The sequence below is a fragment of the Asaia sp. As-1742 genome, assembly GCF_011753235.1.
GTDB lineage: Bacteria > Pseudomonadota > Alphaproteobacteria > Acetobacterales > Acetobacteraceae > Asaia > Asaia bogorensis_B.
Window position 1 is genome coordinate 1 of sequence record NZ_VWWA01000007.1, and the last position, 57440, is coordinate 57440.

The window sequence follows — 57440 nt, forward strand, 5'->3', positions numbered from 1 at the left end:
CCCAATCCAAACCAAAAAAGTCCAAAAAAAACGAAAAAACTCACACCACAGGAAACGCAGGACTCAAATGACCACCAACGCGAACCGCCTCAATCCTCACCGCCAAACCCGTCCGGTCATCCGTCTCGACGAAAACCCCACACACGGTTGCCTCACCCTCGGCCGGTTGCAGGCGCTCACCCGGCAGCTTGCGTACGAAGCGATAAAGCGAGGCTTCCTTGCCCATGCCAATCACACTGTCATAGTCGCCGCACATGCCTGCATCGGTCTGATACGCCGTCCCCTTCGAGAGGATACGATAATCAGCCGTCGGCACATGGGTATGCGTACCCACCACAAGCGAGACCTTGCCATCGAGGTAATGACCAAACGCCATTTTCTCGCTTCCTGTCTCGGCATGCAGATCCACGATGATGGCATGGGCGGTCATGCCAAGCTTGTGGCGCGACAGGCACTCCGTCACGGCCCGGAAGGGATCATCAAGCGGGTCCATGAAAAGACGCCCCATGACATTGATCACGAGCACCTTGCGCCCGTTGGGGAGCACGATCACGAAGGACCCCTGCCCCGGCGTACCCGGCGGGAAGTTCAGCGGCCGAATGATACGCGGCTCCGAGTCGATCTCGCGCAGCAGCTCCTTCTTGTCCCAGGCATGGTTTCCCAGCGTGATCACATCGACCCCGGCCTTGAACAGATCGGTGGCAATGGCAGACGAGAGCCCAAAGCCATGCGAGGCGTTTTCGCCATTCACCACCACAACATCGAGCTTCAGGGTTTCACGCCACGCCGGCAGACACGCCATGACCGCCTCACGGCCCGAACGCCCCACAATATCCCCAAGAAAAAGTAGTCTCACCCTGCTCTGCCTTCCCCGGCCTGTTGTCTGATAATTTCCCGCTCCGTCACGATCCGGTCGAGGGGCTCGTCATGCACACCCACAGGTACCGAAGCCACTTCCTGCCATGACAGCGCAAAGCCGAACGCCCTGCATTTCAGCGCGTCGAGAGTACGGTCGTAATACCCTCCCCCATAGCCCAGGCGATTGAAGGTCCGATCAAACGCCAGCAGCGGCACCAGCACGAGATCAGGGCGATCGTAATCGCCATCGGGATGGTGTGTTCCAAAGCGCCCCGCCACCATCTCGCAATCCGGCCTCCACCGTCGAAACAGCAGAGGCTCTCCTTTGGGCGTTGTCTCAGGGAGCAGCACATGCCGCCCGGCGTTAAAGAGCAGATGGCATAAGGCCCGCAGGTCCGCCTCACCAGGGAGGGGCCAGACGCAACCGACCCGGCCAAGATCTGGCTCAGCCAGAATCTGAAGGGCGAGATGCTCGTTGAGAGCCGTGTTTTCAGCAGGGGAGATGGGGCGTTCGATCCGTCGCTGTCGCATGATGCGGCGCAGATCCTGCTTTTCTTGATCGATATTCATGTGTGGAACCACCATGGCCGTCGGTCTTTCAGCCCTCCCGGACCTGCTCACGCAGGTGGGCGCCAGATATCATGACCACGATCACGACAGAGCCAGCTCCCTAAGGAAGTGCTTATCGGCCCAGGGGTTGAGTTGCCTGACGTACCGGGCAGTCCCACCCGACACTAACTAGGCACTCTCCAGCTCGGCTGCAATGCCTTCGGCCCGTTCAGCCAGCAAATTAAGCTTCTGCTCGCGTGATTCATTCTCGGCAATGATGCGCTCGGCACGCTGGACGCGCTCATTCGTGGTGGTCGGCAGAATTTCCTTGGCCAGATCATGCAGTTCATCCGCCATGAACAACGCCGCCATGACGAGTGTCCATGACTCCCCGCCCTGTGTGCCAAGCCCGCGCACACGATCGATACGCCGCTCAACCTGCCGGGCCAAATCCTGAAGATAGCGCTCCTCGCCATCCTGACACCCGATCGTATAGGAATAGCCGTTAAGACGAATGGAAACCTGCGCCATGACTAAGCTGCCTCCTCGTCACCCAGATAATCGATCATGTCCCGCACGCGCAGTCGCAGCGCCTCGATGTTGGCCGCAAGGGGCTGCCAGTCCATCGGTTCCTGCTCGTTCGCGCGTGGATGGTGCAGGGCATAGGCAATGCGGTCGAGCGCCTGCTCGATCCGGTCCTCAGGTCTCGCCTGTCCTGTGGCGCTATCGATCTGATCCGTCAAAATGGCCTCATCATCCACACAGGGTTTCTGCTTGTGCTAGAGAAGCCCTCATAATGTCACAAGGTCAAGCATGAAGCCGGTGGATCGCCTCCCGCACAAAATTGTTGCTCTTCCGGATGCGTCGCTCCTTCCGCTGCTTGGTCAGCTGGGTTCCAGCGTCCCCTATGCAGTCATATCCGGTGAGGGCCTCGGGCCCATCATGGGGTTTCCGTGGTGGCGTGCCCTGACTGAATGCCTCGATGTTCCTACGATCTTCGATGCAGGCTATGCCGCTTCGCTCGCGGCCTGCGCCTTGCGGGAGGGACAAAAATGGGTGGTGTGCACGGCCAATACCCCCTCCATCGAAACCGTGTCAGAGATCGCCCGCCTGCATAACGCCCATATCCTGCGAAAGCGCCCGGATTCTCTCACTCTTGGCAGGCCGCCTCATAACGCTTACCGAATTGATCAACTTCACAAATACCTCGCGCCCGACTCCTGAGCGCCCTATCAGACGGACGATTTCCATCATGCTGCCTTGCGAACTCTATCTGGTCACGATGCCGGATTTCGACCCGTCACGTGAGCTGGCCGACCTGGCGAAAGTGCTCGAACGCTGGACGCCAGCTGCCCTGCGTCTGTCCACAACCGATGAGACACGTGCGAGAAGCTGTGTGCGCGCTATTCGCGAAACCGTGCAGGCCAATGGCACGGCCCTGATCCTGACCGACCTCCCGGCTCTGGCGCATGAACTGGGTTGCGACGGTGTGCACCTTACCAGCAGCCCGGCTCAATGCCTGACCGCCCGTGAGGAACTGGGGCGCGACCTGCAACTCGGTGTCTATTGTGGCACAAGCCGTGACGAAGCCATGAGCGCGGGCGAACTGGGCGCTGACTATATCGCCATCGCACCCAATGCGCCTGACCTGGCTGCATGGTGGTCACAGATGATGGAATTGCCGGTTATTGCTGAGAACATTGAGACAAGGGAACAGGCTCTCGCCATGTTCAAGGCCAATGTCGATTTTCTCGCCGTCCCCCTCAGCTTCGTCGATGCCGACGAAGCCGGGGCGAGACTGAGCGATATCGTCAGCCGCGCGGCGGAAGAATATCCTGGGTGATATAAAGCGTCCCGTTGGACTGCGGGGCGCCATTAAGCCAGATCCTGGCGACACGACCTGTCATGTTCATCAATGTAAGCTGCCCGCTCGACGCATCGCGCTGCACGGTCAGCGTGTCACCACTGAGTGTTTTCAAAGCAATACGATCACTTTTTGACCGCTTCATTTTGGCATTCAGTCTGGCAGGTGACCAGTTGCCCCGCAAAATGGTGTAGCCAAGTATCTGGCGCAGCGTCACCGCGTTTTGGGGGCTCATCAACCCACCTGGCACCTGCGCCGCATAGCGTTCGAAGGGCTCGTTGGGAATGGCAAACACTGTAAAGGGGCCGTTGCGCCCCAGTCGGGCGAACATGGCCGACTGACGCAGGGCCTTGCGATAATCGGCCAGTTCCAGAGACGCCGATATGTTATCGAGCAGCGGTCTGTCGCTGAACGAGAAAGACGGCGGCTCTTCATAGGCAACCGGGCTCGATGTCTCGCTCTTGGTCGAAGCATGATACATGTGACTGCTGCTGACAGCCGGCATCTGCACGGCTGTCAATGAACCCTTGATGCTCAAAGGGTCCTGGGCGGCCCTGCTCTCGCATCCTGCCAGAGCGAGGGTCATCAATGCCCCGCCCAACACTCGTGTTTTTATTATTCTTGTTTTAGTGGGCGACATAAGGTTCAGCATCCATCTCCACGCATGGTCCAGCCGACCACACGACTATTGGTCAGCTCGAAAGTCGTCTGACAGGTCGTATTATAATAGCTGGGCGGGAAGCCGCCAAAGCCACCGCCCCAGCCGCCATAACCACCCCAGCCGCCGCCCCAGCCGCCATAGCCGCCCCATGGGCCGCCACCCCAGCCCCAGCCCCAGCCACCGGTGCCGGGCGAGTAATTGGTCTCGTTATCGATATAGGCCAGGAAGTCATGGCCACTGGCCTGATAGGTGCGCGTGGGAACGCCGAAAGTCCGCAACACATCCACATCGCTCTTGCCGATCATGGAATCCAGCACCTTGCGTTGCTGAACGGTCGGAACGTCACATGCCGACAGGGTCAGCAGCGCAGCAAACGACAGAAAAACTGTTTTCTTCATCATCCTGATACCCTTTCCGAAGCTGAAGCCGCCTGCCGGATCAGTTCGAAGCTGACGCCACTTTAGGCCATGAGAACGATTCTGCCCCTCAAAAAGGTGCATGGCTATCATAAGGTTTAAGAAAACCACACAATGTCACACAAGCGCGGCGCGCCGGTTGCCAGCATCACAAGCCGGTCAAACCCCAACGCAATACCACTGCACGGCGGTAACTCGACCAGATCAGCCAGAAAAGCCTCATCGAGCGGCCAATCCTGATCCGGTGCCAGAGCAATCCGCCGCTCCCTGTCCAGCATGAAGCGCGCGCGCTGTTCCACCGGATCAGTCAGCTCCTCAAAGGCATTGGCCAACTCAATTCCCGCGGCATAAAGCTCAAAGCGCAGCGCCACGCGCGGATCCTCGGGGTCACGTCTTGAGAGCGCTGCCTGCGCCGCAGGCCAATGCGTCAGGAAAGTCGGTCGATCACGCCCGATATGCGGCTCTATACGCTCCAGCAGCAGCCGAAAGAAAAGATCCTCCCATGTCTCGCCGACGCGCAAGACCGTACCAGCCTCCTGCGCCAGACGGGCGGCATCATTGCCAATACCCAGCAGATCGACACCGACATAGCGCCTGAACGCCTCGGCCATCGTCAGTCGCTCGAAAGGCGCGTCGAGTCTGAGCGTGGTATCGCCACAAGTCAGTGTGGGTGGCAGCAAATGCCGCAACAATGCCTCTGTCTCATCCATCAAGGAGCTGAGCCCTGCCCCAGGCCTGTACCATTCCAGCATGGTGAATTCGGGCGCATGCAAGGCACTCTGCTCACCGTTGCGCCAGACACGCGCGAGCTGGAAAATGGCGAGCCCGGTAGCCGCCACAATGCGCTTCATCGCAAATTCGGGGCTGGTGTGCAGGAAGCGCGGCTCCCTTGTGCCATCGGGTCGCTCGAGTTCGGTGCGAAAGCAGCGCAGATGCACCTCCTCACCCGGCACAGGCACCGCGCATGGTGTCTCCACCTCCAGATAATGACGGGCGTCGAAAAAGGCACGCACACCACGTTGCAGCAGGGCGCGACGCTGCAAAAGCGGCAGCCTGTCTGAAATTGCGTTTCGTCCCGCCATGATATGCGCTCTCCGGTTGCGAAAACAGTCTTGCCTGAAGTACAGCCCCCTGATGCCAGAAAAGGTCAATCCCCCCGCCGAACCGCGCCACGCCGGGCCACGCCCTGTCGTGCGCACGCCATCGCAGCTGATTGCGCTTGGACTCGTTCCGCCGGATCAGGCGGCGGCCCTTGAGGCTCTCTCCAATCAGTTCGCCACAGCCATCCCGCCGGCCTTTCTGGATCTGATCGACCATCCGGACGATCCAATCGGGCGGCAGGTTGTCCCGACCCCTGCCGAACTTCAGACCGCCCCATGGGAATTGCATGACCCGATTGGCGATGACGCCCTTTCTCCCGTGCCGGGTATCGTTCATCGCTATGCCGATCGCGCGCTGCTCAAGCCATTGCTGGTCTGCCCGCTTTATTGCCGGTTCTGCTTCAGGCGCGAGCATGTGGGGCCGGACGGCGGCCTCCTCTCAGATGAGGCACTGAACACGGCACTGGGCTGGATTGCCGATCACCCCGCCATCAGCGAAATCATTCTGACGGGTGGGGATCCGCTCATGCTGAGCCCGCGTCGACTGCGCCATATCATCGAGGCGCTGTCGGCCATGCCCCATATCCAGACCATCCGCATCCATAGCCGTGTGCCTGTGGCCGACCCCGCACGCATTACATCGGCCATGCTGGATGCTCTCGAAACCGATCGCGCCCTGTGGATCGTGCTCCATGCCAACCATGCAAGCGAAATGACGGTTCAGGCTCGAGCCGCCATACGGCAGATCCAGAGTCGCGCCATACCGGTGCTCAGTCAGTCGGTCCTGCTGCGTGGTGTCAATGACACCGAGGAAGCACTGGAGGCCCTGCTTCGTGCGTTCGTTACCGCCCGCATCAAGCCCTATTACCTGCATCAGCTCGACCCTGCCCCCGGCACCTCTCATTTCCATGTGCCGATCGATGAGGGACGTGCGCTGCTGGCCCGCCTGCGCGGCCGCGTGACAGGCCTCGCCTGGCCAACCTACGTGCTCGATATCCCGGGCGGTGCGGGCAAGGTGCCGCTAGGGCCGGATTACTACCACCCCGAGACGCAGCCCGGCGCCGTGCAGGACCCGGCGGGCAACACACACACGCTTCCCGCCATCCCGTCAGAGCGGGGATGAACCGGAGAACATCTCGCCTATCAGCCCCTTGAGCACCCGCATTGTCAGACGGCGAAGTGCAGGAGAGACACGATAGGGCTGCGTCTCGGGATCGGCCATGCGGGTGATCGTTTCACGCATCGAGGCTGGCAAGGTCGGAAACGGGTCAACCCCTGTCACCCTGATCAGCGTCGCAACAGGAACCTGCGTGCAGGATGGCGAGAGAGTGTTCTTGCACACATAGACCGTCACCGCCTGACGGGACGGCAGATAGACCGCCTTCCATGTCGAGGTCGGCACGGGCAGTTCACCGGGTCCGATATGGGCAGGGGTCTGCGTACGATAGGCTGGCCCCGTCACGACATAGGCCTCGCCCTCTGAAAGCACGAGCTCGCGCACCTTCTTCTCGACCCCGGCCCAGAGGCCGCGATTGAGGTCAGGTGTCTGCGGCACCATGTTCGCTAACGAGAATGTTTCCTGCTGTGATACCCGGCTGGGAGCATCCCCGCTCGGCATCATGTGCCCGCGGTCGAACCCGGACCGCTGATAGTCGACCAGACGGGCCCTGTCTGCCTCCGGCTGGCGTGTTTCCTCGTGAAATTTGCCCTCGCGCAATTGATGCTGGGCGTGGCGTATCTCATCACGCGTAAGATGCTCTGCCACCCAGACAGGCTCATGCGTGACCCCGGACACGAGAACAGCGAAATCCGTGTTGCACAGAAACGTATTGCGCGTTGTGGGTGCGGGTGCCGTCAGGGTCGGCGCAATTCCACCGGAGAAATCTGCCGCACACGCAACCGTGCCTGGCGTCTGTCCAGCCGAAACCGGAGCCTCGGCATAGGCACGCGACAGGCCGGGAAAACCCGAAAGACCAGAGCCGCCCCAGAAAACGAGACCCAGCCCGGAGAGGGCAAACACGCAAGAAGATCGAAACCGCATGGCTGCGCTCTAGCTGTCACTTTGCAAATGCACAACCAGATCGCACACATCGCCTCCAGAGCGGCATCCCGGAGGGCAGACCATGCATCTTGCTTGCTCTTGAGCGCCCGCTTCGTTAGAACCCCGCCTTTCACGGCGGCACAGACCCGTCGTATCCACATCACGATTCCCGGGATCTTTCTTCCATGAAGCAGCAGGCAAACCTGATTCGCGCCGGACAGGTTATTGAGCATGACGGTCGTCGCTGGACGGTTCTCAAGCAGCAGATCATCACGCCGGGCAAGGGTGGCGCCTTCATCCAGGTCGAAATGCGCGACCTGAACACAGGCAACAAGACCAATGAGCGCTGGCGCACCGCCGACACCGTCGAGCGCCTGATGACGGAAGACAAGGACTACACCTATTCCTACACGGATGGTGACAACATCGTCCTGATGGACCCGGAAACCTTCGAGCAGGTGATGCTGCACAAGGACATCTTCGGCGACCAGCTGCCCTTCCTGCAGGACAACATGGAACTGAACGTGAAACTGGTTGAAGGCGACCCGGTTGGCGTTTCCCTGCCGCCGCACGTCACGCTCGAAATCACCGAGGCCGATCCTGTGGTCAAGGGCCAGACGGCCAGCTCGTCCTACAAGCCCGCCATGCTGTCCAATGGCGTCAAGACCATGGTACCGCCCTTCATCGAAGCCGGCGAGCGCGTGGTTGTCCGCACGGACGACGCCTCCTACGTCGAACGCGCCAAGGCCTGATCACCTTCTGAAACGGGGGCGCAGCCACGCTGCACCCCCGCAAGGCCGCCTGCCGGGCTTGGCCTCAATACGACTACCCTGCTCTTTCACAGTTTCTCATCAGGATTATTGCCATGCGTCTCTCGCCGCATATGACCGTCATGCAGAATGCTGCGCAAAAAGCAGCCAAGCGCCTCCTTCGCGACTTCGCCGAAGTCGAGCAGCTTCAGGTCAGCATCAAGGGCCCCGGTGACTTCGTCTCGCAGGCCGATCTGCGTGCCGAACAGACAATCCGTGAGGAACTCGCCCGCGCTCGCCCCGGCTACGCCTTCCTGATGGAAGAGAGCGGCAATTCGGGCGGTGAGAACTGGACATGGCGCTGGATCGTCGATCCGCTCGATGGCACATCGAACTTCCTGCATGGCATTCCGCAATGGGCCATTTCCATCGCCCTGCAGCGTCGCCATCCCGATGGCTCGACCGAAATCGCTGCTGCCATGGTCTATAACCCTGCCGCCAATGAGATGTTCTGGGCAGAGAAGGGCATTGGTGCGTTCCTGAACGAGCGTCGTATTCGCGTCTCGGCACGTCGTGACCTGTCCGAATCGCTCATTGCTACCGGCATCCCCTTCGCCAAGACACCGGCCGATCGCCGTCTGCCGTTCGGTCGCACACTGGCGGCACTTATGCCCCATGTCGCAGGTTTCCGTCGCTTCGGTGCCGCAGCGCTCGACCTCGCCTGGGTTGCTGCCGGTCGTTATGAAGCCTTCTGGGAAATCGGCCTCAAGCCTTGGGATTGCGCGGCCGGTCTGCTGATCGTGCGCGAGGCTGGTGGCTACGTGACCGATCCGGAAGGTCTGGAAATCACCGATCTCGACAATGACGTAACGCTGGTCGCCGGTAACGGCCACCTGCATGGTCCGATCCGCAAGATCGTGCTCGACGCCCTGACCCGCAAGGCCTGAACCCCCAGCCTGCCCCCGCTCCGGCGCGGGCAGGATACGAAAACCGGTCATTCCGCAAATAAAACCGGATAGCGTGGGAACCATCGGGATAACGAGATCTCATTCCCCATTGCTAGCGCGGGGGGAGCGCGATTAGGATCACCCCGTCATGAAACGGCCGATCCTCCTCTCCCTCCTGTTTTCGGCCGGTCTTCCGGCTGCCCTGCTGACCGCGATGCCTGTACAGGCGCAGGTCACCTCCAATGATGATGCCATCCCTGCAGCCAGGCCTGCGGCGAAATCAGCACCTCAGAAGAACCCACAGAAAGCCTCCAAAGGCAAAACCGAGAAGGCAGGCCACAAGGGCGCGCACAAAGCGGATACAAGTTCCGCCACCAAGGGCAAATCTGCCTCATCTCACCCGGCTACGTCCTCGGCCACCAGCCCGGCACCCCAGGCACCCAACAGCAATCTGCCCGGCAAGAGTGCACCGGCCGCAACACCCCGTGCCCCTGCAGCACAGCGCGTCGGCGCACCGCCGGATGTTCCCGCCCAGCCCCCGCGCCCCGTTGTCATTCCGCCACCGGGCGTGACCGTACCGACCCATCCCCCTGTCCCGCCGGAGGAGGTCAAGCCCGACCCGGCATCGAAGGGCAAGGTCGAGAAGCAGGCAAACGGCCTGCGTGTGCTGTTCGATGCCAATAGCAGCGGCATGAGTCAGGCCATGATCGATGCCGTGCGCGACGAAGCCAGGATGCTGGCAGGCAAGCCCACCCTGCGTATCACGCTCTGGGCCTCGGCCAGCGGCACAAATGAGGATCTTTCCACCCCGCGCCGTATTGCGCTTGCCCGCGCACTGGTCGTGCGCTCCATCCTGATACGCGAAGGCGTGGCCACCACACGCATCTATCCGCGCGCCACCGGTCTGGCCCAGCCCGGCACGGCACCGGCAGACCGTCTCGACATCATCGCCGAGGGTGCCGTACCGGCCCCGATTTCTGAAGCCCAGTTCGGAACCGCATCGAGGACCCCAACGCCATGACCCGCCCGACCCTTTACCTCCTGCGCATAGGGATCTTTCTGGTCCTCGTTGCCGCCGTAGCGGCCCTGCTCAGCAAGACGCTCTATGCCGCCTTCTTTGCCAATCCGGCGCTGGATGGGCTGATTCTCGGTGTGCTGGTCATTGGCATCCTGTGGAATCTGCGCACGGTGCTGCGTCTGATGCCCGAGGTGAAGTGGGTCGATCAGCTGCGTGTGAACCGCACCGGCCTCGCCCAGCCCCAGCCCCCTCGCCTGCTTGGGGCGCTGGCGCGTAATCTCGCGGCCCGCACGGCGACAGGTCGGCTGAGCCTGTCGCACCAGTCGGCTCAGGCCACGCTCGACAGTCTTTCGGGCCGCCTTGACGAATCCCGCGATATCTCGCGCTACATGACCAGCCTGCTCATCTATCTGGGCCTGCTTGGCACGTTTTACGGCCTGCTGCTCACGGTCAGCTCCATTGCCGGGGTGATTGGCAGCATGAGCGTAGGCGATGGCAATCTCGACGCCATGTTCGGCCAGCTCAAAACCGGCCTCGCCGAGCCGCTCAAGGGCATGTCCACCGCCTTCTCGGGCTCGATGTTCGGTCTTGCCGGAGCGCTGATCCTTGGCTTCCTCGATCTCAATGCCGGTCAGGCCCAGAACCGGTTCTTCAATGAAGTCGAGGAATGGCTTGTCGGTATCACCAAGCAGGGCGGCACCCTGATCGAAGGGGGCGATGCCTCCGTGCCCGCCTATGTGCAGGCCCTGCTGGAACAGACAGCCGAGAATCTCGAAACCCTGCAGAATGTCGTCTCGCGCAGCGAGGAAAGCCGCATGCAGCAGCTTCAGGTCATGGACGGGCTGCAGGAGCGCCTCAAGGCCATGACCGACCTGCTCCAGTCGAACCAGAAGATGATGAACCGTGTCGCGGAAGGGCAGGCTCTCCTTGGTCCGTTCCTCAAGCATGTCGGCGAGGCCGCAACACCCGGCACGGCAGCCTTCAACGATGCGAAGGACAGTCGCGAGCAGTTCAGCCGAATCGAGGGCCATATCGTACGGCTGATCGACGAGCTTCACAGCGGCCGTGCCCAGATGGCTGGCGAGATCCGCAATGATCTGCGCGTTCTGGCGCGCACCATCGCTGCCACCAGCCCCGGCGGATCAACGGTCGTTCCCCCTTCGGCGCAATAAGGCGAGGCGGATCTCATGGCACGACGCTCAAGACGCAGCTCCCACGGCGGAGAACTCAATGCCTGGCCCGGCTATGTGGACGCCCTCTCCACGCTGCTCATGGTGGTCACCTTCGTTTTGCTGGTCTTTGTGCTGGGCCAGCAATTCCTGTCCGTGGCCCTGAGCAAACGCACCCACTCGCTCGATGCCCTGCGCCAGCAACTTGCTGCCCTGCAACAGACATTGTCGATGACAGAGGCCAAGAACACGCAGCTTAGCTCGATGGTGGCGAGCCTCACGACCGATCGCGACAGTGCCAAACGTCAGGCTGATGTGCTCACACAGCAGCTTGCCACGCTGAATGGCACCATTGCCGAAAAGGAGCAGGCGCTCGCTGCTGCCGGTCAGGCCACGCAATCCGATCAGGCCACCATTGCCGAACTCAAATCACAGCTCGAACAGCTCAACCAGCAATTGCTTGCCATCGGCCAGGCCCTCGATATCGCGAAAAAAGATGTCACGGCACGCGATCAGCAGATCACGGATCTGGGCAACAAGCTCAACGTGGCGCTGGCCGACAAGGTCAATCAGCTCAAGCGCTACCGCTCGGAGTTCTTCGGTCGCCTTCAGGATATCCTGAAAAACCAGAAAGGCGTCGAGATCGTTGGTGACCGCTTTGTTTTCCAGAGCTCCATTCTCTTCCCTCAGGGCAGCGCCGATCTGACGCCAGAGGGTGAAAAGGAAATCGCGGCGCTGGCCCATACCTTCAAGCAGGTCTCAAGCCAGATCCCCACCGATATTCCCTGGATTCTGCGCGTGGATGGCCATGCCGACAAGCAGCCTATTCATACTGCCTTCCCCAGCAACTGGGAGCTGTCGAGCGCACGTGCCATCACCGTGGTCAAGGTGCTCATCCGCGAGGGCGTGGACCCGCATCATCTCGCAGCGACCGGCTTTTCGGATTACCAGCCGCTCGACCAAGGCAATACGGCAGCCGCCTACACCCGTAACCGCCGCATCGAATTCCGCCTGACGGATCGCTGAAGCCCTCAAAGCAGCCCTGAACAGGCAATGAAACGTCAGGGAGAAATCGTATGGCGGCGGTTTCTCCCCAATGACAAGAACGGCGCAATCGCTTATGTATCGCGCCATGACCGGCACGCCCCTCTCCCAGATCCGCAATTTCTCGATCATCGCCCATATCGATCACGGCAAGTCCACGCTGGCTGACCGTCTGATCCAGGCCTGCGGTGCGCTCACGGCACGAGAAATGAAGGAGCAGGTGCTCGACAATATGGAGCTCGAGCAGGAGCGCGGCATCACCATCAAGGCGCAGACAGTGCGTCTGACCTACCCGGCCAAGGATGGCAAGACCTACATCCTGAACCTCATGGACACGCCGGGCCATGTCGATTTTGCCTATGAGGTCAGCCGCTCCCTTGCCGCCTGCGAAGGCTCCATTCTAGTGGTCGATGCCTCCCAGGGCGTCGAGGCCCAGACGCTGGCCAATGTCTATCAGGCGATCGACGCCAATCACGAGATCGTCCCTGTTCTGAACAAGGTCGATCTGCCTGCCGCCGATGTCGAGCGCGTGCGCGCCCAGATCGAGGAAGTAGTCGGCATCCCGGCCGATGACGCTGTCGAGGTGTCGGCCAAGACAGGCCTCAACATCGAAGGTGTGCTTGAAGCCCTCGTGACACGTCTGCCCCCGCCGAAGGGCGATGCCAGCAAGCCGCTTCAGGCCCTGCTGGTCGATAGCTGGTATGACCCGTATCTCGGCGTCATCATTCTTGTGCGTATCATGGAAGGCACGCTCAAGCGTGGCGACAAGATCCGCATGATGCAGGCTGGCTCGACCTATCACGTCGATCAGGTGGGCGTGTTCCTGCCCAAGATGACCGCGGTCGAAACCCTTGGCCCGGGCGAGATGGGCTATATCAATGCCGCCATCAAGACGGTGGCCGATGTGGCGGTGGGTGATACCGTCACCCTCGATCGTACCCCTGCCGACAAGCCTCTGGCCGGGTTCAAGCCCTCTATCCCTGTGGTGTGGTGCGGTCTCTTCCCCATCGACGCCGATGATTTCGAGAAGCTGCGCGATTCGCTCGCCAAACTGCGCCTGAACGACGCCTCGTTCCATTTCGAGGCAGAGACTTCGGCGGCCCTTGGCTTCGGCTTCCGCTGTGGCTTCCTCGGTCTGCTGCATCTGGAGATCATCCAGGAACGCCTGTCGCGCGAGTTCAATCTCGACCTGATCGCAACCGCGCCGTCCGTGGTTTACAAGATGCACCTGACCAACGGGACGCAGGAAGATCTGCATAACCCGGCAGACATGCCCGACCCCGGCAAGATCGAGAAAATCGAGGAGCCTTGGATCAAGGCCACCATTCTGGTGCAGGACGAATATCTCGGCAGCGTGCTTACACTCTGCAGCGAGCGTCGCGGCATCCAGATGGATCTGACCTATGTCGGCAACCGCGCCATGGCCGTCTATCGCCTGCCACTCAACGAAGTGGTGTTCGATTTCTACGACCGCCTGAAATCACTCACACGCGGCTATGCCAGCTTCGACTATCAGATCGATGGCTATGAGGAGAGCGATCTCGTGCGCATCTCCATTCTGGTCAATCAGGAACCCGTCGATGCCCTCGCCTTCGTTGCCCATCGCAGCGTCGCTGAAACGCGTGGCCGTGCCATTTGCGGCAAGCTCAAGGATCTGATCCCCCGCCAGCTCTTCAAGATCGCCATTCAGGCATCCATCGGCTCACGCATCATTGCGCGTGAGACGCTGGGTGCCCTCTCGAAAGACGTGACGGCCAAGTGCTATGGCGGCGATATTTCGCGCAAGCGCAAGCTTCTCGAGAAGCAGAAGGAAGGCAAGAAGCGCATGCGTCAGTTCGGCAAGGTGGAAATCCCGCAGAGCGCCTTCCTTGCCGCACTGAAGATGGACTGAGACCCCCCGGCCCCTACGTGGAGCACCGGAATAATAACAAAAAAGAAGGACTTCCCCATGGCCACCACTGCTGCGATCGTTTTCGTCAAGGATGATGTGGACGATATCGGCTGGTGGATTGCCCACCATCTGGCCGTCGGATTTGACCAGCTGATTGTCATTGACGATCACTCGACGGATGGCACCTGGGAAGTCGTGCAACAGGCGGCAGCTATTTTTCCGGTAGAGGTTCAACGCAGCCAGATTACCGATAACGCCACCTATGCCGAGCGCCGCTCAGACGCCTATGGCCTGGCGATCGATTTCTGCCGAAACCGTTTCGATTGGGTGATCTGTCTTGAGATCGACGAGTATGTCTGCCCGGAAAGCGATCCGGACATAGGCACTTTCCTGTCACGCTTCGACCATGCCGATGGGATCATGCTGCATTGGTCGATCTTTGGCTCGAATGGTCACGTCACTCGTCCCACAGAAGCCCCGCCTGCCGCTTACACGCGACGTGCTGCGTTGAATTTTGCAGACCACAATCTGGGCAAGTCTTTCATTCGTCCTTCAATATTCAACGGGCAATTCATCGACGGGTGTCACTGGACCATCGCCCCCGAGAATTATCTGCGCGCCAACGGTGATTTCTTCGAAACAGACACGCCGGCAGACTGGAATGGTGCCCGGATCCTGCATTATGTCACACGCAATCTGACCCGTTACACCAATCGCCTCGCGCAGCTGACATCTTCCGGTCAGACTGCCCCGGATTTGTGGTCCCATTTCAACCGCAATGAAATACAGGATAGTGAGTCGGCACGTTTCATGGAGGCGACGCGCGCTTACGCCGCACGCCTTGGGCGCGCCATACTGGACTCCCTCTACTGGCGCATGCGCCAGGACATTCAGGAAAACAGCCTGAGCTTTGTCCCTGACACGCCCCTTACGGTGCGCAGCCATCAGAGTGTGCCTTCACCCCGCCCCCTGCGATTTGCCTCTCTCTCCACAGCGGCAGATGAGACGCTGATATACGACAGCAAAACGAGGCGTCTGGCATTCTCGTCCTCCGGCACCGATGAAGAAAACCAGGTTTTCCTGGTTATGGAAGACACCCTGGCCCGACAGGAAAACCTCCGCATCCAGCCGAACGCGTTTTTGCTGTTGCCTGCTACAGCGGCCGACGCATCGGGCCCCCTTGGGGCCTTCCTGACGCACTGGATACCGGTGCACGTCGATGACACTGCTGCTGAAGCCGAGGGGGTAGCCCTCTTTCTGCCAGCCAGTATGCAGTGGCTGGCACGTGATGAACACGGCGCTCTCTCGCTTGATGGGCAAACGCCACAGCGCCTGCACCCTGCACCGATCACCCCGGACCGATCTGTGATCGCACGTATCCAACCTTACCTTGCGCTGCGCAGTCATGGTGACACGCTGCATGATTTCTGTGCTGGCCTCGATATGCTGCGTGCGCCCCACGCAGACGCACTTGCCTGCGCTATTGCCCACCTGCCTGCACCCAAACGGGCGTTGCTGCAAAGCAAGTATGCTGGTCTCGTGCCCCCTTGGCTCGCCCATAGCTGAGGGACGCGGCAAAGGGACGCTACCTTGTCACCCAGTCACATGTGACATTCGCGAGACAATGTTGATCAGGAACTCCTACAAGCCAATCTCGTAATTTAGGGATACCCCCAGACTGGGGCGGCGTCCCGGACACATCACAGTATGTGTTCCTGCTTCCAACCTGGACCCCGCCCTGTCTGCACCCGCGTCCGAAGGCAGCAGAAAGGCACAGACCGTGGCAGAAACCGGAAACCCCCCGAACCCGCCACGGCGACGCCCTGTGCGCAGGGCGCTTGCCATCATATCGGGCGCGCTTGCAGTCATCCTCGTGCTGCTCATTCTGTTGTGGAACTGGGACTGGTTCGTACCCCTGGTCAACCGACGTGCCAGCGCGGCCCTGCACCGCCCCGTCACCATTGCCCACCTGCATGTCCGACTTGGCCTGACGACAGCAGTCGCGGTGGATGACCTCCAGATCCATCAGCCTGAAGGTTTCGAGTCAGAGAAAGAGCTGTTTGCCAGCGCAAAAAAAGCGACGGTGGCCGTCAATGTCTGGCATTACATTACCCATAAAGGGCTCGAGGTGCCTCTGATCGCGCTCGACACGCCCAAGGGCGATATCGTCGCTCTGGCCAACGGGCGCAACAACTATACGTTCACCGATCCGAACGCCAAGCCCGAGCCCGCATCGCCGCAGCAATCCACCCCTCTTCCCAAAATCGGCACAGTAACGATCACTGATGGTGATATCCGCGTCGCCATGGCCAAGCTGAAGACGGATATGCATGTCCTGCTTCATACGACGCCGGCCAAGGGTGATCAGGATGGTACCATCGTCGTCGATCTGAAGGGGCGCTATGCGCAGGCACCGATCTCAGGCCATATCGTAGGTGGCTCGCTCCTGACGCTCACCAATTCCACGCGTCCCTATCCTATTGATGCCCGACTGGAAAACGGACCTACCTACGTCACGCTCCGTGGCTCGGTTGATGATCCCCTGCATTTCAAGGGCACGAAACTCGTCCTGCATTTCGCAGGTCCCGACATGTCGCTGCTTTACGCCCTGACGGGAATTCCCATCCCGCAGACGCCATCCTACAGCATCTCAGGTAATCTCGATTACACGGCGGCCCATATCCGCTTCACCAATTTTGCCGGCAAGATGGGTTCATCGGATATCGGCGGCACGATTGCTGTCGATCCTCAGACCAAGCCCATCACGGTCGATGCCAACCTGCATTCGCATAATGTGGATCTGAAGGATCTCGGCGGGTTCATTGGAGCCAAGCCAGGTAATGAAGAGAGCAAGAAGGCTACGACAAGCGACCGTATCCTTCCCTCGACGCCCATCAACGTCCCCAAGCTGAACTCGGTCAATGCGCATCTCGTCTATAAGGGCGACCATATCGAAAACAAGGATATGCCGCTCGACGATATTCTTGCCGATATCGTTGTGCAGGATGGTGCAATCACGATCAACAAGCTCAATTTCGCCGTGGGCAACGGTACATTGGGCCTGTCCGGTGCTCTCGATCCCGCCCCGAATGGCCAGTTCAAGACCCATTTCAAGGTCGACGTGTCACGCCTGTCGATCCAGCGTCTGATGAAGGCCACAGAAACCTTCAAGGGTGAGGGCACGCTTGGTGGCCATATCACCCTCGCCGCAACCGGCAACTCCATTGCCTCGCTTCTGGGTCATGGTGATGGTGGCGTCACGCTGGTGGTCGATCATGGTGGTGATGTCTCTGCGCTTCTGCCCGACCTGATGGGGCTAAAGGTGGGCAGTGCCATTCTTTCGGCACTCGGCATCCCCCAGCGCTCCGACCTGAAATGCTTCATTGCTGACATGCCTCTGCGTCAGGGTATCCTGAGCACCAACTCCCTGCTGCTCATGACAAACAATACCCGCACGCTGGGTGGCGGCACCGTCAATCTGCGTAACGAGACGCTGGACTATCACGTCACCACCCGCTCGACCTCGTTCAACATCCTCTCGTTCCCCGGACGCGTGAATATCAGCGGCCCGCTCAAGAGCCCCACCATCATGCCGGGAGCCGAAATCATCGGTCGTGCCGCTGCCACGGCTGGACTGGCCATCGCCTTCCCTCCGGCGGCCCTCCTGCCCACTATTCAGTTCGGTGTTGGCAAGGGCAGCGCATGTGAGGATGCGCTGGGTCAGGCCAATGCCAACCCGGCTGCCGGAATCAAGCCGGGGAGCACGACCGGCGCTGGCGCTGCAACCGTCCAGCCCAATGCCCCCGCGTCCCAGCCCCAGGGCAAGAAGCTGAGCCGCAAGCAGATCCATTCTGTCTGGAAGGAACGCCTGAAGCAGAACTGAGACCGGGGCGTGATATCGGGCGTCACCCGCATCATCACGATTGATCAACAAGCGCCATCCTGCCAGTCTGCATGGATGGCGCGCAAATCCCTGTTCCTCACCGCTCTGTTATGTCTGGCTGGCTGCGAGGCTCCCGCCACACCTGCCAAGACAGACACCCAGAGCGGCCTGCCACCCGTTATCCTGGTCTCAATCGACGGCTTCAGGCCCGATTATCTCCATCATGGCGACACGCCGGTGCTGGACAGTCTGACCGGCGAGGGGGTGTTCGCGCCCATGCGCCCCTCCTTCCCGTCAATCACCTTCCCCAATCACTATACGCTGGTCACTGGATTGCGCCCGGACCATCACGGCGTGGTTGGCAACACCATGACCGACCCGGATATTCCCGGCGAGACCTTCAGTGTGGGGCATCATACCGGCGTCGATGATCCACGATGGTGGAATAACGGCACACCGGCTTGGGTCACCGCCCAGATGCATGGTCTGATGAGTGCCTCTGTTTTCTGGCCAGGCTCGGATGTCCCCATACTCAACACGCGCCCCGAAATCTGGTACCATTTCGACCACAAGATCACACCGGCGGAGCGCGTCGGAACAGTCCTTTCATGGTTCGACCGCCCGGCTGAAAAGCGCCCGGCCCTGTCTTTGCTCTATTTCGACGGGGTCGATCATCACGGCCATGTAGATGGCCCCTTTGCGCCCGAAACGAGACAGGCCATTCATGAAGTCGATGACGCGCTCGGAGTCCTGATCGCAGGCCTGAAACAACGTCACGTCCAGGCTAATCTCATTATCGTTTCCGATCACGGCATGACGGCGCTCAGCCCTCAACGCGTCATATCCCTTGCCGCTCTTGCGCCGGCACAGGCCATGAACGTAGTCACAGCAGGCCCTTATGCCGGCATCAATCCTGTTCCGGGGCATGAACGCGAGCTTGCCCGCGCCCTGTCCGCGCCTCATGAGCATGTAACCTGCTGGCCCAAGGCCCAGATCCCGCCCCGGCTGCATTACGGCACCAATCCACGCGTACCTGCCTGGCTCTGCCTGGCTGAAAATGGCTGGACGCTTGCCCGCGATGCCCATGATCATATCTCGAAGGGCGGGCATGGCTACGACAACCAGGCCCCGGACATGCTGGCCACCTTCATCGCAGCAGGCCCGGCCTTCGTTCCGCACAAGACCCTGCCCACCATCGACAATGTTGATGTCTATCCACTGGTCATGATGCTTCTTGGCCTGCTGCCTGAGAACAATGATGGCACGCTCACCCCCTTGCAGAGCGGCCTGAGGGACAGTTATCGCGCGATCCAGTAACTTCGCTCGTCAAACCGTCCTGCTAGCGGGCTACCGGCCCGCCGGTCTGCCTGTCTAAATGGCATCCCGGCCGTGAGATGAAACAGGATGCGCCGGTTATGATGCAGGAACCGGGGAGAGACGCCTCATACCCCTTGTCGTCACGCCCCCTGCCCACCTAGAAGAACGCGACGCCCCTTTCCTGCCCGGAGCCCGCCCTACGTGTCTGCCTCTCCCTTTTCCTCCTGGCTGGAACGTCGCTTCAGTATCGGTCAGCGCGGCTCGACCATTCAGCGTGAAGTGCTGGCTGGTCTCACGACATTCGGTGCCATGGCCTATATCATGGCGGTCAACCCCGCCATCATGGCCAATGCCGGGCTTGCCCAGCATGACATGATCATGACCACCATCGCCGCAGCCATCTGCGGCACGCTGCTCATGGCCCTGTTTGCCAATATGCCCATTGCGCTGGCCCCCGCCATGAGCAGCAATGCGATCTTTGCCCAGATCGTAGTCAAACAGATGCATGTCGATGTGCGCACGGCGTTCACCATCGTGCTGCTCGGAGGCGTGGCCTTTACCGCGCTATCCGTCACGAAACTCCGGCATCGCATCATCCAGGCTTTTCCCGAACCGATCGTGCTCGGCATCCAGGTCGCTATCGGGATCTTCATTGCCCGTATCGGCATGGTGACGGGTGGGCTTGCCGTCTCGGCAGGCGATGGATTCCATTTTGGCGCCCTCAGCGACCCTTCAGTGCTGCTGACCCTGTTCGGCGTGTTTCTGGCCGGTGTTTTCATGGTAATGCGCGTCCCCGCCGGAATGCTCATCACCATTCTGGCAGTCACACTTGTCAGCCTGTTCGTGCACAAGAACGGCCATCCTATGGCAAGCCTGCCAGGCCAGGTGGTCGAATGGCCGCATTATCCCACCCACCTGCTTTTCCCGTTCAACTTCGGAGATTTCTTCTCCCATCTCGAATTGCTGCTGCCCATCACGCTCTATTTTCTGATCAGCGATTTCTTCGATGCGACAGGCACCATGTACAGTGTCGCCAACAGGGCACGTCTGACAAAACCTGATGGCACCACCCTGCTGGGGCGCGCCGCTTTTGCGGCTGACGGCTCTGCCAGCATCATCGGTTCGGCACTCGGCACCAGCACGGTCTCGGCCTATGTGGAAAGCCTTGTGGGGGTGGAGGCTGGCGGTCGTACAGGGCTGACAGCGCTGGTCGTGGCACTGCTTTTCGCTGCCTCTTCTGTGCTTTGGCCGCTCATCGTCATGATTCCCCCCGAGGCTACCGCACCGGTGCTCATCCTCGTCGGCCTCTCGATGCTTTCTGCTCTGGGGCAGGCCGCCAACCATTCGCAAGAGGCCTTGCTGACACCGGCCTTCATGCTGCTCATTGCCGTACTCACCGGTAATTTCATGATCAGCCTTGCTCTCGGGCTGCTGTTCTACTCCCTCATGCTCGTCGTCACGCGTCAGTTTGTCCGCCTCACCCCAATGGTGCTCGGGCTCGATGCCGTATTCCTGTTCTATCTCATCCTGATCAGCCGAACGGGGCTCGGTCAGGGCTGAATAACCAGACGCGACGAGCCATTGGCCTTCAACCATCACACAGCCCATCTACAGAATGGGCTGTGTGTGCCGTGCCCCTGACCTTCTGGTCGGCACGGGAAACCGGCACAGACTTGCGGATCGTCATCTTGTGATACCCCGCCAGCGCCAACCACTCCGCCTCGATAATCGTTGACTCAGTCAAGCAGGGCCCCATTGCCAGAGGCCCGCATGAATGAAAGAGGCTGCCACAGTGTCTACCCTTCTCAAGGATCTTGCGTCATTCAAGGATGAGTTCATTGCCCTAAGGCATGATCTGCATACTCATCCTGAGCTCGGTTTCGATGAAAAACGCACCAGCGATATCGTTGCTGAAAAGCTCCAGTCATGGGGCTACACGATCGAACGCGGCTTTGCCGGTACCGGTCTTGTCGCCACGCTGCGCAATGGAACCAGCAACAAGGTTATCGGGCTGCGTGCCGAGATGGATGCACTCCCCATTCTCGAAAAGACCGGTCTGCCCTGGCAGAGCGCCCAGTCAGGCGTTTCCCATATGTGCGGCCATGATGGCCACACCACGATGCTGCTTTGCGCCGCACGCTATCTTGCCGAGAAAAAGCCCTTCGATGGTATTCTTCATCTGATATTCCAGCCTGCCGAAGAACTCCTGTGTGGCGGCAGCCGCATGATCGATGACGGGCTGTTCAAGAAATACCCCTGCGATATCTTGTTTGCCCAGCACAACATGCCTGGCTACCCCAGCGGTAATTTCTATTTCCACAAAAATGCGAGCATGGCGTCGTCGGATACCGTGCGCATCACGCTCAAGGGTACGGGCGGTCATGGTGCCTTCCCCCAGAAGTCACATGATCCGGTCGTCGCCTCTGCCCAGCTGGTGCTGGCCCTGCAAAGCATCGTCTCGCGCAATGTCGATCCCTTTGCGCCTGCCGTGGTGACGATTGGTGCGCTCAATTCCGGCAGTGCGGCCAATGTCATCCCTGACAAGGCCGAGCTGCTTCTGAGCATCCGCACCATGACAGATGAAGTCCGCCAGCTGGTTCTCAAACGCGTTACCGACATTGCCACCAACACGGCAGCCGCCAATGACTGCGCGGCCGTGGTCGAGCATCTGAATGGCAGCCCTGTGCTAATCAATGACGGCAAGGCCATCGACTTTGCCCGCAGCACCGCCGCCGCGTTGTTCGGGGCAGATCATTGCCATGACAGCCCGCCCTTCATGGGGAGCGAGGATTTTGCCTTCATGCTGCAGGCGCATCCCAATGGCTGCTACTGGTTCATCGGCAATGGTACCGAGGGGTGCAACGGCACCCCGCTCCATAATGGCGGGTTCGATTTCAACGACGACAACATCCTCCCCGGTGCAGCACTCTTCATCGGCCTCGTGGAACGTTATCTCGCTCCGGCCGCCTGAGGCACAGAGCAAGATTTCTGCGCTTTTCAGAACGCCTGACGATACAGCCCGATCATCTCATTCTCGGTGATCGGAACAGGGTTGTTCACGAGAACACGGGTCTGGGTTATCGCATCCGCTGCCAGAGAGGGCAGCGACTCCTCGGTGACCCCGACATCGCGCAGACGACGCGGCAGACCAGTTTCATCCATCAGATTTTCCATGAAGCGAATGAATGTCTCTGCCTTTTCGGCGGGCGTACCGCCCTGCGTCACACCAAGATCATCGCCAAGTTCAGCGTAGAGCCCGGCCGCTTCGCGCATGTTGAACCGGAGCACATGAGCAAGCATCAGTGCGTTGGACAAACCATGCGGCACATGGAAATACCCGCCAAGCGGATAAGCCATGCCGTGAACGAGACCAACCGGTGAATTGGCAAAGGCCTGACCGGCCAGCATTGCGCCGAGCAACATCGCCTCGCGTGCAGGGCGATTATCGGGTTCCCGGCATGCTGTAACCAGATTTCTACCCAGCAAGCGCAGGGCCGATCGGGCGAGATGATCCGACACAGGATTCTTGCGTCGTTTGCCCGTATAGGCCTCTATGGCATGGACCATCGCATCCAGTCCGGTCGCCGCCGTCTGGAGAGGCGGTAGACCGCGTGTCAGTTCCGCATCGAGCAGCACAAAATCGGCAAAAAGCTGCGACGCGACCACACCGCTCTTTCTCGTTCCATCAAGGGTGATGACTGCCACATTCGTCACCTCTGACCCCGTCCCGGAAGTGGTGGGCACCTGGACGAGAGGCAGCCGCCTGCCCTCGACACGATCCACACCGTACATGTCTGCAAGAGGCTGATGGGTCGTGCCGAGCAGCACCGCAGCCATCTTGGCAACGTCGAGCGATGACCCGCCGCCCAACCCCAGTACCAGTTCCACTGCGGCCTTTCGACCGACGGCCACACATTCCAGCAATACGGACTCGGGAGGATCAGCAACGACGCCATCAAACAGCGTGATCTTCAGACCGGCGGCAGACAGAGACGCGATAACAGGCTCCAGCAAGTCTGAACGGGCCAGACCGCGATCCGTCACCAGAAGCACAGAGGCCACAGAAAACCTGCCTTTGAGATCCTGCCCGAGGCCAGAGATCCCTCCCCATTCCATCCTGATTGTCGGTACGGTTTGAAAGCAGAATGCAGGCATATTCATCAGGAATTTCTCCCTTTTTGAAAGCGGCCCTGAACTGTCCCGACTGTTCTGCATGACGAGCCTTACAGCCCTCCCCAGAAGCTGTCGGCCTTACCCGACATACAGGGACATGACATTGCCCAACTTTCATCGGCATGTTCGGTCAAAGGCCCGGATGACCTGTGACGTTACAGCAGCCGTGGGGCAATCCGATCACGTCCAGCCCGGACGCCGGATCATCCCTCCATGAGAGAACCATGACACGTGCGACGAGTTGGGGGCCAGACGAAACAGACATATCTCATTATTTTGTTATCTATAACACATTTAACCGTAATGAGACCTGACGGACTTCCAGAATGCAACGGGCGACCCAAAAGATGCCATGAGCATGGCCTGCTGACGCTGATGCACAAGGCGTATCGTGGCACTTGCCCCTCAGCGCCGGTGAGAGACGATGCAGGGGCATCGGTAATCCGATGCGCTGTCCCCAAACCGATATTATCGTAACCTGATTTTTTCTGGATAGAGCGCTCTAATGAAACGGTGCGAAAAACCCCGAAAAAAGGGGCCTATACAAATCAGCGCCTATTTTCGGCCATAGTATTATCGTTCATAAGGGTGGTGATACCGGGAGCGTGATGCAAAACTTCCCCGGTATCGCCACCCTTAACGTTTGTTTCCAATTATTTCACACTCGGAAACTATACAATTATTTATTGTAGGGGCATATCCCATACCTTGGGCCCTGATGACTCATAGCGAGTAAACCAATATTCCATGCAGATCGCACTGTCTGGCGACGAGATCTGCTCAGGACAGGCCGGACAGAAATCCTGCCATGGCCCGCCGCGCTTTCGCCGCGTCACGTCCGAGCGCCATCAAGGCCGGTATCTGCCCTGGCTGTCGCCCGAGACTGGCAAGCAGTCGCAAGGGAGAGATACGCCCTCCGTCAAGCACATCCAGCGCTGCAGGCGGCAGATCACGTCTGGAATCATCACAGATCACGCGCAGCACGGCAAAAGGCAGGCCAGTACGCGCCACGAGGCCGCTCTCCATGTCGACAGCCAGGCAGCCTGTCTGGGCATGGTAGCTGTTTTTCTCGGTCGCGGTCGCAACAATCGTGTCGCTGTGCAAGATACCGCCATGCAGCACCCCGTCTCGCCCCACGCCCAATTGCCGTGAAAGCCCGGAATCGGTCTTGAGGCGCTGCCCGTCGACCATCACCCATTGCGGGATGATAATCGCTCCCGGCATCAGATCGGGCGCCAGACCCGCCGCGCAACCGAAAGACAGCAATTCCGTCGCCCCTGCGGCCAGCAGCCGATCGATCCCGCGCAGAGCGCCCTCACGCGTCGCCCCGCTGAGCGCAACGGGTGACTGCGGTACATGGGGCCTGATCAGGCGTGCTTCAGCCTCCAGCCCGGCCAACACACCCAGCATGTCAGAAACCGTGCTCGACGCGGCCTGAATTGCTCAGACCGAGATTACGGAAACGCGAAAGCGCCATGAGCGGGAAGAACTGCTTGTACCCGTGGTAACGCAGATAGAACACCTTGGGGAAACCGACCGCATTATAGGGCTGCTCTTCCCACTCACCCTGACCGTTCTGCTGGGCAACAAGATACGAAATCCCGCGCTTCACCGCCGGTGTCTCACGACGTCCGACGGCCATGAGCCCCAGAATGGCCCAGGCTGTCTGGGTCGGCAGGCTCTTGTCATATTCTCCCGGTGTCGCACCCTCGTATGAGGCGCAATCCTCACCCCAGCCGCCATCCTCACGCTGCACGCTCTCAAGCCAGGCAACAGCGCGTTCGACCGCAGGGTCGTCATGCGGCACACCTGCAATATTGAACGCACACAGGGTCGACCACGTGCCGTAGATGTAATTCGTGCCCCAGCGACCAAACCAGCAACCCTCCGGTTCCTGCTCGCGACGCAGATAGGCCAGACCCCGCTCGATCACCGTCCGGTCTTCCGGGAAACCCAGTTCACAGAGGAATGAAACGCATCGTGCCGAGACATCCGCTGTCGGGGGGTCGAGCAGAGCCCCGTGATCGGCAAAGGGAATATGATTGAGCGCATCGAGATCGTTGTCGATATCGAATGCACCCCATCCCCCATTGGTGCTCTGCATACCCACAATCCACTCGCGCGCGCGAGAGATGGCCTCCTGGTTTCCCTCGGGGTCCTCACGGTTCAGCAACATGCCGACAACGGCTGTGTCATCCACATCGGGATAATAGTCGTTTTCGTACTGAAACGCCCAGCCGCCGGGGCGCACATCCGGGCAGTTGATGGCCCAGTCACCCTTGACGTTCAGAATCTGGCGCTTGCGAAGCCAGTCCATGCTGCGCCTCAGCGCTTCACGCGTTTCCTTGGGGCGTGTCGCATCGGGACCCGATGATGCCTCGGCCAGCGCAAGACCCGAAAGCCCTGTATCCCACACAGGAGAGACGCAGGGCTGGCAATAGGTCTCATCACCATTGCTGACCAGCAATTCCTGGATGCCCTTCCAGGCGAGCTCCACGCGCGGGTCGTTATCGGGCACGCCCATGCCGCGATACATCATCACCACATTGGCCATGGCCGGGTAGATCGCGCCCAGGCCACCCTCACCGAGACGGGGCTCGATAAAGTCGAGTGCGACCTTGATGGCCTTCTTGCGCAAGGCCGCAGGAAAACGGGGCTCGATCGGTCGAAGCATGGTGTCCACTTTCTTGAACACATGCCCCCAGATCGAGCGGTAAGGCCCACGGATCCAGTCCTTCACCTCTTCGGGCGGGGTGATGAAAAGCTCCTGGATGTGGATATTGCGCGGGTTGATCGCACGCGGCTCGAGCGTGCGCAGAACGAGCATGGGCGCCACCACGCTGCGTGACCAGTACGACATGTTCCACATCGAGAAGAGTGCCGCCTTGGGCATCAGCATCAGCTCGACCGGCATGACCGGCGTGGCGCGCCAAGGCACTTCCCCGAACAACGCCATCTGGATACGGGTAAACACGTTGGCGCGCGCCGCGCCACCCCGGTCGAGAATGGCTTCGCGGGCGCGCTTCATGTGCGGCGCCTCGATATCATCACCAACCGCCTTGAGGGCAAAATAGGCTTTCACGGAAGCAGAGAGGTCAAACCCGCCATCGTGATAAAGCGCCCAGCCACCATGTGAGCCCTGGGTGCGCCGCAGGTAATTGCCGATACGGGCCTGCTTCTCATCATCGATACGATCGAGATAATGCTCGAGCAGCACATATTCAGCCGGGATCGTGGCATCGGCTTCCAGCTCGAACACCCAGTGGCCATCATCATTCTGCCGGTTCGACAGGGCGGCATGGGCTGAATCGATAGCCTGACGCACCTGGCCCATATCCGCCTCGGCCGGAATTTCGGCTTCGTGACGCTCCAGAACGTCGGAATAGATCAACATTGTCCGCCCTTGTCCTTTTCCCAGCTTGAATGTGTCGTTGATATGACAGATGCCCGTATCACAGTTTTCCGCGCAACAGACAGCATTGTCTGCATACAGGTGATCAGAGATCCAGAACCCTGATTGCCTCGACGCCTGAACGGATCGCCCCTTCAATGGTCGAAGGGAACCCTGTCTGTGTCCAGTCTCCGGCCAGAGCCAGATTGCCCAGTGCAGTACGGGCGACCGGCCGCATGCGGTCCTGCGCCGGTGTTGCGGCAAAAGTCGCCCGCTTCTCACAGACCAGCCGCACGGGCGGCACGGCCTCGGGGAGTCCCCCCGCCACAACGGGCCCGACAGACTGGCGGATCTCCGACCAGATTGTCGCAATCAGCGCCTCATTATCATGGGTCGCATAGCGATTCGCGGCACTTACGGTGACGGAAAGTATCTCTCCCTTGAGATAGATCCACTCCGCAATACCACCCACCAGCCCGACGAAACCGACCTCGCCCAGCATCCCTCGTGCCTGAACAGGCACGGGCAGCCGGTAATGCACGTTAATGATGCTTTCATAGGCATCGGGCGCCGTGAAACCGGGCAGATGCGGCCCGAGCAGGGTGCGTGCGACGGGTGAAGGGGCCGCAAATACCACCTTGTCTTCCGGCCCGAGCGCTACCGTTTCGCTGCCAATACGCAGTGCTGCGACACGGCCCTGTGCCACGTCGAGGCCAGAAACACGCGTACCACACCGAACCTCGCCCTGCAGGCGGGTCAAATGGGCGATGGCAGGATCAACAAAACTTTCGGAAAGCCCCTCGGCCGGATACCAGGGGCAACAGGCCTCGCCACCAAGAGCGAGCGTTTCGCGCATGATCGCGGCCAGCAGCGACGCGCTGGCGGTCTCCAGAGGTGTGTTCAGGGCCGAAATGGCGAAGGGCTCGACCAGCCGATGGGTCAGCATGCCCGTCCCCATGAAGGCACTGACCGTCTCATCCGGACCCGCCTTGAGAATACGGGCCAGCATGGACAGTTCGCCAAGCTTCATGCCCGGCACCCGACGCGCCCTGGAGAACGCCCAGAACGGAAACCGGCCACGCGACAGGCGCAGCGTCCAGCCAAGACCCGCCTCGAGGTCAAACCACGGGAATATCGGGGCTCGGGGTCCGGTAAGGGTCTTTTCCGCCCCGATCAGCCCGAGATACCGAAAACTCGCCTTGTTGGCGGACAGCAGCAGGTGATTGCCATTATCGATACGCGCATCGAGCGCCTTGTCGTGATAGGAGCGCGCCCGCCCGCCACAGGCTGGCCCCGCCTCGTAGACCGTCACGCCGGCACGACCGATCACATCGACTGCGGCAGAGAGACCGGCAAGCCCGCCTCCGATGATATGCACATGCGTCATGGGTCAGCGATAATAGGCAATGAGAGAGCGCAGGATACGGGCTGCCTTGCTGATTTTCACGGGCTGGTCCGGATGACGCCACCCGCGGCGCAGCAGGGCTGTCAGAATGGGGCGATAGGAGGCTGCCATGATGCGCGCGGGGCGCATGGCGACACCATCACATCGCTCCATCGCGCGTGTTGCTTCACGGAAATGATCCTTGGCGCGCGCGGCCAGGATACGGGCCAGCGGGTCGAGCCCGACGGCATACACCGCTTCTTGCGGGTCGGTCGGCACATTGTAACGCACGAGCAGTTCGCGCGGCAGGTAAAGGCGGCCGCGATCGGCATCTTCCTGAATATCACGCAGGATATTCGTCAGCTGCAGGGCACGCCCCAGATGATGCGCCACGCGATCCGCCTCAGGCGATGAATCACCAAAGACCCGAACGGACAAACGCCCGACGGCAGAGGCAACACGATCGCAATAAAGGTCGAGGGTTGCCTCATCGGGGGCGACGATCGGGCCTGCAGCATCCATGGCCATGCCATCGATCACCGCGGCAAAATCCTCCTTGCGCAGACCAAAGCGGGTGATTGTCGCAACCAGAGCCCTGTCCAGGGCATCGCGCGTCTCACCCTCATACAGGCGATCGATACGGGCATGCCATTCCTTCAGGGCCAGTGCGCGATCGGGCACCTGCACATCGCCATCGGCAATGTCATCAACCTCGCGGCAGAAGGCATAGACCGTGAACATGCCAAAACGCCTCTCGGCAGGCAGGATCTTCATGCCCTTGGCAAAAGATGTGCCAGCCCGGGTCACAATGGCACGGACGTGCTCAAGATCGGCCGTGGAACAGCCCAGCACCGCTTCCTGTTGAAACCCGCTCACCGCTTCATCCCTGTATCATCCAAGTGCAGCGCCTTTTACCTGCAAAAGGTTAAACAGCAAAATCCGTGCGGCCCGGGAGACGTTCAGTTCGCATCCCTTATCCCATCCTCCGGAGCCCAGCCCCATGTCCTTCTTCATCGCCAGACCACCCATCCGCCGACGCGCACGCGCCATGCTCGGGTTCACCCTTGTCATCTCGACCTCGCAGTTCGTGGCAGGTCAGTCCCACGCGCAGGAAACAGCTTCAGCCCACGCCGATCACCTGCTCAAGGCCGACCGCTCATGGAACGGCAAGCCCTATACGGCCTATCCCCCCGGTGCGCCGACGCTGAGCATGATACGTCTGACCATACCGCCTCACACGGCTCTACCCTGGCACACCCATCCGGTGCCCAATGCAGGCTATGTGCTGCAGGGCCAGCTCACGATCCAGGACAAGGCCAGCGGCGCCAGCCATGTGTTCCATCAGGGCGAGGCTTTTGCAGAGAGCGTGAACGATGCCCATCGTGGAGTCTCGGGCGACACAACAACAATCTTGATCCTCACCTACGCAGGCGGCAATAATCTTCCGACTTCCATCCCCCTCAAGGGGGAAAAGAACGAATACTGACCGGCAGGACGCAATTCCGTGTCGAAAATGATTTGACAAGCGAAACGAATAGCCGTCACCTTGCCGGTATCAAAGCCACCGGAGACACGCTCATGACCGCGCCCCTCACCCAGGAAGCCAAGGAAGATTTGCTCGAACGTGGATATTCACGTCGTCATTTTGGCCGCCTGACAAGCCTGCTCGGCATGAGCGCCGCCCTGACCCAGTTCGGCTCATCCGCCTTCGCCGCCATCAAGGCACCGGGTGATGATCCGTTCGTGGGCCACCCCGACATGATCCGCATCGACAGCAATGAGTGCTGGACCGGCCCGTTCCCGAGCGCCGTCACCGCCGGTCAGGCCCAGGTGCCTTTCGGCAACCGCTATGAGCCCGATCACCTGCGCTCCACCCTGCTGCGTACCGCCTCCTCCGTGGAGAACATTTCCGAAGAGCACATCCTGCCCTGGCCCGGGTCAAGCGATCCGCTCTGTCGATCGGTCGTGACCTTCTGCTCACCCGAACGCGGACTGGTCACGGCCAACCCGACCTATGAAGCAGCCTGGCGTACCGCCGACTGGATGAAGATCAAGCTGACGCGCGTGCCGCTCTCGGCCCATAACGGCTACGCCACCGATGTCCGCGCCATGCTCAAGGCCGACCCCAATGCAGGCGCCTATTACATCTGCTCGCCCAATAACCCGACCGGCACTGTCACCCCGCTGGAAGACATTGCCTGGCTGGCCGATAACAAGCCTGCTGGCTCCGTTATCATTGTCGACGAGGCCTATATCCATTTCTCGGGTGCGCCGAGCGCGATTTCTCTGGTGAAGCAGGGCAAGGACGTGATCGTTCTGCGCACCTTCTCCAAGATGTTCGCCATGGCTGGCCTGCGTCTGGGTCTCTCCTTCGCCCGTCCGGATCTGCACAAGCGCATGATGCGCTATGACGGCCCGAACATGATCTCCATGTTGAACATCGTGGCCCTCGCCGCTGGCGCTGTCAGCCTGACCCAGGCCGACGCGATCAAGGCGCGACGCGATGAAATGATCGCTGCCCGCAGCATGACCTTCGATCATCTGGCCAAGCGCAATATCCGTATCGTGCCCGGCAGCCAGGCCAACATGTTCCTCGTGGACTGGAAGAAGCCTGCTTCTCAGATGAAGGCGGCCTTCGCCGCCAAGAAGGTCGAAATCGGCCGTAACTGGGACATCTGGCCCACCATGTCGCGCGTCAGTGTCGGTTCCATGAAGGACATGGAAGCGTTCTGCGCCGCGCTCGACCAGATCCTGGCCTGAAGTGTTTCCTCATGGGGCCCTGCCCCATGAGCCTGCTGGAGAATCATCTCCACAAACGCTTGGTCGAGAAACCGGGATGCAGGGGCAAGTCCCCTTCCGGGATGCGGGGCAAAGCCCCGCCTCACCGCGAAAAACCCATACTTTTCATAAGCTGCACCCCTGCCCCCTTCGAAGGACAGGCGTCATGTGCAACGCCGCCTGGTAAAGCCAGAGCGACTTACTCCCCGGCAAGCCGCACCGGCATGATACCGTCTAGCGAATCAGGGCCAGCACCCCACGCAAAAGCGCCTGCAAGGCATCAACGCGGCCCAGCTTGACGCGCCCTGCTACCGGATCTTCCCGGCGCAGACGTGCGGCGAGACGATGCGAGAGCGTGACGACCACAGCGCAATAAGCCCGCATGCGACGATTACGCACCAGACCCGGCAGAGCCGCTGCCTGTCGATTGAGATGATCGACCTCGTCCAGCAGATGATCGAACACACGACGCAGCCCCGGCTTGCTGCGCGCCAGCAGAACATTCTCCACCTTGGCCCCCTCCGCCGTCAGCATGTCCTGCGGCAGATAGGAGCGATCAAGCGTCTTCAGATCCGCCGTTACATCCTGCAGATGATTGATCACCTGAAGGGCGCTGCACAGCGCATCCGACAAGGGTAGCGTCTCCGCGCGCTCGCCGTGCAGCAGCAACAGAAAACGCCCCACCGGATTGGCCGAGAACCGGCAGTAACCGAGCAGCTCATCCCAGCTCTGATAGCGGTTCTTCACAGCATCCTGACAGAATGCCGTGATCAGGTCTGTGGCTGTCTCCAGCGGCACATTTGTCTGGAGCAGATGACGGCGCAGAACAACGGCCGTCTGGGCATCTGCCCGCTGGGGCGCCTCACGCTCACCACGGACCACCTCTTCCATGCCACGCAAGCGAGCGATCTTGGCTTCGGAAGAAAGCTGCTCGTTATCGACCATATCGTCGATAACCCGTGCGAAATTATAGTAGGCCGTAACATGCGCCCTGTTGCCCTTGGCAAACAGAAGCGACCCGACAGGAAAATTCTCGTCAGCCGCGCCCTTGGCCGAAGTCACATCGGCTTCACCCCATACGGGATCAACCTGTTTGCCGATCGCATTCATCAGGCATGTGTCTCCTCGGTATAGAAACGACTTTTCCATTGCACGCCCCGACCACGATGATGGTCGACGGCCGATCCAAGGGTCGCGGCCATATAAAAGGCAGCAACGACTGGCAAGGCCAGAGCACGGACTGGCGAAAGCTTGAAACGCGACAATGTGGGCAGGAAGGAGATCACGGCCAGAAAGAGCGACGCGCCCCCCATGACCCTGACACGCCCGCGACCAAACAGGGCAAAATAGACGGGCGCCAGCCAGACCAGCGTCATCCCCAGCACAGTGCAAAGCAGAATGATCGGGGAATAACGCAGCTGCACATAGGCCGTGCGCGCAATCATGCGCCAGATATCCCCAGCCCCCCGATAGGGTCGGATCGACCATGCCAGCATGCTGTGACCCAGATACAACTTGCCACCCGCCTTCTTGATATCGGCAGCCAGCGAGCAGTCATCGATCAGTGCGCCACGTACCGACTCGACTCCGCCAATGCGCTCAAGCATGGACCGACGGACAAGTATCGTCCCGCCTGCAGCCCCCGCCACCGGCGAGGCCGGGTCGTTCACCTTCTCGAAAGGGTAGAGCATCGCAAAGAAATAGACGAAGGCTGGCACAAGCAGTCGTTCTGCCGCGCTTTCACAGTTCAGCACGACCATTTCAGACACCATGTCGAGGCCGTCGCGCTCCGCCTTTTCCACCAGTGTCTCGAGATGAAGGGCGGAGTGAAGGATATCGGCGTCTGTCAGCAGCACGAACCCGTTGGAATCGATTTTTTCACGGGCCAGACATTCACCCTGATGCACGGCCCAAAGCTTCCCGCTCCATCCCTCAGGACGTGCCTTGCCTGTAAGTACGGTAAGACGTGCATGAGGATCAGCCACCTGACGCGCGAGATCGCCCGTGCCATCGGTACTGCCGTCATCCACGACAATAACACTCAGCTTGCCCTGATAGTCCTGCTGCACCAGCGTCGCTACACAGGCCTGAATCGATTCAGCCTCATCTCGGGCAGGCACGACAATGGCCACATCGGGCCAGATTTTCTCACCGGATTTCAGTCCCGTCGTTCCGGTCCCAGGCGCAAGACGTTCTCCGGTACGCCAGAAGCGCCCATGCCCGAAAAGCAGTTTACCCCATGCCGCCAGAGCCGAGGCTGCCATGAAATGTCTGATCATTTGGTGGCAATCCGTCCATGTTCACGAAACCACGTGATTGCATCAGCCACCGCCTCACGCGCCGGACGTGGCGCATAGCCAAGCGTCTCCTGGGCCTTGAGCGAGGTGAAGAACATCATCTTCTTTGACATGGCCAGGGTCTCTCGCGTCACACGGGGTTCGATACCAAAACCTCGCGCCATCCATTCGGATACGACAGCGACTGGCTGCAGCCATGACTGCTTGAGCTTGATCCGAGGCGGTTTGACACAGGCGACCTCGCCAATAAGGGCGAAAAGATCGCCCAGCATATAGTTTTCGCCGCCGAGGATATATTTTTCGCCAATCACGCCCTTTTCGAGCGCCAGCGCATGACCCTCCGCCACGTCATCCACATGCACGATATTCAGGCCACTATCGACATAGGCCGGCATGTTGCCCGAAGCGACATCCACGATCATCTGTCCGGTGGGCGTGGGCTTGATGTCACGCGGTCCAACCGGGGTGGAAGGGTTCACGATCACGGCAGGCAGACCGCGCTCGCGCACGAGCTTCAGCACTTCCTGCTCGGCGCGATATTTGGAGAGCTTATACACGCCGATCACATCGTGCTCGGTCACCGGCGTCAGCTCATTGGCCGGGCTGCCATCCTTCGTCAGCCCCAGCGCCGCTACGGACGAGCAATAGACCACCCGCTCGATCCCGGCATCGAGCGCCGCCATCATGAGCCGCCTCGTACCTTCGACATTGGCCCGCATCATCACAGCCGGATCCGGCACCCAAAGGCGATAATCCGCCGCCACATGAAAGAGGTAGCGGCAGTTTTCCAGCGCCGGTCCGAAGCTCTCGGGGGCCGTCAGGTCGCCAATCACCAGATCGGCATCGAGCCCCTCAAGGTTGGAGAGATCGGCCCCGGCACGGACCATCAATCTGATACGATGGCCCCGTTGCTTGAGAATACGCGCCACTGCCGAGCCAACAAAGCCGGTCGCGCCGGTAATCAGCGTGTATTCACCCATGATAGGCCCTGATGCTCTCATTTATTGCAAATCGATACCGCACCATACCGCTCGCGCAAGGACAAGCAACCTGCGCCTGATGGCTTTTTCGTCATATTGAGCCGCCCAGTAGCGAAAACTGACTGTCTGGTGTAGACAGCCGCGAGCACTCGACAGCGCACATACTCGCAAATTGCCGCAGGAGCTTTGTCCAACCTCCCGCATTGCCGGGCCTGTTCCTGGCCAGACAATGCGCCTCCGCAACCCTGCGACGTTCGGAACCGACTGGCCTTGAAAACACTCACCCTTGTTCTTGCCCTTATGGGCCTTGCCCTTCTTACGGGAATCATGGCCTGGCTTGGCATCGGTCATGTTTTCAGCGCCATGCAGCGTATCGGCATCGGGGGCTTTGCGTCCATCGTCGGTGGTCAGGCGCTGGTTGATATCGGTCTTGGCATTGCCTGGTTCAGTGCCTGTCCCGAGCTCGGGCTCTTTCGCGCCATTGCCTCACGCGCCGTGCGTGACGCTGCCGGGAACTGCCTGCCCTTCTCCCAGCTTGGCGGTATGGTGATTGGAATACGCGCCACATGCAGCATTCCTACCCTCACCCGTAGACTCGGCCCGCTACAGTGGCCTGCCGCTGTCGCCACCAATATCGTGGATATCACGACCGAAGTGCTGGGTCAGATCGTGTTCGTGATCATCGCCCTCGCCTGCCTGTTCGACCATGCGGGCACCAACAAGTTCACCTGGCCTGTTCTGGGCGGCATGGCGCTTCTCGCGCTCGGCATCGCCGGGTTCATCTGGACACAGCAGCGTGGCGGGGCTGCCATCCATTATGCCGCCCGCTTTCTGGGCCGTCATATTGCCGATGGCTGGCGCACCTCGCTGATCGACAACATGGACAATTTCCAGGCCGAACTCGATCAGCTCTGGTCACGCCCCGGTCGCATTGCCCTAGGTGCCACCATCCACCTTCTCTGCTGGCTCGGCGGGGCTGCCATCACCTGGCTCTCCCTCGAATTGCTGGGTGCCCATATCGGTGTTGTCGGCGCCATCGCCATTGAGGGTGTCGTTTGCGGCCTCATGTCCGCCTCGTTTCTCGTGCCAGCCGCTCTTGGCGTTCAGGAAGCCGCCTATGTTGCGCTCGGCTATTTCTTCGGCGTCGATGCTGAAATTTCACTGGGCCTGTCGCTGCTGCGTCGTGGCCGTGACATCGCCATCGGTATCCCCGTCATGGCCTTGTGGCAGCTGTCCGAAATGCGCCGCCTGCGTCAGCCCAAGCGCCCGACATCCGCCGATACGACCCTCGATTACGCTGACACATCCTCACGGAGCGAAGCCTCATGACCACGCCCTTGTTCGAGACGCTCTGCGTCATCGGTCCCGGTCTGATCGGCTCCTCCGTCCTGCGCCGGCTACGCGAGCGTCCCGGTCTGGTCAATCGCCTCGTCGTCGCCGATCGTGACCCCGCAGTGCTCGATCGGGTACGCGCCCTCGATCTCGGAGACGAGATCACAGCCGATCTCGCCAAGGCCGTCGCTGATGCCGATTGCGTTATGCTCTGCGTACCCGTCGGGGCTATCGCCCCGGTGGCCGAGACCATCATGCCCCACCTCAAGGCGGGCGCGATCCTGACCGATGTCGGCTCGACGCGCCGCAGCGTGGTTGACGCCCTGACACCCCATCTGCGCGACGATATTGCCTATATCCCGGCCCACCCCATGGCCGGTACCGAACATTCAGGCCCGGATGCCGGCTTTGCCAGCCTGTTTGAGGATCGCTGGTGCCTCCTGACACCGGACCCCCACGCCCCGCAGACCGACATCGACCGTCTTGCGGCTTTCTGGCGTGAAATGGGGGCCCGTATCCGGATCATGGATGTCGATCATCACGACACGATCTGCGCGATGGTCAGCCACCTGCCCCATCTGATCGCCTTCACCATCTGCGGCACTGCCGATACGCTGGCAGAAGACATGCGTGCCGAAGTGCTGGACTTCGCCGCCTCGGGCTTTCGCGATTTCACCCGTATCGCCGCCTCAGACCCGACCATGTGGCGTGACATCTTCCTGAACAACAGCGACGCCCTGCTGAGCGTTCTGGACCGTTTCAGCCAGGACGCCGCCGCCATGGCCAAGGCCATTCGCGAAGGCGACGAAAAAACCATCGTCGACACGATTTCACGCGGTCGACGCATCCGACGTTCCCTGCTCGAAAATCGTCAGGCCTGAGCTTCTACCTGCTGGCAAGTTATAGGGAATGGTGGGTCTTAGTCATGGGGCGCTGCCCCATACCCCACCAAAGGACGGTCGTCCTTTGGAAACCTGTTTGAAGAAATCAGGCCCTGAGGGGGAGTGGCTCTTATCGGCATGCGGGACAATGTCACCGCAGGAATGTTAAGCTTGTACATTTGGCAGTCGTGGGGCTTTGCCCCACACGCCACGGAAGGACACTCATCCTTCGGGAGTCTACCTGTACCAATCGGGATACAGGGATTGCGCCCTGTCCCGGGCGCGGGGCAGAGCCCCGCACCTGACCCTGATCAGATCGTGACAACACGCAGGGTGTTGGTCGAACCCTGCTGCCCGAAGGGAAGGCCGACGAGCAGAACCAGCTTGTCGCCCTTCTCGGCATAGCCTTCGGAGACGGCCAGACCGACCGCCTGATCGACCACGCCTTCAACACCGTAGACCGGCGTTTCCTGACCCACGGACATGGCGCGTACGCCCCAGACCATGTTCAGACGACGTGCGGTTTCATCATCCGGCGTCAGCGCCAGAACCGGACAATCGGCGCGCTCACGGGCAATCTGCAGGGCGCCACGGCCGCTCTGCGTATAAACCACGATCACGGCAGCCGAGACCGACTGGGCAACATGCCAGGCAGCTTCAGCAATAGCACCGCCGGTTGTGCCGTCGCTGTCAGGGCGAAGGGCCTCTTCCTGCATGCGCCATTCGAGATCGTTCTCGACGCGACGCGTCACACGGGCCATCACCTCGACGGCTTCGCGCGGATACTTGCCCGCAGCGCTCTCGGCCGAAAGCATTACGGCATCGGTGCCGTCGAACACCGCGTTCGAGACGTCAGATACCTCAGCGCGCGTCGGCGTGGGCGAGGTGATCATGCTTTCCAGCATCTGCGTGGCCACGATCACCGGCTTGCCCTGGAAGCGCGCTTCACGAATGGCGCGCTTCTGCTCGATGGGCACTTCCTCGGCGGGGAGTTCGACACCAAGGTCGCCACGCGCCACCATCACAGCGTCAGAAAGCGCGATGATGTCGCTCAGACGCTCCATGGCCTGCGGCTTTTCGAGCTTGGTCATGATCCAGGCGCGACCCTTGGCAATGTCCTTGGCTTCCTGCACGTCCTCGGGGCGCTGCACGAAGGAAAGAGCCACGTATTCGACACCAAGGTCGAGCGCGAAGGTGAAGTCCTTGTGGTCCTTCTCGGTCAGGGCCGGGATGGGCAGCACAACGTCAGGCACGTTCACGCCCTTGCGCTCTGACAGCCAGCCACCGACTTCGACTTCGGTCTCCATATGCGTTTCGTCGCAGGAGATCACGCGCAGACGCATCTTGCCGTCATCGAGCAGCAGGCGGCTGCCGGGCTCGGCGGCGCGCATGATCTCGGGGTGCGGCAGACAGGCGCGACGGGCATCACCCGGCGTACGATCCAGATCCAGACGGAAGCGTGCACCTTCAATCAGTTCCACCTTGCCATCGGCAAAGGTGCCAACGCGCAGCTTGGGGCCCTGCATGTCGGCCAAAATGGCCAGCGGGCGACCAAGTTCGGCTTCAACATCACGGATGGTGGCGTGACGCTTGGCATGGTCTTCATGCGAACCATGCGAGAAGTTCAGGCGAAACACGTCAGCCCCGGCCAGCGCCAGGGTACGGATCATCTCATGCGTGGAGGAGGCCGGGCCGAGGGTCGCAACGATCTTCGTGCGGCGCTGTTCGGCCTCTTTCTTCACTCCCGTACCCTGCGCCGAAGCTGCTTGAGGTGAGGACGTCATACTGATCTCCGATCCATTTGCTGCACGTTGCATATCATAGCTTCAGCTAGGCTGAAGCGTCTCTCCTGGCAACAGCCCCCAGAACACACGTCTGGGAAGCCATCCCGTATAGCCCTTGACCACCACCTTGCACCATGTTGACCCCTGGGGGCACAGCTTGAGCGTGCCTACTGTCCCGGGTTGCAACACAGCCACGACAGCGCTGTTTTCATCGGACTGGCTATAGAGCAGCGTATCGCCCTGGCGCTGGCGTGCCTCGGTCTCGTTCGGCACATAGCCCAGCACGCGGGCATCGGCCTTGCCAATCACATCGCCTGATTTGGCCGAGGCCTCACCCACCGCAGCGGCATGACCCTCGGGTGGTTGTCCCGGAATCACGAAAGTGCGTTGTCCGACGAGCGTCGCCTGATGGACCCAGCCCTTCATACCGTCCGAATCCTCGATCAGACGCCAGACATCGAACTCGCGCTCGACCTCAACCGGCAGACCGCGGCGATGATAGACCCATTCGATCGGATAGCGCTGACCTGGCCCCTTGCGCATGAACACCTTGTCGGCACGCATTGCGGCGAAGCGCGGCAAGGGCAGACCCGTATTGGTTCCCTTGTCCTGCGGCGGTGCATCGGGCGCTGCGGCAGCCGCTGCAGCCGCATCGTCGGTGGCAGGTGGCGTGGCAGGCTGGGCGGCGGCAGTCGCCGCACCCGCCACAGCGGCACCGGCAGCGATACCTGCGGCCGTGCGCACATGATGCTTGCCCACGTGATGCGCACGAGCCGACCGGGCTTCCTCCGCCGCACGTGCGGCCTTGCGCTTCTTGCGGCTGCCCGCAGTCGTCCCGTCTGTCGCCTTTGCCGCGGTCGCTTTCGTTTTACCATGATGGGCAGAAGCACCGTGTGCTGAGCTCTTGCCACTGGCGGAAGCTGAAGCCGTGCCATGTTTGTGATGGTGAGTCGCGTGTTTGGTCGTCTGGGGCGCGGCTTCTGCCTGTACGCCAAGCGGCAGCAGAATCGCCAGCCCGATGCCGTAGACGATGCGGAATGTCTTCATGGGTGCATGGGTGCCAAGTTGTGGCGTTCGGGGCAAGAGGGGGGCCGCTTCACAGGCTCAGAATCTGGGCATTGATCGTGCGTTCCAGAAACGTCGTCACACCACAGATACGCACACTGGGGCACAGATCGGCCTGCGTCAGACCTGAGGCCTTCATACCGGCTTCGCAGGCCAGTACCTCACCGCCCAGCTCGAAAATGGCGGAACGCAGCGTTTCGAAGCCAGCAACCCCGCGCGACTGAAACACCTGATCGAGCCCCACGTCGTCGAGCGAGGACCAGTCCCGGCATAACGCCGCAACACTCAGCCCCCCACTGAACAGGACAACCTCACGCCCCAGAGCCAGAGCCCCAGCTGCGAGCACAAAAGCGTGATGAGCACGTTCGAACGAGCGATCCGCAAGCGTAATGCCCATGACACGCATCATACGCCCTCACTCTCGCTCTCGGCCCCTGCCCCTCGGCCACAGCATGGACAGTCGGGGTCGGCTGGGAGATCGAAACTGCGAAAACTCGCCTCCAACGCGTGCCAGATGAGAACACGACCGCTCATGCTGCGCCCAAGACTCAGGATTTCCTTCAGGGCCTCGGTCGCCATCAACGTGCCGATCACCCCCGTAACAGCGCCGAAAATGCCCGCCTGACCGCAGCTCAGCGCCGCGTTTTCATCGGCATCGGGATAAAGGCAACGATAGCAGGGGCCACCACGATGGGGCGCAAAGGTGGAAAGGCTTCCCTCAAAGCGCTGCACAGCGCCCGAAACGAGCGTTTTGCCAAAGGCATGACAGCAATCAGCCACCGCGTATCGCGTTGTGAAGTTGTCACTACCGTCACAAACAAGGTCGTACTGGCTGACAAGTGAGGGCAGATTATCGGCACCCACGCGCAGGCCATGCGGTACGACCTCAATACCCGGATTGAGTCCGCCGAGCCTTTCCGCCGCCTGCTCGGCCTTACCGCTCCCGATATCCTGCGTGGAAAACAGGATCTGCCGTTGCAGATTGCTCAGCTCCACCCTGTCATCATCCACCAGCCCGATGCGACCGACACCCGCCGCTGCGAGATAAAAAGACAGCGGACTGCCGAGCCCCCCTGCACCGATCACGAGCACTGACGAGTCGCGCAGCTTTGCCTGCCCTGATGCGCCCACTTCGGGCAGCAGGATATGGCGTGAATAGCGGTGCAGTTCCTCGTCGGTGAAGGTCAGATCAGACAAGATGGGCGACATTGCGAAGAGGGAATCCGGGCTGGAAAGAAAACTTCATCGGCTTTCAGGATTTAGATGACAAAAGCCTGCGTGATCCCATAGCATAGTGATGTTCAGTGAAGAAAACAGAGGCATCTGCCATTCGGAACCAGGCTTGTTACCGGCTTGATCGATAAAGGCACGCATAGGCTGCGTGTTCACGTCCCTTTCGCCAGTTGCAGAGAAAAGAAATGAGAGACCCCGCAGGATTGCCCCCGGCAGGAATGCCCGTAGAACTCGCAACGTTCCCGGACAGGCTGTCATGGCCATCCAGCAGGAAGCTGCCTCATATTGCGGGCGCCCTGATGGTTGCCCTTGTCTGCATCTATGCGCTCTCGCCTTATCTGGCGCTCTGGTCGCTTTCCTCTGCCCTGCGCACGCATGACACGACGACCCTTGCCCAGCATATCGACTGGAGTGCGCTGACAACCAGCCTGAAAACCGAGGCGATCGATGCGCTGATCGGACCACCGCCAGCAGCTGACGATCTGCCTGATTTCGGCTCATCCTTTGCAACCAGCGCTGTCTCGCATGCGATCGATACACGCCTCACGCCTGAGCTGCTGATGACCTTCGCCTCCCAGATGGTCACAGGACACCAGCCTGCGGCTTCCCTGAGCATGAGCCAGCTTTACAGCAGGCTCTCGGCTCATTTCGTCTCGCCGCTGCGCTTCGAGGCCGGGCTCGTCACGACCCCTGGTCAGAAACCAGCCATCGTGCACATGAAGTTCGAGCAGTGGCACTGGAAGATCACGCAGCTGGATCTTCCGAAGGCGGCCTGATCTCCGCCCTGAACCCGAGCCTGGAGGCAAGCCATGCGAAGGGTTGGGAGCGGTACGTATTATATCAGCGGCTTATCAACCCCTCGGTCGAAACCCCAGCCCGAGGCGACGCAGAATACGAGCGACCGCGTAGGGCACCACAAGCATCCTGCGTGATTTCTGCTTCAGACAAAGCTGATACAGACGCAGCTTGAGACGATCTTCCAGGCGCAAGCGGGTGTTGGCTGCCATGAGCGAGGCGAAAGTGTCGAGCATCCCGACCAGTTCGTCGCTGTATTGAGCCATACGTTTTTCATGCTCATAGCGGGCAAAATAGATTGATTTGAAAGCCTCACCGGCGATCAGATTGCAGAAACGCGGGAAAATCAGATCACGCACATAGACACTGCGCCGTTCAGAGTCCGAGTCGAACATACTGCAGAGCTTGCTGATATAGCGCATCCGGCTACGGCTCATCCGAATGCTGTACGAGGTGCTGTTCTTGTTGATGCACCAGACCGTCACAGCCTGAGGAAAAAAGTAGTTTGTGTAGCCTTCGCGGAAAATCCTGAGGAAAAGGTCATCATCCTCATACCCCATGAATTGCGGATCAAAGCCCCCTACAGCCTCGAATGCCACGCGGCTGATGATGGAGGCTGAGGGGAGAACATGCATGTCCCGCTCAAGGAGATCCTCAATCGAAATCTTGGGATGCTTGCTGTAGCGCGCGGCAATAGAGGTGGCGACAATGTGCCCTTCCTCATCGGCTTCCATCAGTTCGCCATAGGCCCAACCAAAATGAGGGTCTTCTTCCCGCACCTGCTCAAGCAGCAACTCGATATGATTCTTGAGAAAAAAATCGTCCTGATCGAGGAAGCATATATAGGCCGACGTCGTTAGAGAGACGCCGAAATTGCGCGCGCTCCCCTGACCGCCATTCTCCTTGCGATGCACCACAACCCCGGCACGTTCGGCGATCTCCGCCAGGGCCGCAGTCTCAGCCTCATTCGATCCGTCATCAATGATCAGGAACTCATCAGGGGCAATCGTTTGTGAGAGGACGCTCTGTATGGCGCGCTCGATATATCTCGCACCGTTATAGAAAGGGATAATGACGGCAACAGAACTCAGCCTTGCATCGGCCATGGGTAAACGATCCTCTCACGCCAGGCTTATGCAACGGGACGCCACCTGCTCGATGACACAAGGCCTGACAAGGCTTTCCAGATGCAGGCACGCCATCACACCTGCGCATCCGTCACAGAGGCCATGATGGTGCCACCCTCGTCGGGAGCCCCGCTCCCGCTTCTATGAAACACTTCTGGTAATGTGGACGGGGACAGAGGCCAAACTGAGGCACAGATAAAGATATACCCTGCCGTGTCCGGGCCACACTGCCTCGGGCACAACCTGCGGCCAGGATCCGGCGTCCATGAGCCACGCATATAGTATAGTGTCACATTCCGGGGCCGGGAGCCTTACGCGTTGCGGGTTCGCACCTGATAAAGCACGCGGCACCCGGCCGTGAGCCCTGATCAGGCCGGGGGAAGGTCTTCCTCAAGCACGGTGATGTGAATGGCATAGGAGACCTCGCCCTCATCATCGTCGCGATGCACAGTACCAATGACCTCGCCATTAACAGCCAGTTCGACCGTATGACCCGCCCGTGCCGGGGCATTGACGGTCAGATGCGAAGCACCGAGCAACCGACGGAGGGTCGTTTGCAGACGGGACAGTTCTGAAGCGGAAATAACAGACATGATAACTCCTGGGGTTTGGCAGGTTGTGCGATCTGTAGAACATCCCGCCCCCCGGCGAAACCACCTTTGCTCGGTCTTGGGATTCGGTCAGCAGGCCACGATCCTGCCATGATTGGACGGCAGGCTTCACGCCTTCGTCATTGATCCGGCACCTTCAGGACAGGGGGACCTATGCGCCACGCCTTCTCTGCTCTTGCACTCTTTGCCCTGACATCAGTCGGATTGGGTCATGCCGCCACGATTCCTGCCCATTTTGGTTCCGCACTCTCACGGCGGATTTCCAGCGACGGCCCCAGAGCTGTGGCATGGTCCCTTACGCTCAATCACGACTGGACCAAGGTTGAGCAGAACATAGCAACAAATGATCCGGCGCTGAGCTCGGCCACATTGAGGGCATTGCTGGATTACACGCCCCGTTTCGAACGATCTGCCATGCAGCACGCCCTGCGCATGCGAATGCAGACTGATGCTCTCGCCGGGCTGGCAGTCTTGTCGCCCGTTTCGCACAGCCCCTATTCAGGGCGCGCCATATGCGGTGCCGGAGAAGCACGCTGGAAGCACCAGGTGGCTCCCATGATCACGGCAACGCATGACATCGTCTATGCCTTGCAACGCGAGGCATGTTTAAATGCGTTAAGGTTACATTCCGGGCGTTGAATCGCGTGGCGTGAGCAGGCACACAGAACTTCTTCCCTCAAGTTCTGTTGTCATAACGAAACCCTTCCGGGTTCCTTGCTCCCTTTTCGCATCGAGGAAAATCTTTGACTTCCACCCTGCGTCTCGCCCTCGGCGTTCTCCCGCTCGTGGGCCTCACTGGCTGCGGCTATTTCGACTCTCGCGAAGCCCACAGGGCACAGCTTGCCATGATCGGCATGACATCGAACGACCTTCAGGCCTGTGCCGGTATTCCGGCATCAACCAAGACCCTGAACGACACCACGCAGATCTATCAGTATACTGCGACCATGAACCTGCCCACGGCAAGTGATTCAACGATCATCCCGGTTCAACAACTCTTGAACATGACCCAGGTCACCCTCGGTGGAGCAGGCACGACCTGCAAGGCGATCATCCGTCTTGATCATGACCGGGTCTCCGAGGTCCATTACGCCGGTGATGATGATGAGATCATCGGCTCCGACGGTATCTGTTCGATCATCACCCGTGGGTGCGCCAGACAGCCCGAGGCCAGCATGCGCAAGGTCAGCGGTGGTCCATTCGGGCCAGTTTCCGCCTTCCACTCCCCTGCGGCGCCTAACCAGAGCACGACTGCGACCTACAACAAGCAGTCCGGCGAGACCGTGCCGAACTACACCGACAAATCGAAGCCGGTTATCGTACCACGGCCCTGAACAGCGCTCCGGTCGCGATTTCCTGCTTCATGCGGGCAATTGCGGCGGGCAAGCCGCTGAAGATTGCCTCTCCAATCAGGAAATGTCCGATGTTGAGCTCTTTCAGCCCGGGCAGACCCGCCACCCGTCCCACATTGGCGTAAGTGAGCCCATGACCGGCATGAAGCTCCAGCCCGTTCGCCGTGGCAGCCTGCGCGCCCGCAAAAAGCCTCCGGAACTCTGCCTCGCCGTCGTCATGGGCATAAGCGCCGGTATGGAGTTCCACCACCTGTCCACCGATTGCGGCCGCAGCCTCGATCTGGACAGGGTCAGGGTCCACGAAAAGCGAGACACGGATACCGGCGTCTTTGAGCCTCGCCACCTTGCCGCGTAGATCATTCATCTGGCCTGCCACGTCGAGGCCGCCTTCGGTCGTCACTTCCTCGCGTCGCTCGGGCACAAGACAACAGGCATGAGGGCGCAAGGCGCAGGCCATACCAACCATTTCTTCCGTCGCGCCCATCTCGAAATTGAGCGGCACAGTCAGTTCACGACGTAGCCTCTGCATATCGTCATCACGTATGTGGCGCCGGTCCTCGCGCAGATGGGCCGTAATACCGTCAGCGCCATGCATGGCTGCCAGCAGGGCTGCCCCGACCGGATCGGGATGCGTGCCACCCCGGGCATTACGTACGGTCGCCACGTGATCGATATTCACGCCAAGTCGTATCATGGTCTTTTTTCCTTGCCTGAGGCACGTCTCGCGCCAAGGTCGCGCGCAAGACGCAAGGCTGAAAGCAGGCTCGTCGGATCGGCCCTGTTTTTACCTGCAATCGCAAAGGCTGTCCCGTGGTCGGGCGATGTCCTGACAATGGGCAGGCCCAGTGTCACATTCACACCGCTGGCCATGTCGAGCGTCTTGAGCGGTATCAGCGCCTGATCGTGATACATGCACAGCGCCGCGTCATAGAGTGGCCGTGCAAGATCCGTGAAAAGCGTATCGGGCGGATACGGGCCGCTGGCATCAATGCCAGATTCGCGCAGAATCCTGATGGCCGGTTCAATCATGACCTGCTCTTCCAGGCCCATCACACCGCCCTCGCCCGCATGAGGATTCAGGCCAGCCACGGCGATACGTGGCGCCTCAAACCCGAAGTCACGGCGCAAAGCCCGGGCAAGTGCCTTGCCAACCTGCACGATTTTATCCGTCGTCAGACTGTCCAGCGCCTCGCGCAGGCTGACATGCACCGTGACCGGCACCACACGCAGCTGTGGCGAGGCCAGCATCATGATTTCCTCACCCGGCACGCCGCAGAGCGAGGCCAGGAATTCGGTATGACCCGGAAAGCCGAAACCGGCAGCTTTCAGCACCGCCTTGCTGATCGGGTTGGTCACGACGGCGCTGACACGCCCCTCCAGCGCCAGCCGGGTTGCGCGCTCGATCGAGGCGATCACCTGACCTGCCATTGCGGAATCGGGCTGGCCCGGCACAACAGGGCCGGGAAGATACACGGGCAGAACAGGCAGGGCATGGGCGAACACCGCCTCTGCCTGCTCGGCTTCGTCCACGATCTGCGTGGGGATCCCCTCGATCAGGGCCGGATCACCGATCCACACAAACCCTTCGCCCTGTGTCCTGAGCTGCTCCCAGGCCTTGACGGTCAGTTCTGGGCCGATCCCGGCGGGATCGCCCATGGTGAGTGCAGGCAGCATCATGCCCCCTCAAGGGTCACTTGGTGGAAAAGGCATCCAGGATACGAACCCAGGAGCGAATCCCCTTATGGAAGGATTCGACGCCATATTGCTCGTTGGGCGAGTGGATACGATCGTCATCCTGGGCAAACCCGACAAGAAGCGAGTCCATGTCGAGCGCTTCTTTGACTTCCGCAACGACAGGAATCGATCCACCGCAACCGATCGACACGGCAGGAACGCCCCATTCCTCGCCCAGCGCGGCCAGGGCAGTTTTCAGAAACGGCCCCTCTTCCGGCACGGCAAAGCCGCTCGATGCACCATGCTCGGCGAAGCTGACCTTGGCATCCACTGGCAGGACGGATCGGATATGGGCGCGGAACGCCTCACGTACGCGCTCCGGGTTCTGCCCCGGTACCAGGCGGAACGAAACCTTGGCCATTGCACGGGCAGGGAGCACGGTCTTGAAACCATCGCCCTCATACCCGCCCGAAATGCCGTTGATCTCGTAGCTCGGCCGGGCCCAGATCTGCTCGATGGCCGTAAAGCCATCCTCACCGGCAGCGCTCGACAGCCCCACCGGGCCAAGTGTCGCTGCGTCATCCGGGAAAATGGCCCGCCACTGAGCGCGAACCGTGTCGGATGGTGCAACCACCCCATCATAGAACCCGGGAAGCGTCACACGGCCCTTGTCGTCACGCACACTGCCAAGCGCCTTGCAGAGCAGTTCGATGGGGTTGCGCGCTGCATTACCGAACATGCCTGAATGAAGGTCATGCGTGGCACAGTCGATCACCACCTCCTCACCAACCAGCCCACGCAGCCCCGTCGTGATCGCCGGTGTGCGCCGATCGGGCATGCCGGTGTCGCAAATCAGCGCCACATCGGCCTTGAGCTCCGCGGCGTTGGCCTTGAGGAACGGCATCAGATTGGCCCCGCCGCTTTCTTCCTCCCCCTCGATCAGGATCGAGATCTTCAACGGCAGATCGCCCTTGATGACTTTCCAGGCGCGGCAGGCTTCGATGAAAGTGAGCAGCTGTCCCTTATCGTCCGATGCACCGCGCGCCACGATGATCTTGCGGCCATCGGCCTCTGTCACAATCGCGGGATCGAAGGGATCGCTCTTCCACAGATTGAGAGGGTCCGTGGGCTGAACGTCATAATGGCCATAAAACAGCACATGCGGGCCGGATGACGCTGTCTGGTCATGACCCACAACCATCGGGTGCCCGGCTGTTTCACGCACGCTGGCATCGAACCCGAGAGCTGAGAGCTCCTCACGCAACCATTCGGCGGCGGCCCTGCAATCGGCAGCATGTTTCGGCTGGGCCGAAACACTCGGTATGCGCAGGAAGGCAAAAAGACGATCCAGACTTTTTTCCAGATCCCGGTCGACCTGCTGCAATACCGCTGCCGTGCTGTCAGTCACGCATCTCTTCCTTTACCAAGCTCTGTCGCAACAAGGAGGCAAGCGTGTCGCGATAGACGATCGTCATCGCTCGTGCCTGCTGCCTCGCCTCATCGGACAGACGCTGCCATGTCTCCCGATCCTGATAAAGGGTGATGATCGCCTCTGCAAATGCATCCGGGTCAAGCGGAACAACCTGCGCCCCGGGAAGCTTCCGTGTGCCCCCCGTCACGACAGGCAACCCACACGCCCCGACAGTCAGACGCTCGAACGCGACCCGCCCTTCGCTATCGTCAGGCGTCACCATAAGACGACACCGGGCCGCAAGCTCCATGATGTCTCCCTGTCCTTCAAGAAGCGGCGCGACATTCTGGTGATGTGTGATCATGGCGAGTTCATGTGACTGGGTCGTCTCGCAGGCAAGGATGAGACGGACCGGCTCCGGCAATCGCCCATTGAGACGCATCATGACACTGCGCACGAACCATCTGAGAAAGGCCGCGGTGTAACCCGAGACCGATGCGGGTTGCGCGGCAAACAGGAGATCGTGCCTCTCGTCGAAATCCGGACTGTCCCGACCCGAAAGGTCATCGCCCAGAATTGTCACACCCGTGACACCCGCTCCATTCAACATTCTGGCCTGGGCCGCATCGGCGACAACGGTATGCTGGCAGAACCATGCATTGACCACCTCAGCAGCCAATTGCTTCCTCATTTCCGTGTCATCAACCTCGTCATGCACAACCTGCACCTTGCGAGCGTCGAAAAAGGCCTCAGCCGCGTCAAGTCGGCGAAGATCAAGGATGAGCCCCTCTTCGGGCAGCAACGCAGCCTTGTCATGGCATAGATCGAAAACCGCATTGAGCGTATGCCCACCGATTATCCAGATCTTGTCAAAGCCGCGAGGGCGCTGGTCGAACAACTGCCCAAGCTCGTTCACCCCGCCATGCAGATATTCGGTTTCATCCGGTAACGCCGCTCTCTCCTTGTCAGCATACGCACCGCGCTCATGGAGCGCGAAAACCGTAACCTGCTGCCCGCACGTCACGAAATTCTCGCAAAGGGCTCTGAGGCGGGCACGCTGCGCGAACTGATCCGACGGGATTGCCTGCTTGATGACGAGAACACGCTGCCCCCAGCGTGCCGGCTTGTGCAACACGCCGGAATTCGCCGGGCGATGAGGCAGGTTGCCACGGAGCACCTCGGCAAAGTACCGGCGCAGCACCAGGGTTTCCTGTGCCACAAGCGCAGTACCATCAGGCTCGCGCGGTGCAACACAGATCAGGAAATTCGGATCATATCTGATCTGGCCTGAGCGCATGATCTGACGCAGCGAGAGAGACAGGCCGGCCCAAATGTGCGTCGCAACACGAAGCCCTGCAATCGCGCCGTCAGACGCGGGAATAGCCTTGAGAACGTCGGACCGGCAGAGAAGGGCCCCGCCCCCTGTGCCGTCGCATTGACGAACAAAATCCACATTCGGTGCGAAAGCCTCAGCACCCTCACCATATGAGACACAGCTGCCATCCCGGGCGACTGAAAGCCCGGCCTCGACCACACGCAAATCAAACCCGAGAGCCTGCGGTGCAACAGCGATCACGTCTGACCGCTCAAGATGGGTCATCGCGGCCTCAAGCGCTCCCGCAAACAGCGTGGTACCTGGGTCAATCAGCAGTACCTTCGGGGCGGCAATGGCGGCGCCTGCTATACGCCATCCACCCTGAAGATCCAGCCGCTCCGAGGGGATCACTTCGATACCGTAAGCATAACGGGCGATATTGGCTGTTTCGTCACGCGCGTGGCCGCTGAGCAGGATCACCTGCATCCCACCACAATGGGCAGCATGCAACGAGGCAAGCGTCTGCACCAGATCCAGGAAAGTCTGGGGCGCGTTGATGATGACGCTCAGCTCAGGCTGCCCGACATAGCGGAAATCAAGCGGTGTACGCGCGATAAGCGGCACGAGAGTCTCACCACGCAGAGCCTGCAATGATGCCAGAGCATGAAGCGAAGGCGGTTCAGTCGGCTCGCTCTCGCCAGTATCGCCTTCGCTTTTCACGACCCGCACAAAGGGATTATCGCAGATAGCCTGCCAATCCGGCATGTCACCCCCAAGGGGAAGGGAGGGCAGAGCAACGTTCTCGTTCGGACTGCGCCCCTCGAACACGCCATGATGCACGAAATGCTCGTAGCCATTTCTGAGTACACGAGCACGCACCTGCTCGTTCACATCCTCATATCGTGAAAGATAGAAATCCTCATCGAAATATGGATTGGGGCGGAAGGCTGTCGGATTTTCGTTCGAAAGATAGTGATGCAACGCCGAGGAATATTCTCTCTGCGCAATCTGCGTGCTTACATCCGGATACGTGGTGAGATACCAGGCCGGATCAAAGTACCAGGAAGTACGCAAGCCCGTGATATCCTCACCCAGCAACAGCCGGGAAAATTCACCCTTTTCCGGGTCATAAGGCAGGCGTCTGCTCAGAATTTCGCTACGCAGAACATCTGGCACAAAGAACGCCGAGCTGACGCGGCGCTCCACCTGGCCTATCGACAGGTAATGATCGTACCCGTTGGCGAAGCCCAACTGCCGCACGAGAGCAGGTGTGAGATCCGGGTTCAGGCCAAAATAGCCGCTTTCGGAAAACAGCCAGTGACAGGAACGCCCGCGATGACCAGTCTCGCAATAATGCTGAAAGCCAGACTCGAACACGCCCATTCTGATGCCGTTTTCAACATCGAAATGCGCCCGGCGGTACCAGATCTCGTCGAAATAGCGATTGGGTGAGTGTGCATAACGCGCACCGTCACGCTGCCAGAACTCGTACAATCCACGATCATCGGGCAGGCTGCCCGTCATGCCGATCACTGCATCGCGATAACGTGCGCGATACCAGTCAGGATCGAATACGGCCCAGAGCGGAACCCCAGCGCGCGGCTCATCGCCTGGTCCGATCGCAGAGAGAATATGAGAAGTCTGTGTCATTATTCCGGTCCGGTCTTGTCAGGGCGCGTGCAGTTCAGGACTGGGCCCGACGGCTCAGCATGAGCGCGTGAAAATCCACAGGCTGAATATTGGCGACGGGAAACCCGGACTCGCGAATAAGGCTCAGCAGAATGTGTCGCGCGGAGGGAAACAATCGACGCGGCGCCTCAACCAGAAGCAACGCCTCAAGCAGTTCGGGGCGGGCATTCTGAACGGTGAACAATCCCGAATAGGCCAGTTCGATCTTATAGAGTGTTTCAGGCTCAGGCACATCAGGCGTTGGAGGCGTACGATACCCCATACCGAGAAGAGCCAGTGTCACCTCGAAATTTGGCTGATCCTCGGTCAGTTGCCTGGCATTCACATCGACACGCAAGCCGATATGGGGTCTGGCCGGAAGGTGGAAAAAGACCTCAGGGGCGCCAATCGAGGCAATCGTGGAAGATTTGAGATACTGCGTTCCGGAGACGAGCAATGTTTCCAGGGCGGCCTGATCTGCACGTCCGGACGGTTCCCTGCTTTCGCTTTTTGACATGGCGTCCCGTTCCTCTGATGTCTTTCAATGTCTATGCTTGCCAATGACAAGCATAGTGCGTCAGTGCTTCTGTCATGACTTGGCGATTAAGGCCAGATGAAGCATGTCAAACCAGTGCTCTGGTCATGCTTTAAAACAGACCGTGCATCCAACGCTGCAAATCTGCTCCTCAGCCCTTGCATCGGCCGACCCTGCCCAGCCCTGCTTCAGACGCGATCGGCAGCCTTCAGAAAGACTGTCCACGCAGAAATCCCAGCGCTGGCAGTGGGGACCAGCTACGGGGCAATTCAGCACGCCCGATCTGCCTGACGTCATAGCGCAAAGGAGCCTTGTGTTCCGAAGCAAGAAAATGCCGGTATTCATGAACCTGCCTGCTGCGCCATTCACAATCGGCCTGAGCTGCCTCGCGCGTGGCATGCACATTGGCAATACGGCTGCGCCGTCCCTGCCAGGCCATGACGGCCCACAGCCGGTCCGTATTCGGTAGAGGCGGGCGGAACATGATAAGCTGGGACATGATGGGGTAAAGCCTTCCTCAGAACCATGAGCGGCCTGCCACGCCACCACGCCGTCTGGCTCCGGGTCAAGAAAAAGCAACAAACCTTGCCGCTGACAGGAACCCGGGCTAAGGCGATACGATGAATGCGCGGCACGAAATTCTTGCGCCGATAACCCGGAAATAAGGGGTCTTTGTGATGGTTCGCCTGCTCGTTATCGTCGTTTTTCTTGTCATTCTCATCACTTTTGCTTTGAGCAACCCCGACGCACAGCCTCTGTGGATTGTATCCTATGGCTGGCAGTTCTCGGTCGGGATGCTGGTTCTGGGCGTGGGCGCTGCCAGCTTCCTCATCGGCGGTTTCGTGATTTTCATTGGCGAGATCAAGCAGCGTTCACGAGCCCGCAAGGCCGAACAGCAGGTGCGTGCCCTCGAAACGCAGGTGCTCGACCTTCATCAGCGTATCGACCGCCTGACAATCGCAACCGACCCGAGCCGTGCGCCCTACGAGACCCAGACCAGCACCGTTGCGCCTGCCCCCTGATTTGACCAGCCCGCCCCATCCGGGCGGCCTTCCCCGTTCCAAGCCCCTGATCGAGACAGTTTCATGAAACGCACCCGCCTGATCGCCGCCCTCGACACCCAGAGCCTCGACCAGGCGCGTGACTGGGCGAGCGTGCTCGATGGTCATGTCGATGCGATCAAGCTTGGTATGGAATTCACCTACGCCCAAGGTTTTTCCGCCCTGCGTGAGGTCGCAGGCCGCAACCCGCTTTTCCTCGATCTCAAATTGCATGACATCCCCAATACAGTCGCGAAGGGCCTGAGCAGCCTTGCACCGATCGGGGCGTCGCTGCTTACAATTCACGCCAGTGGCGGCGCTGCCATGATTGCTGCGGCCCGGCAGGCAATCGATGCGAGCTACCCTCCGCTCCATCGGCCCGTACTGCTTGCCGTAACCGTTCTGACCAGCATCGATGAACCCGCTCTGCGCGAGATCGGGGTGCCCGCAACACCCCGTGAGCAGGTGATACGTCTCGGGCGCCTGGCCATGACAGCAGGGGCAGATGGTCTCGTCTGTTCCGCTGAAGAAATTGCCCCCTTGCGTGATGCGCTGGGTGACGCGCCCGTTCTGGTTGTGCCCGGCATCCGCCCCGCAGGGACAGATGCCAATGACCAGAAACGCATCATGACACCCCGCCAGGCCGCGCAGGCGGGGGCAGACTGGATTGTGGTGGGTCGCCCTATCACCCAGGCTCCCGATCCGGCCACAGCGGCGGCCGCCATTCAGGCCGAACTGGCCTCAGCATGAGGCTTCTCCCGCCGCGGCAAGGGCTCCCGGCGGCCAGAAACGCAGTCGGCGTCAAGATTTGCGGCATCACGGAGCCGCAGTCTCTCCAGGCAGCCTGCGAGGCGCGCGCCGACTGGATCGGCCTTGTATTCTTCGATCGTTCACCTCGCTATGTCACGCCAGCAAAGGCTGCATCCCTCATCGCGCAGCAGGCGGATACTGGGCCGCAGGTCGTCGGGCTTTTCGTGAAGGCTCATGACGAAGTCATTGCAGACACACTGGCGGCCTGCCCTCTCGATATCCTCCAGATCTATGACACACCAGAACGCGCACGCGCCATACGTCAAAAGTTTGGGCGACCGGTCTGGCTTTCCTGCCCTGTCAGTACGCGCAAAGACCTCCCTGCCTGCACTGATCTCGATGGGCTTGTCATCGAGCCTCGCGCGCCTTCGTCTGCAGCGAACCCCGGCGGGAATGGGTTGCGGCTGGACTGGAGCGTTCTGAAGGATTGGGATGCACCTTTGCCGTGGATGCTGGCTGGCGGGCTTACGCCGGACAATATCGGTCAAGCCATAACGGACAGTGGTGCAGCTTTCGTAGATGTCTCGTCCGGTGTCGAAACTGCGCCCGGCAAGAAATCAACGACGCTGATACGAAACTTCATCAAAAACGCTCAGGCTACACATCGCAGCCCTTGCGCGCCCCTCAAAAACTGATATGTTCCGCCCGCGCTGGAGAGATGGCCGAGCGGCTTAAGGCGCACGCTTGGAAAGCGTGTGTACGTTAATAGCGTACCGTGGGTTCGAATCCCACTCTCTCCGCCACTGCCAGCATAGCTGCATAGGCATACAAGCTCAGTGAGCTTTCCGAGAAATACGAGGCACATCGTCCTATGGCACCCTTTCGGGAGTGCATAGAACGTATCGTTGCGGCTTCCTGCCCGGCAGCACTTCTTGCGGCAGGGCGAATGGAAAAAACGCATTTACTTTACTGAAGTGCCACCATGCGGCGCGCCTGAATTCTCCGGTACAGGAAAAGACAAATACATCGGACTACCGAATGCGGCAGGAATTTCTGACTGCAGGAAAGCTCGCGCAGCCGTTATGTTCAAGAATTGCCGATTTGAAACATCGCCCGCACGATGCCGCACAAGGGAGAGAATACCCCCTGGTGCGGCCATCACTATGGATGACCCACCCTCTCTAGGCCACTATGCGGGAAAACGAGCCTTCAGCTGATCGCGAAGTCGCTGGTCTTGAGATCGGTTACCCCAATGAACGTTATCTTGGCACTGCCATCGATCATGACAGACGTGTTGCCGCCTGAGACTGTAGCGGTATTGAGGATGGTCTGCGCCGCAGCGTTTGAGGAAGATGGCTTGTAATTGTAGAGGAAGAACTTGTTATCGGCCGCACGGAAGTCGGTGATGGTGAAATTGCCTGCTGTGTGGTTGTTCAGCATGCCGAACAGGTTGCCCGCCCCTGATCCCCCGGTGACCGTAGCAGAAGCCGCGTTATCCGATGTGCCTGTAAAAGCAGTACCGAAATAGAACTGATCGGATGCTGTGCCTCCGATCACCGTTTGCTGCCCGGCACCTGTCCATGCCGAGAGACCGCCCGCAACATTACGTCCATCGATATTCTGTGCGCCGGTAGTATAGGGCTGGTTCGCCGTAAACAACAGGCGCGAGGCTGAACTCAGGGTTGCTGCCAGTCCATCGGCTCCAAAAATTGTTCCGCTGCCAGCGGAAATTGCGGTCTTGCCCGTTCCGGAAATGAAATTCAGCGCACCCCCGACACTGATTGTCTGATCACTCCCATGCACGACCTGCAAATTGGAGGTCGCGGAGATCGTATCACCCTGAGTTCCGGTTACCGTTGCAGAACCCGAACTGACATTGATCACGGAAGAAGTGCCACCATAGACCGTGCTGTTATCAGCCACCGTGATGCGGTTATTGCTCGAAAAATCCATGACGGCAGCATTGGTCTTGAGTTGCGCCGTCGAATTTCCCCCCTGAAGCGATACCGTATCAATGGCGCCCGCTGCGCCGTAGATCGTATCCTGACCCACCGAGTTGACGAAGTTATTCGACCCACCGAGATAGATCAGGTTGTTCCCCGTCCCCCCCGTAATGGTATTCGTGCCTTGCGCACCGTAGATCGTGTCATTCCCCGCACCGGTAGCAATGTTCCACTTACCTGCCGATCCAGACGCATTGAATACATTATTGCCCTGGGTCGCGGCAAAGCTGCCCGCATTATTCCCAACCTTTACGGTCGAGCCATACTGATTGCTGGATACAATATTGATATAACTGGCCGTATTTTGCGTCGTATCGAGCGTGGTGCTACCGGTCAGCGTGCTGTCATCCGTCGATCCAACAACAATGTTGGAGTAATTGCCGGAAACGCCATAAGTCCCTGCACGATCCACGATAGCCTGAGAAGCCTTCTGCGAGGAAACATAACCATTCGAACCGGGGGAGAGAATGTTGTTATCGAGTGAACCTGCCGTAAGCATGGTCTGGATGCTCGAGGCATAGGTCTTCGCCATCATGCCTGCTGTGTCGCCTGAGGTGTAGGGCACATAAACGGTGTTATTGACACCTTTGACGATGAGATTGGGCATGAAGACCTCGCTGGTTGTCTGCGTTGCAGTATTGTTTTCTGGCACCATCGATACGACCTTTGTCGAGGTCGAACGGTCGGCATAGGTAACGTTCTTGCTGGTATCGTAAGTAATGATAGGATCTTCGACGTTATAGTTGCCGGTCACGTCGGTCGTCTGGCCCGTCCCGATTGACTCGACGCCAATATAGCAACCACTCAGATACCAGTTGCTCAGGTTCTCCAGATCACTCGCAAGATTGGGATAAACGCCAACAATCGCCTTGATTGCCGCCATCAAACCCTGGTTTACGTCAACAGTCGTCTGATACATGACGCCATTGTTCGAGGCGACTTTGGGATTGATGTAGTCGGCCTGGGTGCCGGTAAAATTGAAAATGGAACCGCCAAGCGATTTCGTAATCGACACATAGGTTTCAGGCGTACCCTTGTAATCGACAGTCTCAAATTGCAGGAAAAGACCAAAGCTCATGGACGGACCATGATAATTGATCGTGAAATTAATCCCCGCCTGATAGACACCAGTCGTGCCAGAGTAATTACTTATGCCCTGTATTACAGAGGCCGTAATCTGATGATTAAATGAGTACTGCCCATCGACAGATTTGACCGCAGCAAGCTGGACATCGAGCAGATGGCCGCCCTGCGCCGCCATCTGATAGATATAATGCCCGTTATCCGGGTCCTGAAAGACATTGTAACTCGTTTTGCCCGCTGCCGACGTCGCAGATCCCTGGCTCCAGTGTCCGACGGAGTAGCCGAAATTCCCGTCCCACACGCGGGTGTCATCCCCACTGAGTGGATCGAAGGCTGTAGCCTGGTTCCACTGGATGATTGCCCAGTCTGGTGACTGACCACCACTCAGTTGAGACATCGAACTGTTATAGACGATCTGCCCATTAACGACCTGCTGCGTATTCATCGGCAAGTTCGGGCCACTCAAACTAGGGTCGCTGTATATATTCGTTGTTGTATTAGTATTGGTAGTGCCCATCGTTAATTCGACCCTTTTAATTCGTTAAATAAACTCTACGCCCTGTCAGATGTCTAGTCTGCACCTTGCATATTTAAATTCTCTTAATACGCAGACAAATTTCTCACCGCGTTGTGATCTTAATATACATCGCGGAATGAGAACGAAACTTCGATATTATTTGGAATTATTTCCAACATATCTATAATTATCCACATAGATCCGACGCTCCAATCTAGAAAATATGAAGCGAACGATATTCCGGGTCATCAGCCTGTTACAGCTGTCAAATTTCGTTAAGGTTCATGGCTGAAACCGTTATCAAGTATCAACACACCCACGATATGGGTTATCCACGTGCAAGAGCGGAGGAAAACGATGCTTCCCTCTTCCGAATCTTTACTGGGTTCGTTCCCGTTGGATGAGCGCTCTGCGAAGCCAGTGGCGTTGCCATCGCGTCATGCAACGCCTCTTCCCTACGATGACCTAAGCCTGAAACACGATAGAGCTGGGCGCCCAGCCAAGGCGAGCTCGGCTGAAAACCCCACCCGCGTGCGAGCCGTCCACGCTCTTTGGAACGCGAGACATCCCACGGCTTCGGCAAAAAAAACCCCGGCTAAGCCGGGGTTCTGCAAGCGTGGTCTCAATATGAGTCCAACTTAGCGTGGTGCGAGCACCATGATCATCTGACGATTCTCAAGCTTGGGCATCTGCTCAACCTTGGCCTTGTCTTCCATTTCGGTGCGGATACGCTCGAGCATCTTGATGCCGAGCT

55 protein-coding genes, 1 tRNA gene and 1 other RNA gene (1 of these 57 running past the window's edge) are annotated in these 57440 nt (G+C 59.7%); 25 read left to right on the forward strand and 32 right to left on the reverse strand.

What is annotated here, in order from left to right:
- Window positions 1–40 precede the first annotated feature (40 nt).
- The 5 genes from F3J08_RS11305 to F3J08_RS11325 all read right to left on the reverse strand — a co-directional run bounded on the left by F3J08_RS11305 (window position 41) and on the right by F3J08_RS11325 (window position 2150).
- On the reverse strand, window positions 41–856 hold the full coding sequence (locus tag F3J08_RS11305; protein WP_062165411.1) for a TIGR00282 family metallophosphoesterase: 816 nt from the start codon (window positions 854–856) through the stop codon (window positions 41–43).
- On the reverse strand, window positions 853–1428 hold the full coding sequence (locus F3J08_RS11310; RefSeq protein ID WP_240149310.1) for a 5-formyltetrahydrofolate cyclo-ligase: 576 nt from the start codon (window positions 1426–1428) through the stop codon (window positions 853–855). Before F3J08_RS11310 ends, F3J08_RS11305 begins: the two co-directional genes overlap by 4 nt.
- 1 nt (window position 1429) lies before the next feature.
- A non-coding RNA gene (gene ssrS / locus F3J08_RS11315) (6S RNA) lies at window positions 1430–1586 on the reverse strand.
- Between the two features lie 10 nt (window positions 1587–1596).
- On the reverse strand, window positions 1597–1938 hold the full coding sequence (locus F3J08_RS11320; RefSeq protein WP_122040474.1) for a cell division protein ZapA: 342 nt from the start codon (window positions 1936–1938) through the stop codon (window positions 1597–1599).
- A gap of 2 nt (window positions 1939–1940) precedes the next feature.
- Window positions 1941–2150, reverse strand: coding sequence for a hypothetical protein (locus F3J08_RS11325; RefSeq protein ID WP_205206955.1), 210 nt, complete (start codon window positions 2148–2150; stop codon window positions 1941–1943).
- A 70-nt stretch (window positions 2151–2220) separates the two neighbouring features.
- Between F3J08_RS11325 and F3J08_RS11330 the strand changes: the two genes are divergently transcribed.
- Complete coding sequence (locus F3J08_RS11330) at window positions 2221–2631, forward strand: hypothetical protein (RefSeq protein WP_166930047.1); 411 nt, start codon at window positions 2221–2223, stop codon at window positions 2629–2631.
- 28 nt (window positions 2632–2659) lie between these two features.
- Window positions 2660–3250, forward strand: coding sequence for a thiamine phosphate synthase (locus F3J08_RS11335; protein ID WP_166930049.1), 591 nt, complete (start codon window positions 2660–2662; stop codon window positions 3248–3250).
- Here the strand turns inward: F3J08_RS11335 and F3J08_RS11340 are convergent.
- The 3 genes from F3J08_RS11340 to epmA all read right to left on the reverse strand — a co-directional run bounded on the left by F3J08_RS11340 (window position 3219) and on the right by epmA (window position 5430).
- Window positions 3219–3752, reverse strand: a complete 534-nt coding sequence (locus F3J08_RS11340; protein WP_166930050.1) for a fasciclin domain-containing protein — start codon at window positions 3750–3752, stop codon at window positions 3219–3221. The genes F3J08_RS11335 and F3J08_RS11340 overlap by 32 nt on opposite strands.
- A gap of 164 nt (window positions 3753–3916) precedes the next feature.
- On the reverse strand, window positions 3917–4333 hold the full coding sequence (locus F3J08_RS11345) for a hypothetical protein (RefSeq protein ID WP_370458718.1): 417 nt from the start codon (window positions 4331–4333) through the stop codon (window positions 3917–3919).
- A gap of 113 nt (window positions 4334–4446) precedes the next feature.
- Window positions 4447–5430: an EF-P lysine aminoacylase EpmA gene (gene epmA / locus F3J08_RS11350; protein ID WP_166930052.1), complete on the reverse strand. Its 984-nt coding sequence runs from the start codon at window positions 5428–5430 to the stop codon at window positions 4447–4449.
- Window positions 5431–5482: 52 nt separating this feature from the next.
- On the opposite strand from epmA, the gene F3J08_RS11355 reads away from it, so the two are divergent.
- Window positions 5483–6571: a lysine-2,3-aminomutase-like protein gene (locus tag F3J08_RS11355; RefSeq protein ID WP_166930053.1), complete on the forward strand. Its 1089-nt coding sequence runs from the start codon at window positions 5483–5485 to the stop codon at window positions 6569–6571.
- Here F3J08_RS11355 and F3J08_RS11360 read toward each other — a convergent pair.
- Window positions 6557–7489, reverse strand: coding sequence for a DNA/RNA non-specific endonuclease (locus tag F3J08_RS11360; protein WP_166930054.1), 933 nt, complete (start codon window positions 7487–7489; stop codon window positions 6557–6559). The genes F3J08_RS11355 and F3J08_RS11360 overlap by 15 nt on opposite strands.
- Window positions 7490–7674: 185 nt before the next feature.
- Between F3J08_RS11360 and efp the strand changes: the two genes are divergently transcribed.
- From efp to F3J08_RS11410, 10 genes are all read left to right on the forward strand, one after another.
- A complete protein-coding gene (gene efp / locus F3J08_RS11365) occupies window positions 7675–8241 on the forward strand; it encodes an elongation factor P (RefSeq protein ID WP_023979275.1) in 567 nt (188 codons plus the stop codon).
- A 113-nt stretch (window positions 8242–8354) separates the two neighbouring features.
- Window positions 8355–9185 carry an inositol monophosphatase family protein gene (locus tag F3J08_RS11370; RefSeq protein ID WP_023979274.1) on the forward strand — a complete coding sequence of 277 codons (831 nt, stop codon included), beginning with the start codon at window positions 8355–8357 and terminating at the stop codon, window positions 9183–9185.
- A gap of 148 nt (window positions 9186–9333) precedes the next feature.
- Window positions 9334–10206: a hypothetical protein gene (locus F3J08_RS11375; protein WP_122040482.1), complete on the forward strand. Its 873-nt coding sequence runs from the start codon at window positions 9334–9336 to the stop codon at window positions 10204–10206.
- Complete coding sequence (locus tag F3J08_RS11380) at window positions 10203–11375, forward strand: flagellar motor protein MotA (RefSeq protein WP_166930056.1); 1173 nt, start codon at window positions 10203–10205, stop codon at window positions 11373–11375. Before F3J08_RS11375 ends, F3J08_RS11380 begins: the two co-directional genes overlap by 4 nt.
- A gap of 15 nt (window positions 11376–11390) precedes the next feature.
- Window positions 11391–12398, forward strand: a complete 1008-nt coding sequence (locus tag F3J08_RS11385) for a peptidoglycan -binding protein (protein WP_122040484.1) — start codon at window positions 11391–11393, stop codon at window positions 12396–12398.
- Between the two features lie 106 nt (window positions 12399–12504).
- Window positions 12505–14307, forward strand: a complete 1803-nt coding sequence (gene lepA, locus F3J08_RS11390; RefSeq protein ID WP_023979824.1) for a translation elongation factor 4 — start codon at window positions 12505–12507, stop codon at window positions 14305–14307.
- A 57-nt stretch (window positions 14308–14364) separates the two neighbouring features.
- Window positions 14365–15873: a glycosyltransferase family 2 protein gene (locus F3J08_RS11395; protein ID WP_166930057.1), complete on the forward strand. Its 1509-nt coding sequence runs from the start codon at window positions 14365–14367 to the stop codon at window positions 15871–15873.
- A 214-nt stretch (window positions 15874–16087) separates the two neighbouring features.
- The gene (locus tag F3J08_RS11400) at window positions 16088–18190 is read left to right on the forward strand and encodes an AsmA family protein (RefSeq protein ID WP_166930059.1); all 2103 of its coding nucleotides are present in this window, start codon (window positions 16088–16090) and stop codon (window positions 18188–18190) included.
- Window positions 18191–18199: 9 nt separating this feature from the next.
- Window positions 18200–19507 carry an ectonucleotide pyrophosphatase/phosphodiesterase gene (locus F3J08_RS11405; protein ID WP_205206957.1) on the forward strand — a complete coding sequence of 436 codons (1308 nt, stop codon included), beginning with the start codon at window positions 18200–18202 and terminating at the stop codon, window positions 19505–19507.
- A 201-nt stretch (window positions 19508–19708) separates the two neighbouring features.
- Window positions 19709–21067, forward strand: a complete 1359-nt coding sequence (locus F3J08_RS11410) for an NCS2 family permease (RefSeq protein WP_166930060.1) — start codon at window positions 19709–19711, stop codon at window positions 21065–21067.
- Window positions 21068–21095: 28 nt separating this feature from the next.
- On the opposite strand, the gene F3J08_RS11415 is transcribed toward F3J08_RS11410, so the two are convergent.
- Window positions 21096–21251, reverse strand: a complete 156-nt coding sequence (locus F3J08_RS11415; RefSeq protein WP_166930062.1) for a hypothetical protein — start codon at window positions 21249–21251, stop codon at window positions 21096–21098.
- Window positions 21252–21299: 48 nt separating this feature from the next.
- Here F3J08_RS11415 and F3J08_RS11420 point away from each other — a divergent pair, with 48 nt between their 5' ends.
- Window positions 21300–22478 (forward strand): M20 aminoacylase family protein, encoded by a 1179-nt coding sequence (locus F3J08_RS11420; protein ID WP_370458719.1) that lies wholly within the window; start codon window positions 21300–21302, stop codon window positions 22476–22478.
- 26 nt (window positions 22479–22504) lie between these two features.
- Here the strand turns inward: F3J08_RS11420 and F3J08_RS11425 are convergent, their stop codons facing one another.
- From F3J08_RS11425 to hpnD, 5 genes are all read right to left on the reverse strand, one after another.
- Window positions 22505–23668 (reverse strand): iron-containing alcohol dehydrogenase, encoded by a 1164-nt coding sequence (locus F3J08_RS11425; RefSeq protein WP_166930065.1) that lies wholly within the window; start codon window positions 23666–23668, stop codon window positions 22505–22507.
- Between the two features lie 792 nt (window positions 23669–24460).
- Window positions 24461–25090: a hypothetical protein gene (locus tag F3J08_RS11430; protein ID WP_166930066.1), complete on the reverse strand. Its 630-nt coding sequence runs from the start codon at window positions 25088–25090 to the stop codon at window positions 24461–24463.
- A 1-nt stretch (window position 25091) separates the two neighbouring features.
- Window positions 25092–27014, reverse strand: coding sequence for a squalene--hopene cyclase (gene shc, locus F3J08_RS11435; protein WP_240149321.1), 1923 nt, complete (start codon window positions 27012–27014; stop codon window positions 25092–25094).
- Between the two features lie 163 nt (window positions 27015–27177).
- Window positions 27178–28458, reverse strand: a complete 1281-nt coding sequence (gene hpnE / locus F3J08_RS11440; RefSeq protein WP_166930069.1) for a hydroxysqualene dehydroxylase HpnE — start codon at window positions 28456–28458, stop codon at window positions 27178–27180.
- Between the two features lie 3 nt (window positions 28459–28461).
- Window positions 28462–29331 carry a presqualene diphosphate synthase HpnD gene (gene hpnD, locus F3J08_RS11445; protein ID WP_370458720.1) on the reverse strand — a complete coding sequence of 290 codons (870 nt, stop codon included), beginning with the start codon at window positions 29329–29331 and terminating at the stop codon, window positions 28462–28464.
- Between the two features lie 172 nt (window positions 29332–29503).
- On the opposite strand from hpnD, the gene F3J08_RS11450 reads away from it, so the two are divergent.
- The gene (locus F3J08_RS11450) at window positions 29504–29941 is read left to right on the forward strand and encodes a cupin domain-containing protein (RefSeq protein WP_166930195.1); all 438 of its coding nucleotides are present in this window, start codon (window positions 29504–29506) and stop codon (window positions 29939–29941) included.
- 92 nt (window positions 29942–30033) lie between these two features.
- Window positions 30034–31215, forward strand: coding sequence for a pyridoxal phosphate-dependent aminotransferase (locus tag F3J08_RS11455; protein WP_166930070.1), 1182 nt, complete (start codon window positions 30034–30036; stop codon window positions 31213–31215).
- Window positions 31216–31467: 252 nt separating this feature from the next.
- Here the strand turns inward: F3J08_RS11455 and hpnC are convergent, their stop codons facing one another.
- The 3 genes from hpnC to hpnA are packed head-to-tail and all read right to left on the reverse strand — an operon-like array spanning window position 31468 to window position 34510.
- Window positions 31468–32343 carry a squalene synthase HpnC gene (hpnC, locus tag F3J08_RS11460; RefSeq protein ID WP_166930072.1) on the reverse strand — a complete coding sequence of 292 codons (876 nt, stop codon included), beginning with the start codon at window positions 32341–32343 and terminating at the stop codon, window positions 31468–31470.
- Complete coding sequence (locus F3J08_RS11465) at window positions 32343–33512, reverse strand: glycosyltransferase (protein ID WP_166930073.1); 1170 nt, start codon at window positions 33510–33512, stop codon at window positions 32343–32345. Before F3J08_RS11465 ends, hpnC begins: the two co-directional genes overlap by 1 nt.
- Window positions 33509–34510, reverse strand: a complete 1002-nt coding sequence (gene hpnA / locus F3J08_RS11470; protein ID WP_166930075.1) for a hopanoid-associated sugar epimerase — start codon at window positions 34508–34510, stop codon at window positions 33509–33511. The genes F3J08_RS11465 and hpnA overlap by 4 nt, the downstream gene beginning before the upstream one ends.
- 270 nt (window positions 34511–34780) lie before the next feature.
- Between hpnA and F3J08_RS11475 the strand changes: the two genes are divergently transcribed.
- Complete coding sequence (locus tag F3J08_RS11475) at window positions 34781–35839, forward strand: lysylphosphatidylglycerol synthase domain-containing protein (protein ID WP_023979840.1); 1059 nt, start codon at window positions 34781–34783, stop codon at window positions 35837–35839.
- Window positions 35836–36723 carry a prephenate dehydrogenase/arogenate dehydrogenase family protein gene (locus F3J08_RS11480; protein WP_122040496.1) on the forward strand — a complete coding sequence of 296 codons (888 nt, stop codon included), beginning with the start codon at window positions 35836–35838 and terminating at the stop codon, window positions 36721–36723. Before F3J08_RS11475 ends, F3J08_RS11480 begins: the two co-directional genes overlap by 4 nt.
- 311 nt (window positions 36724–37034) lie before the next feature.
- On the opposite strand, the gene pyk is transcribed toward F3J08_RS11480, so the two are convergent.
- Genes pyk through F3J08_RS11500 form a run of 4 tightly spaced genes read right to left on the reverse strand, consistent with a single transcriptional unit; the run spans window position 37035 to window position 40781 of the window.
- Complete coding sequence (pyk, locus tag F3J08_RS11485; RefSeq protein ID WP_083511014.1) at window positions 37035–38507, reverse strand: pyruvate kinase; 1473 nt, start codon at window positions 38505–38507, stop codon at window positions 37035–37037.
- A gap of 42 nt (window positions 38508–38549) precedes the next feature.
- The gene (locus F3J08_RS11490) at window positions 38550–39554 is read right to left on the reverse strand and encodes an SH3 domain-containing protein (RefSeq protein ID WP_166930076.1); all 1005 of its coding nucleotides are present in this window, start codon (window positions 39552–39554) and stop codon (window positions 38550–38552) included.
- A gap of 49 nt (window positions 39555–39603) precedes the next feature.
- Entirely contained in the window at window positions 39604–39981 is a 378-nt protein-coding gene (locus tag F3J08_RS11495; RefSeq protein ID WP_166930078.1) for a hypothetical protein, read from the reverse strand.
- Window positions 39978–40781 (reverse strand): HesA/MoeB/ThiF family protein, encoded by an 804-nt coding sequence (locus F3J08_RS11500; RefSeq protein ID WP_166930079.1) that lies wholly within the window; start codon window positions 40779–40781, stop codon window positions 39978–39980. The genes F3J08_RS11495 and F3J08_RS11500 overlap by 4 nt, the downstream gene beginning before the upstream one ends.
- A gap of 242 nt (window positions 40782–41023) precedes the next feature.
- On the opposite strand from F3J08_RS11500, the gene F3J08_RS11505 reads away from it, so the two are divergent.
- Window positions 41024–41581: a DUF2939 domain-containing protein gene (locus F3J08_RS11505; RefSeq protein WP_162922354.1), complete on the forward strand. Its 558-nt coding sequence runs from the start codon at window positions 41024–41026 to the stop codon at window positions 41579–41581.
- A gap of 75 nt (window positions 41582–41656) precedes the next feature.
- On the opposite strand, the gene F3J08_RS11510 is transcribed toward F3J08_RS11505, so the two are convergent.
- Entirely contained in the window at window positions 41657–42706 is a 1050-nt protein-coding gene (locus tag F3J08_RS11510; RefSeq protein WP_166930081.1) for a glycosyltransferase family 2 protein, read from the reverse strand.
- Between the two features lie 389 nt (window positions 42707–43095).
- Entirely contained in the window at window positions 43096–43320 is a 225-nt protein-coding gene (locus tag F3J08_RS11515; protein WP_122040501.1) for a DUF3126 family protein, read from the reverse strand.
- Between the two features lie 171 nt (window positions 43321–43491).
- Between F3J08_RS11515 and F3J08_RS11520 the strand changes: the two genes are divergently transcribed.
- Window positions 43492–43977 carry a hypothetical protein gene (locus F3J08_RS11520; protein ID WP_166930083.1) on the forward strand — a complete coding sequence of 162 codons (486 nt, stop codon included), beginning with the start codon at window positions 43492–43494 and terminating at the stop codon, window positions 43975–43977.
- Window positions 43978–44081: 104 nt separating this feature from the next.
- Complete coding sequence (locus F3J08_RS11525) at window positions 44082–44672, forward strand: hypothetical protein (protein ID WP_062165442.1); 591 nt, start codon at window positions 44082–44084, stop codon at window positions 44670–44672.
- On the opposite strand, the gene F3J08_RS11530 is transcribed toward F3J08_RS11525, so the two are convergent.
- The 6 genes from F3J08_RS11530 to F3J08_RS11555 form a co-directional block, all read right to left on the reverse strand.
- The gene (locus F3J08_RS11530) at window positions 44653–45384 is read right to left on the reverse strand and encodes a pyridoxine 5'-phosphate synthase (RefSeq protein ID WP_166930084.1); all 732 of its coding nucleotides are present in this window, start codon (window positions 45382–45384) and stop codon (window positions 44653–44655) included. The genes F3J08_RS11525 and F3J08_RS11530 overlap by 20 nt on opposite strands.
- Window positions 45381–46367 (reverse strand): 4-hydroxythreonine-4-phosphate dehydrogenase PdxA, encoded by a 987-nt coding sequence (gene pdxA, locus F3J08_RS11535; protein ID WP_166930086.1) that lies wholly within the window; start codon window positions 46365–46367, stop codon window positions 45381–45383. Before pdxA ends, F3J08_RS11530 begins: the two co-directional genes overlap by 4 nt.
- Window positions 46368–46380: 13 nt before the next feature.
- Window positions 46381–47772: a M20/M25/M40 family metallo-hydrolase gene (locus F3J08_RS11540; RefSeq protein ID WP_166930088.1), complete on the reverse strand. Its 1392-nt coding sequence runs from the start codon at window positions 47770–47772 to the stop codon at window positions 46381–46383.
- Window positions 47765–50740, reverse strand: a complete 2976-nt coding sequence (locus F3J08_RS11545) for a glycosyltransferase (RefSeq protein ID WP_166930090.1) — start codon at window positions 50738–50740, stop codon at window positions 47765–47767. The genes F3J08_RS11540 and F3J08_RS11545 overlap by 8 nt, the downstream gene beginning before the upstream one ends.
- Window positions 50741–50774: 34 nt before the next feature.
- Window positions 50775–51275 carry a protein-export chaperone SecB gene (locus F3J08_RS11550; RefSeq protein ID WP_122040506.1) on the reverse strand — a complete coding sequence of 167 codons (501 nt, stop codon included), beginning with the start codon at window positions 51273–51275 and terminating at the stop codon, window positions 50775–50777.
- Between the two features lie 226 nt (window positions 51276–51501).
- The gene (locus F3J08_RS11555) at window positions 51502–51792 is read right to left on the reverse strand and encodes a hypothetical protein (RefSeq protein WP_166930091.1); all 291 of its coding nucleotides are present in this window, start codon (window positions 51790–51792) and stop codon (window positions 51502–51504) included.
- A gap of 178 nt (window positions 51793–51970) precedes the next feature.
- On the opposite strand from F3J08_RS11555, the gene F3J08_RS11560 reads away from it, so the two are divergent.
- The 4 genes from F3J08_RS11560 (at window position 51971) to F3J08_RS11575 (ending at window position 53886) form a co-directional block, all read left to right on the forward strand.
- The gene (locus F3J08_RS11560; RefSeq protein ID WP_166930093.1) at window positions 51971–52315 is read left to right on the forward strand and encodes a LapA family protein; all 345 of its coding nucleotides are present in this window, start codon (window positions 51971–51973) and stop codon (window positions 52313–52315) included.
- A 63-nt stretch (window positions 52316–52378) separates the two neighbouring features.
- Window positions 52379–53083 carry an orotidine-5'-phosphate decarboxylase gene (gene pyrF, locus F3J08_RS11565; RefSeq protein ID WP_166930095.1) on the forward strand — a complete coding sequence of 235 codons (705 nt, stop codon included), beginning with the start codon at window positions 52379–52381 and terminating at the stop codon, window positions 53081–53083.
- Window positions 53080–53778 (forward strand): phosphoribosylanthranilate isomerase, encoded by a 699-nt coding sequence (locus tag F3J08_RS11570; RefSeq protein WP_166930097.1) that lies wholly within the window; start codon window positions 53080–53082, stop codon window positions 53776–53778. The genes pyrF and F3J08_RS11570 overlap by 4 nt, the downstream gene beginning before the upstream one ends.
- Before the next feature lie 17 nt (window positions 53779–53795).
- Window positions 53796–53886, forward strand: a tRNA-Ser gene (locus tag F3J08_RS11575).
- 406 nt (window positions 53887–54292) lie between these two features.
- On the opposite strand, the gene F3J08_RS11580 is transcribed toward F3J08_RS11575, so the two are convergent.
- Together F3J08_RS11580 and infC are read right to left on the reverse strand one after the other, a co-directional pair.
- Window positions 54293–56614, reverse strand: a complete 2322-nt coding sequence (locus F3J08_RS11580) for a hypothetical protein (RefSeq protein WP_166930099.1) — start codon at window positions 56612–56614, stop codon at window positions 54293–54295.
- A gap of 710 nt (window positions 56615–57324) precedes the next feature.
- Window positions 57325–57440, reverse strand: the final stretch of a protein-coding gene (infC, locus tag F3J08_RS11585; protein ID WP_023979861.1) for a translation initiation factor IF-3. Its footprint extends 406 nt past the window's final position; the window shows 116 of its 522 coding nt (coding positions 407–522); the start codon falls outside the window, past its right edge; it ends in the stop codon at window positions 57325–57327.

What these genes read in the sequence shown, in the direction of transcription:
- F3J08_RS11310 (WP_240149310.1), bottom strand. Translation starts at nt 1,428, where the DNA reads ATGAATATCGATCAAGAAAAGCAGGATCTGCGCCGCATCATGCGACAG.
- F3J08_RS11320 (WP_122040474.1), bottom strand. Translation starts at nt 1,938, where the DNA reads ATGGCGCAGGTTTCCATTCGTCTTAACGGCTATTCCTATACGATCGGG.
- F3J08_RS11330 (WP_166930047.1), top strand. Translation starts at nt 2,221, where the DNA reads ATGAAGCCGGTGGATCGCCTCCCGCACAAAATTGTTGCTCTTCCGGAT.
- F3J08_RS11335 (WP_166930049.1), top strand. Translation starts at nt 2,660, where the DNA reads ATGCTGCCTTGCGAACTCTATCTGGTCACGATGCCGGATTTCGACCCG.
- F3J08_RS11340 (WP_166930050.1), bottom strand. Translation starts at nt 3,752, where the DNA reads ATGTATCATGCTTCGACCAAGAGCGAGACATCGAGCCCGGTTGCCTAT.
- F3J08_RS11345 (WP_370458718.1), bottom strand. Translation starts at nt 4,333, where the DNA reads ATGATGAAGAAAACAGTTTTTCTGTCGTTTGCTGCGCTGCTGACCCTG.
- epmA (WP_166930052.1), bottom strand. Translation starts at nt 5,430, where the DNA reads ATGGCGGGACGAAACGCAATTTCAGACAGGCTGCCGCTTTTGCAGCGT.
- F3J08_RS11355 (WP_166930053.1), top strand. Translation starts at nt 5,483, where the DNA reads ATGCCAGAAAAGGTCAATCCCCCCGCCGAACCGCGCCACGCCGGGCCA.
- F3J08_RS11360 (WP_166930054.1), bottom strand. Translation starts at nt 7,489, where the DNA reads ATGCGGTTTCGATCTTCTTGCGTGTTTGCCCTCTCCGGGCTGGGTCTC.
- efp (WP_023979275.1), top strand. Translation starts at nt 7,675, where the DNA reads ATGAAGCAGCAGGCAAACCTGATTCGCGCCGGACAGGTTATTGAGCAT.
- F3J08_RS11370 (WP_023979274.1), top strand. Translation starts at nt 8,355, where the DNA reads ATGCGTCTCTCGCCGCATATGACCGTCATGCAGAATGCTGCGCAAAAA.
- F3J08_RS11375 (WP_122040482.1), top strand. Translation starts at nt 9,334, where the DNA reads ATGAAACGGCCGATCCTCCTCTCCCTCCTGTTTTCGGCCGGTCTTCCG.
- F3J08_RS11380 (WP_166930056.1), top strand. Translation starts at nt 10,203, where the DNA reads ATGACCCGCCCGACCCTTTACCTCCTGCGCATAGGGATCTTTCTGGTC.
- F3J08_RS11385 (WP_122040484.1), top strand. Translation starts at nt 11,391, where the DNA reads ATGGCACGACGCTCAAGACGCAGCTCCCACGGCGGAGAACTCAATGCC.
- lepA (WP_023979824.1), top strand. Translation starts at nt 12,505, where the DNA reads ATGACCGGCACGCCCCTCTCCCAGATCCGCAATTTCTCGATCATCGCC.
- F3J08_RS11395 (WP_166930057.1), top strand. Translation starts at nt 14,365, where the DNA reads ATGGCCACCACTGCTGCGATCGTTTTCGTCAAGGATGATGTGGACGAT.
- F3J08_RS11425 (WP_166930065.1), bottom strand. Translation starts at nt 23,668, where the DNA reads ATGAATATGCCTGCATTCTGCTTTCAAACCGTACCGACAATCAGGATG.
- F3J08_RS11430 (WP_166930066.1), bottom strand. Translation starts at nt 25,090, where the DNA reads ATGCTGGGTGTGTTGGCCGGGCTGGAGGCTGAAGCACGCCTGATCAGG.
- shc (WP_240149321.1), bottom strand. Translation starts at nt 27,014, where the DNA reads ATGGGCCAGGTGCGTCAGGCTATCGATTCAGCCCATGCCGCCCTGTCG.
- hpnE (WP_166930069.1), bottom strand. Translation starts at nt 28,458, where the DNA reads ATGACGCATGTGCATATCATCGGAGGCGGGCTTGCCGGTCTCTCTGCC.
- F3J08_RS11450 (WP_166930195.1), top strand. Translation starts at nt 29,504, where the DNA reads ATGCTCGGGTTCACCCTTGTCATCTCGACCTCGCAGTTCGTGGCAGGT.
- F3J08_RS11455 (WP_166930070.1), top strand. Translation starts at nt 30,034, where the DNA reads ATGACCGCGCCCCTCACCCAGGAAGCCAAGGAAGATTTGCTCGAACGT.
- hpnC (WP_166930072.1), bottom strand. Translation starts at nt 32,343, where the DNA reads ATGAATGCGATCGGCAAACAGGTTGATCCCGTATGGGGTGAAGCCGAT.
- F3J08_RS11465 (WP_166930073.1), bottom strand. Translation starts at nt 33,512, where the DNA reads ATGATCAGACATTTCATGGCAGCCTCGGCTCTGGCGGCATGGGGTAAA.
- hpnA (WP_166930075.1), bottom strand. Translation starts at nt 34,510, where the DNA reads ATGGGTGAATACACGCTGATTACCGGCGCGACCGGCTTTGTTGGCTCG.
- F3J08_RS11480 (WP_122040496.1), top strand. Translation starts at nt 35,836, where the DNA reads ATGACCACGCCCTTGTTCGAGACGCTCTGCGTCATCGGTCCCGGTCTG.
- pyk (WP_083511014.1), bottom strand. Translation starts at nt 38,507, where the DNA reads ATGACGTCCTCACCTCAAGCAGCTTCGGCGCAGGGTACGGGAGTGAAG.
- F3J08_RS11490 (WP_166930076.1), bottom strand. Translation starts at nt 39,554, where the DNA reads ATGAAGACATTCCGCATCGTCTACGGCATCGGGCTGGCGATTCTGCTG.
- F3J08_RS11495 (WP_166930078.1), bottom strand. Translation starts at nt 39,981, where the DNA reads ATGATGCGTGTCATGGGCATTACGCTTGCGGATCGCTCGTTCGAACGT.
- F3J08_RS11500 (WP_166930079.1), bottom strand. Translation starts at nt 40,781, where the DNA reads ATGTCGCCCATCTTGTCTGATCTGACCTTCACCGACGAGGAACTGCAC.
- F3J08_RS11505 (WP_162922354.1), top strand. Translation starts at nt 41,024, where the DNA reads ATGCCCGTAGAACTCGCAACGTTCCCGGACAGGCTGTCATGGCCATCC.
- F3J08_RS11510 (WP_166930081.1), bottom strand. Translation starts at nt 42,706, where the DNA reads ATGGCCGATGCAAGGCTGAGTTCTGTTGCCGTCATTATCCCTTTCTAT.
- F3J08_RS11515 (WP_122040501.1), bottom strand. Translation starts at nt 43,320, where the DNA reads ATGTCTGTTATTTCCGCTTCAGAACTGTCCCGTCTGCAAACGACCCTC.
- F3J08_RS11520 (WP_166930083.1), top strand. Translation starts at nt 43,492, where the DNA reads ATGCGCCACGCCTTCTCTGCTCTTGCACTCTTTGCCCTGACATCAGTC.
- F3J08_RS11530 (WP_166930084.1), bottom strand. Translation starts at nt 45,384, where the DNA reads ATGATACGACTTGGCGTGAATATCGATCACGTGGCGACCGTACGTAAT.
- pdxA (WP_166930086.1), bottom strand. Translation starts at nt 46,367, where the DNA reads ATGATGCTGCCTGCACTCACCATGGGCGATCCCGCCGGGATCGGCCCA.
- F3J08_RS11545 (WP_166930090.1), bottom strand. Translation starts at nt 50,740, where the DNA reads ATGACACAGACTTCTCATATTCTCTCTGCGATCGGACCAGGCGATGAG.
- F3J08_RS11550 (WP_122040506.1), bottom strand. Translation starts at nt 51,275, where the DNA reads ATGTCAAAAAGCGAAAGCAGGGAACCGTCCGGACGTGCAGATCAGGCC.
- F3J08_RS11555 (WP_166930091.1), bottom strand. Translation starts at nt 51,792, where the DNA reads ATGTCCCAGCTTATCATGTTCCGCCCGCCTCTACCGAATACGGACCGG.
- F3J08_RS11560 (WP_166930093.1), top strand. Translation starts at nt 51,971, where the DNA reads ATGGTTCGCCTGCTCGTTATCGTCGTTTTTCTTGTCATTCTCATCACT.
- pyrF (WP_166930095.1), top strand. Translation starts at nt 52,379, where the DNA reads ATGAAACGCACCCGCCTGATCGCCGCCCTCGACACCCAGAGCCTCGAC.
- F3J08_RS11570 (WP_166930097.1), top strand. Translation starts at nt 53,080, where the DNA reads ATGAGGCTTCTCCCGCCGCGGCAAGGGCTCCCGGCGGCCAGAAACGCA.
- F3J08_RS11580 (WP_166930099.1), bottom strand. Translation starts at nt 56,614, where the DNA reads ATGAATACGCAGCAGGTCGTTAATGGGCAGATCGTCTATAACAGTTCG.